Origin of the sequence: Kribbella sp. NPDC056951 (assembly GCF_042674205.1) — a bacterium.
Classification (GTDB): Bacteria; Actinomycetota; Actinomycetes; order Propionibacteriales; family Kribbellaceae; genus Kribbella; species Kribbella yunnanensis.
On sequence record NZ_JBHUQZ010000014.1, the window covers coordinates 1 to 55952 of the forward strand.

Consider the following 55952-nt stretch of genomic DNA (forward strand, 5'->3'; position numbering starts at 1 on the left):
CAAGCAAAAATCAACCGCACCACCTACAAAGCCACCATCACCATCGACATCCTTGACACACCACCCTGACCACTAACTAACCGGCCTTGGGGTGAGCCCACCAAAACGGGAGGGGTTCTCCCCTCTGCGGCAGGCTGGTCGTGAGTCCGTTCGCGATTGGCGAGGAGCATGGGCGATGACGGTCAGCGTGGGGTCCGGGGTGGTGTCAACGAACCCGCCGCGATCCACCTCCCCAAACCAGTTCGGGGAGCACCTGCGCTCCGCCTGTAGCGACCTGGGGCGGATCCACCGCCGGATACGTCCCCGATCCACCCCAAACCGCTCCACACCGACCACCACCCTCCCCAAACCGGTTCGCGGAGCACCTGCGCTTCGCGCGTGGCGATCTGGGGCGGATCCACCCCCTTCAGAACACACCCCCGAACACGTCCCCGCTCCACCCCAAACCGCTCCACACCGACCACCACCCTCCCCAAACCGGTTCGCGGAGCACCTGCGCTTCGCGCGTGGCGATCTGGGGCGGATCCACCCCCTTCAGAACACACCCCCGAACACGTCCCCGCTCCACCCCAAACCGTTCCACATCGACCACCACCCTCCCCAAACCGGTTCGGGGAGGACCCGCCATCACGTCCCCCACAAGACCGGGGACTCCTAGCTGCCGATTCGGTGGGGTAACGCTCCCCAGCCCCGTCCCGCGGCACCGCTCGTGGTGCCGCCCGAACCACCCCAACTGACCGGGGTGGGTTCACCCACCAAATGGGGGGTTCCCGCCCGAAAATCCGGTGGGGGAACCTCCCACCTCGTGGGTGCACTCACCAAACGGGGTGAGGAAGCGCAGGGTTCGGTGGCCGGGATCGGTGACGCGGGGTTCGGTGGCGGGGTTCGGTGGGGCGGGGTTCGGTGGCGCGGGGATCGGTGGCGCGGGGATCGGTGGCGCGGGGATCGGTGGCGCGGGGATCGGTGGCGCGGGGATCGGTGGCACGGGGATCGGTGGCACGGGGATCGGTGGCACGGGGATCGGTGGCACGGGGATCGGTGGCACGGGGATCGGTGGCGCGGGGATCGGTGGGGCCGTGGGAGGGGGTCGGCTGATCTGGGGGGTCAGGGGGTGGGGAGATCCCAGATTCGTTCGGTTTGCCAGGCGTACTCCCACGCTTGGATGTCGGGAGGCTCGATGCCGAAACCCGTCAGGATGGCGCACACCTGCTCGCGGTGGTGGTTGGCGTGATTGATTGCCTGGGCGATGAAGATGCCGGCCCGGGTTCCGCGGGTGTTGTCGTCGACGATCAGGACCCGCTCGACATCGATCGGGCCGGCGAGGAACTCCTCCCAGAGCACACCGGCTTCGTCGTTCCACTGCTCCAGGAGGTCGAAGTCCGCTGTCACTTCGCTGTCCACGAAGTCGAGTGGGCGGTCCGCGATCCGGCGCAGGTAGCTTCCGTCGCAGCGGACGATGTGGTCCAGGGTTGCCACGATCCCGCCGTACGTGCCGATACCGGTGACCTCGAGCTGTTCGGCCGTCAGTTCCTGATCCCGGCAGAACCGGATCAGACTCTTGGTCGCCCAGTTGTTGTGCCGGATCGGATCCCGCAGTACGTCGTTCTCGCCCATGAAATCAAGTTAGCCCGCGACCCCGTCCGGGCGAACCTGGTTTTTCGCTTACCAGGGGACGGTTCCCTCGTCGTTGAAGAAGCCGCCGCGCGGCCCGTCGTCCGGCAGAGTCGCCAGCCTGATCGCGATCGCAGCACCCTCCTGAGGTGTCCGCAGCCCGTTGAAACCGTTGAAGTCGGTCGCGACATAGCCGGGGCAGGCGGCGTTCACGATGACATTCGTGTCGGCGAACTGACGGGCGTACACGGCGGTGATGCTGTTGAGCGTTGACTTCGAGGGCGCGTAGGCGGCCAGGATCGGGCCGGTCTGCAGGGTCAGCGATCCCATGGTGCTCGACAGGTTGACGATCCGCGGTGCTGCGGAACGCCGGAGCAGCGGCAGCATCGCGTTGGTCACCCGGACCACGCCGAAGACGTTCGTCTCGAGCACCTCGCGGAGTACGTCGAGGTCGAGCGTGGTCGGGTCCTGCGCGCCATCGTCGATCCGGCCGGCGATACCAGCGTTGTTGACGAGCACATCCAGCCCCGCCGCGTTCTGCTCGACGGCCTCCGCAGCCGCGGCGACGCTCTCGTCGGACGTGACATCGAGCGCGACACCGAACGCGTCGACACCGTCAGCACGCAACTGCTCGACGGCTTCCTTTCGCCTGATGTCATCGCGGGCACCGACAGCGACCCGGAAGCCGAGCGCCCCGAGACCCTGGGCGATGGCGAAGCCGATTCCTTTGTTCGCGCCCGTGACCAGCGCGGTCTTCATGTCATTCACAGCAACCATCGTTGGTCGACCGCAGGTTCCGCGTCCAAGACCGATCGGCTCCGCTGTGATACCTCACCGGTATCACAGCACGTAGGCTGGCTGCGTGGACGATCTCGAGACCCGCGAGCTCCGGTACTTCGTCGCTGTCGCCGAGGAGCTGCATTTCGGCCGTGCCGCCGATCGGCTCGGGATCGCCCAACCGCCGCTGTCCCGGGCCATCCGGAAGGTCGAGCACCGACTGGGCGTGCAACTACTCGCCCGGGACCGCCGGGGTGTGGCGCTCACCGAGGCTGGCCGCGTCCTGCTCACCGAGGCCAGGACAGCCCTCGACGCGGTCGCCGCCGCGGCCCGTCGTACCCGGCGCGCCGCGGACCCGCAGCAATCCCTGGTTCTCGTGACGAAGGCCGGAGCATCCCACCAGATCCTGCAGCGACTCCTCGACGCGCTTGCCGAGGACCCCGGTGCGACGCCGGTGGAGATTCTGCTCTGCGAGGTGACCGAACAGGCCGGCCTGCTGCGCGACGGGAGCGCCGATGTGGCGATCCTGCATCACCCGTACGACGACCTCGCCGGCTTCGACACTGAGGAGCTCCACGTCGAGGGCCAGGTCGCGATCCTGCCCGCGAAGCATCCGCTCGCGGCGCGCGATCAGCTCACCCTGGCCGAGGTCAGCAACGTGGCGGACCTGCCGATCGCGCGGTGGCCGCGGCTCGACGGCTCGTACCCGGAGGGCCCCGGTCCCGAGGTCCGCACACAGTCGCAGCTGGCTCAGCTCGTGGCCCTCGGCAAGACGTTGCTCGTCATCCCAGCCTCGAGCCGCGCCTGGCAGTGGCCCGAACACGTCGCCGTACCCGTCGTCGACGCCCCGGACGTCACCACCCTCATCGCCTGGCGGCCGGACAGCCGCTCCCAGGCGGTCGCGTCGCTCGTCCGTTCAGCGACCGCGCTCCGCGTGACCGCTTAAGGCTGCCAGCACCGCCGACCAATGCTCATGCAGTACGGCGAGATGGGTCGTCTGCGGGTGGACGACCAGCGCCGCGCCCGGGATTCGGCCGGCCAGCCACTGCCCGTTCCGCGCCGATGCGTTCGCGTCGTGCTCGCCGTACCAAAGGTGCGTCGGGCAACGAATCTCTTCAGGGCGGAAATCCCAAGCATGGAAGGAGATTGCGGCATCGCGAAGGTAGCCGTCCGGGTTCGCCAACGCCTCGCGGACGGCAGCAGCGATCGCCCGGTCCGATCCCAAGCGGAGGCCATCGACCTCGCCGGTCGCACCCCGCAGTACGCCGGCGTCGTGCGGATCCAGCTCCGCCAGGAACCGCCGTACCAGCGACTCGTCGTCGGGGTCGGCGGGGTTGAGTTGGGCCACGTACGCCAGGAAGTCGGGGCGCATCAACTCGACCGCCTCGTCGGGCGTGGATCGCGCGAGCTGCTCGAAGAACGACTGGGCGTCCGGGTCGAGGTTGTCGCGGTGGTACGGCGGATCCAGCTCAGGCACGCTGCCGGGCTCGCCAGGACGCCCAAGGCGGTCACGCGATCGGGATGCCGTACCGCGCAGGCGACGGCGTACGGCCCCCCGATCGACATTCCCACCACGGCGAACCGCTCGATGCCCAGGGCATCCGCGACGGCCACGACATCATCGGCCACCGAGAGGTGGGTCGAGGCGTGACTCGTTGACCGGCCGTAGCCGGGCCGGTTGATACCCACCAACCGCACGTCGAGCCGGCGAGCGGCTTCAGCTCCCGGGTACGCCGCGTGCCGTGTGTCCGGGCACCCGGCCAGGAAGATCACCGGCGTCCCGCCGAGCGCTCCACCATCCCAGAGCTCGACCCAGCGCCCGTCCGGAACCCGCACGCCGTCTACCGCCAAGTCCACTCCCTACCTGCCGACCAAAAAGGCCGGGCTCACTACAGGCCGACAGAACGGCCCCTCGGGGGCTGAGTCGCCGAGGGGCCGGGTCCTGTCGCGAGCTGCGGTCAGCTACCGGTGATGTTGAGCATCCAGTTGATGCCGAACCGGTCGGTGACCTGGCCGAACTCGTCGCCCCACATCTGCTTCTCCAGCGGGACGGTGACCTTGCCACCGTCGGAGAGCTGGGTGAAGTACCCGCGCAGGTCGTCGCCGTCGTCACCGCTGAGGCTGACCGAGATGTTCTCGCCAGGGTTGTAGGACATCCCCTGCGGGGTGTCCGCGGCCATCAGCGTGAAACCGCTCGGGGTCTCCAGCTGACCGTGCATCAGCTTGCTGTCGTCATCCGGCCCGTGACCGGCGCCGAACTCGCCGAACGTGCTCGTGGTCAGCTCGCCGCCGAACACGTCCTTGTAGAACTCCAGAGCCTCCCGCGCGCTTCCGTCGAACTGGATGTACGGGTTGAGTCGAGACGCCATCAGATCTTCCTTTCCCCCTGCAAAGATTCCTGTGAAACCACCCTTGGCCGCACAGTAGACCCGGCCACCGACAGTCCGCGACCCTCCGGAACCCCCGACCCCATCGCGTCACCGGCCGGACGCCCTGCGTTGGGGACTATAAGGTCTGCGCATGATCCTGCGACACATCACGATCGATGCCGAAAACCCGTACGAGCTCGCGCAATTCTGGAGCACCACGACCGGCTGGCCGCTGGGCGAGGGCGACGAGCCCGGGGACGACGAGGTCCTGGTCGAGGCACCGGCGCCGGTGCCGGGGCTGCTGTTCATCCGCGTCCCGGAGTCGAAGACGGTGAAGAACCGGGTGCACATCGACTGGGTGCCGACTGAGCGCACCCGGGACGAGGAGGTCGAGCGGCTGCTCGGCCTCGGCGCGAGCATCCACGAGGACCACCGCAAGCCCGAGGGACCCGGCTGGGTCACCATGCTCGATCCCGAGCAGAACGAGTTCTGCGTCGAGCGGAGTGCAGCCGAGCGCAGCGCCTGATTCCCGGAGTCCCCGATCCGCTCCCCAGTTGCCTAAGGCAACTCACAACTTATCCGGCGAACTGAGCATCGTCACTGGTGTCAAGAACTTTGCAGCTGCTGGGGAGCAGCTCGTACCTAGGGGATTCCAGTGCTCAGACGTGTACTTTCGCTTGCCCTCGTGACGGCGACCGCGGGCGGACTCATCGTGTCCGTCCCCGCGACGACCGCCGCGGCCGCAGGCACTGCACTTGCTGCCAACGGGCACTACGCATGCCCTGGCTACAGCACCATCGACGACGCCGTACCGCTGAGCGCCGTGATGAACGACACCTTCATCTGGAGCAAGTTCAAGGCCACGAAGGTCGGTGACGGGAAGGGCAACATCAACTGGAAGGCCAACCCGTACAACAACCCGAGCTGGTGGATGTGGCTGCACTCGCTGCGCTGGATCGGCCAGGGCATCACCGCGGCGAGCAACGGCGACAAGGCCGCGCTCACCCACGTGACCGCGATCGCGCGGGACTGGGTCAAGGACAACCCGTACTCCTGGAAGGCGAACCCGGCCGCGCACGAGGCGACCATGCACCGCACCAACGTGCTGATCTGCCTGCGCCTGGCCGTGCTCAAGAACCTCAATGTCACCAAGCTGCCGAGCCAGTACGCCTGGCTGGACACGGCGTTGGTCAACCACGCCAAGTTCATGACCGCGAACTGGGGTGGCCAAGGCAACCACGGCACGGACGAGAGCATCGCTCTCTTCGGTGTCGGGTGCACTCTGAACCGCAGCGACTACATGAAGACCGCGCAGGACCGGTTGGGTAAGGCAATCACCACCTCGATCGACGCCCAGGGCGCGACGAACGAGCAGGCCACCGGCTACGCCCAGTTCAACTACTCCCTCTGGGGCCGCGCCGCCAAGGCGATGCAGGACTGCGGCGTCAACCCGGGCACCACGATCGCCACCCGCCGCGCACTCCTGGCGACCTTCATCGCTCACGCCACCAGCCCGCTCGGCATGCTGCAGCAAATCGGCGACACCGAGTACGTGAAGACCGGCAACGTCCCCGGTACGCCGATCGAGTACGCCGCCACCAAGGGCGTCTCGGGCAAGGCCCCCGCGGACCGCGTCAAGATCTACTCGGCCGGCTACGTGTTCGGCCGCTCCGGCTGGGGTTCCGCGACCACGCCGTTCTCGGCCGAGTCGGCGTACAGCATCCGGTTCGGCCCGAAGCGGGTCCTGCACGGACACAGCGACCACACCGCCATCACCTACCAGGCCCGCGGCCGCGACATCCTCGGTGACACCGGCTACGCCGGCTACTCCAACAAGGCCTGGCGCGCATGGATCGTCGGCCCGTCGGCCCACAACGTGATGACGACACCCAAGCTCGCCGACACCAACCCGATCACCAAGCTGACCCGCTCCTCGGTCCGGGACAACGCCGACTTCTACGAGATGACCGACGCCCCAGCCGCCGGAGTCACCCGCACCCGCGGGGTCCTGATCCTGCGCAAGCCGGACGTCGTCGTCACTCTCGACCGGGCCACCGCGAAGACCGCGCAGCAGTTCCAGACCCTCTGGCACCTGCCCTCCGACCAGCGCGCAACCGTCTCCGGCCGCTCCGCAGCCGTAGCCACCAAGAAGGGCGAGAACACCCGCACCGTCCTCCTCCAACTCCCGTACAAGGGCGCCCTCCCGGCCGGCTCCACCCTGGTCAAGACCGGCCAGACCAACCCGATCCAGGGCTGGCACTTCCCGCACATCACCACCCGCAAGGCAGCCTCCACGGTCATCTTCGCCCGCTCCGGCAAGTCCGTCTCGATCCTGTCCCTGATCATCCCGACCCGCGCCAACGGACAGGTCACCTACAAGACCCGGATGGTCGGTACGACGTACGTCGTGGACCTCACGATCGACGGCGTGAAGGCGTCCTTCGGCATCACCGGCGGCGGTTCGCTGGTCCGCAGGTCCTGATCACCAACTGTCACCGACGGTTCACAGCCAGAGATTTATTGGCCTAAACCGTAATTCCTGGGCACACTGAGGACCGTCGGGGGCGACAAAGACTTGTAATGCCGCGGGGGCGGCTTGGCGGTGGGGGAGTTTGTGGTGCTCAAACGTGTGCTGTCGTTGGCCCTGATCAGTGCGGCTGTCGGTGGAATCGCGGTGATCGGTCCCGCTGCGAGTACCTTCGCAGCCGGTCCGGGGATCGCGGTTCTGCCGGACGTGCCGGAGCCGGAGGGTTCGCAGTTCGTCCCCGGTACGTCGAACTACGTGCCGGTGACTGGCCGAGCCGCGACCGACATCCGGTCGCGGCAGCCGGCCGCAACAGCCAAGGCCGCTGGTGGCACCTACGTGTGTCCCGGCTTCAGCACGATCGACGACGCGGTGCCGCTGAGCGCGGTGATGGACGACACCTTCATCTGGAACACCTATGCGCCGTACAAGGTCGGTGACGGCAGCGGGAACGTGAACTGGAAGCTCAACCCGCACAACAACCCCAGCTGGTACATGTGGTTGCACTCGCTGCGCTGGATCGGTCAGGGCGTCACCGCGGCTGCTGAAGGCGACAAGGCGGCGCTCGACCACGTCACGGCGATCGTGCGCGACTGGGTGACGGACAACCCGTACTCGTGGAAGTCGGACCCCGGTGCGCACGAGTCGACGATGCACCGGACCAACGTGATCATCTGCACCCGGCAGGCCGTGCTGGCGAACCTTGGTGTGGAGACGCTGCCCGACGAGTACTCGTGGATCGATCAGGCGCTGGTCGACCACGCCACGTTCATGATCAACAACTGGGGTGGCGCCGGGAACCACGGCACGGACGAGAGCATCGCTCTCTTCGGTGTCGGGTGCACTCTGAACCGCGACGACTACATGCAGACCGCCCAGGACCGGTTGGGTAAGGCGATCACCACCGCGATCGACGCGGAAGGCTCGACGAACGAGCAGTCCACGGGCTACGCGCAGTTCAACTATTCGCTGTGGGGCCGTGCGGTGACCGCTCTGACCGGGTGCGGTGTCGACCCGGGCACCACGATCAACACCCGGCGGGAGCTCCTGGCTGCTTGGATTGCGCACGCCACCACGCCCCAGGGCCGGCTGCACCAGATCGGTGACACCGAGGTCGCGAAGACGTACAACATCGCCGGTACGCCGATGGAGTACGCCGCCAGTCAGGGCCAGACGGGCACGGCACCGTCAGACCGCGTCAAGGTCTACTCGGCGGGCTACGTGTTCGGCCGCTCCGGCTGGGGATCCGCGACACCGTTCCCGAACGAGACGGCGTACAGCCTGCGGTTCGGTGGGCGTCGCGCGCTGCACGGCCATGTCGACCACACCTCGATCACCTACCAGGCCCGCGGCCGCGAGATCCTCGTGGACAGCGGCTACTCCGGCTATCTGAATGACGGCTGGCGGCCGTGGGTGCTGAGTCCCTTCGCCCACAGCACCCTGACCACTCCGAAGCTCGCTGACGCGAACCCGGCGACGAAGCTGACGCGCTACACCGTGAAGCCCACTGCGGACTTCTTCGAGATGAGTGACACGCCCGCAGCGGGCGTCAACCGCGTCCGTGGAGTGCTGATCGTGCGGAAGCCGGATGTGATCGTCACGCTGGACCGTGCGTCCGCTACGACGTCACAGCAGTTCCAGGCGCTGTGGCACCTCCCGTCGGACCAGACCGCCGTCGTGACGTCACGGACGGCAGCAGTCGCCAAGAAGGCCGGCGAGAACACCCGGACCGTGCTGCTACAGGTGCCGTACAAGGGAGCGGTGATCCCGGCGGGCTCCACGCTGGTCAAGCAGGCCCAGCTGACCCCGAAGCAGGGCTGGCACTTCCCGAACATCAGCACCCGGAACGCCGCTCCGACCGTGATGTTCGCGCGCGCCGCCAAGTCGGTGAACATCCTGTCGCTGATCGTCCCGCTCCGCCTGAACGGCCAGGTCAGCTACACCACTCGGATGTCGGGGACCACCTTCGTGATGGACCTCACGGTGGACGGAGTGAAGACGTCCGTGGGGGTCACCGGTGGCGGTTCCCTGGTGCGGCTGTCTTGAACTCGTAGGGCTTCTGGCCGCTCTGGCGGGGTAAGTTAGGGCGGTCGGGAGCCGAGCTGTGGAGGGCGGGTTGAGTCGTCGGGATGCGGGCCGTGAGCTGTTCGTCGGTCCGTGGAGGCTCATTACCGGGCGGTGGATGGCGCTCAGTGGGGCGCTGACGGCGGTAGCGCTGGTGGGCGGTACGGCGGTTGCGGTGGTGAATGCGGCTGCTGAAGTGGAGCAGCCGTTGGTCAACGTGGCGGCCTCTGGGTCGTCTTCGCAGGATGACCGGACGCCTACGCCTCCGCCGGTGAAGCCTAAGCCGACCCCGGCACCTGCGACGAAGACGACTGCCGTGCCACCGGTGCCTCGGCCGACTCCGCCTGGGCGCTCTGGGTCTGGGCGGCTCGGATCGTGGGAGAACTTGAGCCGGCGGATTTCCAGTGTCGCGAAGATCCGGGCGACGGTTCGCGGTGATGGGGTGTTCATGTTCGGCGACAGCATCGCCGTACAGGATGGGCCGGCGCTGGAGCAGCTGGTGGCGGCACAGACCGGTACGCCGGTTGCCGTGCACGACTGGTCGGGGCAGCCGGCGTCGGCGGCGGTGGATGCGCTGGCGGACTGGTCGCGGAAGTACGGGCTGCCGGACCGGATCGTTATGGCGGTCGGGACCAACGACATCTTCGCGCCGGCGGCGTTCGCGACCGAGGTCGAGCAGGCGATGAAGATCGCCGGGCCGAAGCGGACGGTGTACTGGGTGAACGTGCACGCGAACCGGGTCGGGCTCTCTGCGGCTGTGGCGTCGGCCGATCGGGCCAACAGCGCAGTGATCAACGCAGCCCTCAACCGGGCGGCTGCACGGCACCCGAACCTGCGTGTGGTGCGGTGGGCGGAGTTCCTCAAAGCGCGGTCTGGGCAGGTCTCGAAGTACCTGCGCGACGGGATCCACACCACGCAACCGGTTGGGCAGCGAGCCCGGAACGCGTTGATCGCGCAGGCCCTGGGAAGCGCGGAGTAGTGCCCGCCGCCCTACGCGCGCGTCATGCGGCTGTGGTGGTGGCTGCTGCGGTCGTGATCGGGTCAGTGGCGGTTCCGGACCGGGTCTCCGAGCCGTCCGCGCGGCCTGTGCAGGCGGATGTCCCGCAGGCAGCTCCGGTCGCTCCGGTTCAGCGCAACAGCTACACCTGTGCGACGTACTCCGGGATCGAGCGACCGAACCCGGTGCGGAACCTGTACCGCGACACCTTCGCTTGGGGCACCACACCGCCGTACCGGGTCGGTGACGGGCGTGGCGATGTGAATTGGCGGCTCAACCCCGCTGACAACCCCAGCTGGTACATGTGGCTGCATTCGCTGCGCTGGCTGGGACAGGGGATTCGGGCGGCAGGTAAGGGCGACCGGCGTGCACTGCAACGCGTTGACGCGATTGCGCGCGACTGGGTGCGCGACAACCCCTACCCGTGGCAGAACGACGCAGGTGCGACGGAATCGACCATGCACCGGACGAACGTGCTCATCTGCTTGCGACAGGCGGTGTTGTCGGGACTGCACGTCACGCGGCTGCCACCGGCGTACAGGTGGATCGACACCGCGTTGCTGCAGCATGCGCAGTACCTGCAGCGGAACTGGAGTGGTGACTGGAACCATGGCACCGAGGAGAGCCTTGCGCTGTTCGGAGTCGGTTGCACGCTGGGACGTGCGGATCTGAAGCGGACTGCGGCTGATCGACTCGCCACTGGGATCAAGACCGCGATCGATCCGCAGGGGTCGACGAATGAGCAGTCGACGGCTTACGCGCAGTACAACTACTCGCTCTGGGGGCGGGCGATCGACGTACTGGGGAAGTGTGGTGTCGACGCCAGTCCGACGATCAGAGAGCGACGGCAACAGCAGGCGAACTGGCTGGCGCTGGCGACCAATTCACTCGGGGAACTGCATCAGCTCGGCGACTCTGAGGTTGTGCGGACAGTGCCGGTTGCTGGCACACCACTCGAGTACGCCGGTACGTCGGGGAAGCGTGGGACTCCACCTGCTCAGCGGGTCGGGGTCTTTGCGGCTGGGTACGTGTTCGGGCGGACCGGGTGGGGTGCGCAACGGCCGTTTGCGCAGGAGTCGACGTACAGCATCCGGTTCGGGCCGGTGCGCCGACTGCATGGGCATGACGACCACATGTCCCTCACGTACACGTCGTTGGGGCGTGAGGTGCTGGTCGACGGTGGACATGCCGGTTACAAGGGCGATGCGTGGCAGCGGTGGGCCAGGGGTCAGTCTGCGCACAATGTGATGACTGTGTCGGGTGCTGGGGCGTCGGCGACGCGGTTGACGCGGGCGGACGTGCAGTCCGAGTTCTACGAACTGCGTGATGCGGGGCGGACGCGCGGCGTACTGGTGCTGAAGGATCCGGATCTGATGGTGGTGCTGGATCGCGGAACGTCTGCGGTGCGACGTCAGTACGAGACGCTGTGGCATCTTCCTGCTGGGCAGAAGGTCACGCCGTACGGCGCTGGCTCGGTCGTGGCGCAGCGGCCTGGGGACACCGTGAAGACGGTCCTGCTGCAGGTCCCGTACGGCGAACCGACCACGCAGCCTCGGGTGTCGTCGAGCTGGCAGTACCGGACGATCGACAAGCGCAGCGCGTCACCTGTTGTGGGGTTCGAGCGGTCGGGGCGGACTGCTTCGATTTTGTCGGTGATCGTGCCTGCTCGGGCCGGTGCGGCCGTCAGCTACACCACGAGCCGGCGGGGTGGTCAGACGCTGCTCCACCTGCAGGTTGGAGCAGCGCGAGCGACCGTGGCTATTTCACCTGACGGGACGATGCGACGCGCCTAGGCTGGCCGGATGCGACAGGTTGGGTTCGAGCTGCGGCCGTGGGAGGACGGCGGTACTGAATTCGTGCCTCTGGTGAACGGCGTCAGCCTGGTCGAGCTGATCGCCCGCTACGAGCGCGGTGAGGGGCTCGATCCTGCCGGCGGGTACTCCGGTCAGGTGCTGCACACTGCTGCATTCAGCAGCCTCCGTAAGTACCTGCTCGGTGCGCCCAGCACGCAGTACGCGCTGCTCGGTTGTATCTGCGGTGACACGGGTTGCTGGCCGCTGCAGGCGCGAATCCACGCAGACGCCGACACTGTCACCTGGGACAGCTTCTGCCAGCCGCACCGGCCGGAGCGGGACTACAGCGGCTTCGGTCCGTTCGTCTTCGACCGGTCCCAGTACGACAAGGCCCTGCAGCTACTGAACTGACACAGTCGGCCGCCAACCAGCAGGCGGATCCTCACCGGTCCGTCCGTCCACCGCCTCCCGGATCAGATCCGCATGCCCGGTGTGACGCCCGTACTCCTCGACCAGATCGCACAGCAGCCGCCGCAAACTCGGATGCCGCCCATCCGGCCAAGTGATGTGCGCAGGCAGGTCCAAACCACCCTCCGCCAACGCCGCAGCCACCCGCTCCCGCGAACGCTCCACAGCGCCGTCCCACAACGCATACAACTCCTCCGGCGAGTCATCCGCCGCCGACTTGAACTCCCAGTCGTTGTCGTCCCGCCACCCGTTCCCAGTCCAAGGCTCCCCGATCGGCAACCCCCGCAGCTTCACGTTGAACATGTAGTCCTCATTGGCCGCCAAATGCTTCAGCAACCCACCCAACGTCACACTCGAAGCCCCGATCCGCACCTGCAACCCAGCCGAATCCAGCCCGTCAACCTTCCACCGAAACGTCACCCGCAACCGCTCCAACGCCCCCAGCAACTGCTCAACCTCACTCCCCGCCAACGGCGGTTCCCACCAGTAATCACTCATGCCAAAACCGTAAACCCAATACCGGACACTCCCCTTCCGGAATTGATCCACGAGAAGGTATAGGCATGACGGTGCGACGGTATGGCGGAGTGATGGCCACGTACAACGGACAGGCAGCCCTCCTCACCCATCCACGCTTCACCGGGTTCTGACGATGCGTGCGCTGGGGGCTGGGCTGCTTGCTCTGTTGGGGCTTCCTCGGGTGCCTGAGGCGGCAGGGCTGTCCGCTGCAGCTCATGAGGCGTTTGAGGACTTTACGAGGGCGCATGTCGATCTGCCTGGTACGTCGGGGCGGGTGGAGCCGCCGGGACGAGTGACCGACTACCTGCGGTGGTTGGCTGTCAATCGGGAGGTGCTGTTTCATGGGAGTCCGCGGGAGGACCTGCGGGAGCTGCGGACTGACCGGGAGACCGGCGACAGTACGGCGTACGGGCGTCAGCAGGCGGTGTTTGCGACGGACGATCCGGTGTGGGCGATGTGGTTCGCGCTCATGCCTCGGGGTGGGGACCTTCGGTCTACGCGGAACGGCGTGTGGTCGGTGCGGGGGGACAGTCGGAGCAGGTACTTCTTCTCGGTGGATAGTGACCTGCCGGATGGTGAGCTGCTGACCGACGGCTGGATGTACGTCCTGCCGCGTCACGGGTTTACGCGCGAGCCCGCACTGGCCCGGGTGCTGCAGTCTGGGCAGTGGGTTAGCCCGGACTCCGTTCGCCCGCTGGCTCACCTCGCGGTCACGCCGGCTGACTTCCCATTGGCCGCGGTGGTCGGCCGCCATAGCGAGGGCGACTCCATGCTCAAGACGCTGCGAGCCGCCCGTACGGCGTTCCGTCGCTCAACGCGCGGCTCGGCCCAAGCGGATGGCTGAGACTAGGAAGAAGACTCCGCCGAGTACGGCGTAGCCGGCGATGTTGGTGAGGGTCGGGTTGGCGGCGGAGGCGCCGGCGATGAATGAGGCGCCGGCCAGGACGGAGAGGCCGCCGCTGAGGATCATCGGCCACTGACCGCCGAGCTTGCGGCGGCCGAGGCCGACGATCAGCTGGACGAGGCCGGAGGTCACGGCCCAGGCACCCCACACGCGCAGGACGGTCGGTACGCCGGACGGTCCCGCGAAGGCCAGCGCGATCGCGGCCAGTGAGCTGATCGCGATGTTCACGTAAAGCCCGCGGGTAGCGCGGGAGGAACGGGAGTCGACGATCGCGGCGCCGACGTCGAACAGCGGGTAGACGACGAGCAGCGCGATCCCGACCGGGCCCAGCCGGGACTGGGAGGCGAACATCAGCACCGCCCAGACGATCGCGAAGGCGAACCGGACGAAGTACAACCGGCGCAGGGTGTTGGCGAGGTCGCTGGACGTGGTGTCGATGGTGGAGGTCACGGTGAGCCCTTCAAAGAAGTAGACCGAACGTTCTATCTCGAAGCCAGCATGGCAACCGAGTCACCCCCTGTCAAGACAGAACGTTCTACCTAGACCTGCTACGCTCGGACGAATGGTGCAGACATCCACGGCCCGGGTTTCCGAGGCGCGCTCGCGACTCCTCGAGACGGCGACGCGCATCTTCTACACGGAGGGCATCCACGCGGTCGGGATCGACCGGATCGTCGCCGAGGCCAAGGTGACGCGGGCGACCCTCTACCGGCACTTCCCCAGCAAGGAAGAGCTGGTCGTCGCGTACCTGCAGGCTGTCAGCCAGCTGGACCGCGCGCAGATCGACGACGCCGTCACCAGCGGCCAACCGCCGACCGAGATCGTGCGAACCGTCGCGAAGTCGATCACCGACGGCATCACCTCCGGCCACTTCCGTGGTTGTGCCTTCCTGAACGCCGTCGCGGAGTACCCCGACGCAGAACACCCAGTCCACAAAGCAGTTCTGGCCCACCGCGAGTGGTTCGCCGACACGATCACCAGCCTGTTCGCCCAGATCGGCGACACCCCACCCGAGCCCGCCGCCCGCCACTTCGTCATGCTGCGCGACGGCGCCATGGCCGCCGGCTGCCTGACCAACCCGGCCCAAGTCGGCGAAACCTTCCTCCGGGGAGTCGAAGGCCTCCTCGACTTCCGTACCAACGCCTAGACGCAGACCCAGCAATAAAGACGGTTGCCGTCGGCGCGGCGAGCCAATGCGGCCAGGTCGACCAGTACGTCGGCGAGTACGTCGGGATCCGCCGTACCCCAGAACTCCTCAGTCTCCGACCACGGCACGGCCACCCGCTGAAGGTCTTCAGCACTAGCGCGAGCGAGCGCCGTCGCCAGTGAGTCCGTGATGGTCAGCACCAGCCGCTCACCGTTACCCCGCACCGCCACGGCATGTCCGTTCCGCGGGTCGTTGGCAACTTCGTCGTACGGGTGATTGGTCAGCAGCGCCTCGAGCGTGCCGAGCTGTACGACGGGTTCGATGCCGCTGACCGACAAGCTGTCCATCTCCAAGGACCCCGGTCCGCCGACGAGGTCGATGACGGCGGCGGCTTCCGCGTCGGATTTCGCGGCGAAGTACTCGAACAGGACACCCATGCCGAGCATCCTGCCCGGACGCCGGTTCACACGGCGTTCACATACGAGCAACAGGTCCGAAACAGCTCGTTGACACTGTCGATGGTGGCCGGTTCAGGAACACCTGAGGGGACGGCCGCGACGAAGGGACGGACGGTTGAGTTACAAGGCCGAGTACATCTGGATCGACGGCACCGAGCCGAGCGCGCGGCTCCGCTCCAAGACGAAGATTCTCGCTGACGGCGCCGCACTGCCGGACTGGGGATTCGACGGTTCGAGCACCAACCAGGCACCTGGTGACAACTCGGACTGCGTGCTCAAGCCGGTCTTCTCCTGCCCGGACCCGATCCGCGGCGGTGACCACAAGCTGGTGCTGTGCGAGGTCTACCTCGTCGACGGCACCCCGCACCCGTCCAACAACCGCGCCGCGCTGCTGCCGATCGCCACTCAGTACGCCGAGCAGGACTCCTGGTTCGGTATCGAGCAGGAGTACACCTTCTTCCAGGAAGGCCGTCCGCTCGGCTTCCCGGCCGTCGGTTTCCCCGCCCCGCAGGGCCCGTACTACTGCGGTGTCGGCGCCGACGAGGTCTTCGGGCGCGAGATCGTCGAGAAGCACCTGGACGCCTGCATCGAGGCGGGCCTGGCGATCTCCGGTATCAACGCCGAGGTCATGCCCGGTCAGTGGGAGTTCCAGATCGGCCCGGCCGGTCCGGTCGACGTCGCCGACCACCTGTGGGTCGCGCGTTGGCTGCTCTACCGCATCGCCGAGGAGTACGACGTCGCCGCCACCCTGGACGCGAAGCCGGCCAAGGGTGACTGGAACGGCGCCGGTGCGCACACCAACTTCTCGACCCGCGCGATGCGCGAGGGCTACGACGCGATCATCACCGCCTGCGAGTCGCTCGGCGCTCCCGGCAAGGTCGACGAGCACATCCTCGGCTACGGGCACGGCATCGAGGAGCGCCTGACCGGCGCCCACGAGACCGCCCCGCACGACGTCTTCAGCTACGGCGTCTCCGACCGCGGCGCCTCGGTCCGCATCCCGTGGCAGGTGGAGGTCGACAAGAAGGGCTACATCGAAGACCGCCGCCCCAACGCCAACATCGACCCCTACACGGTCACCCGCCTGCTGGTGAACACCTGCTGCGAGGCGCTCGAAAAGGCCGGACAGGTCTGACCTTCGCCGTACGGCGTCCGTTCAAGAACGGAGAATCTGGGTACGCCGCAGTGATGACTGTGGCGTACCGAACGATCGAGGTGGACGGGGTCCGCGTCTTCTATCGCGAGGCCGGACCCCCGGACGCGCCCGTGCTGTTGCTGCCGCACGGGTATCCGTCGTCGTCCTTCCAGTACCGCGCTCTGATGCCGGCCCTCGCCGATCGTTGGCGAGTGATCGCCCCGGACTTCCCCGGCTTCGGCTACAGCGAGGCCCCGGACGACTTCGACTACAGCTTCGCCGGCTACGCGACGCTGCTGCACGCCTTCCTCGGCGAACTGGGTGTGGACCAATTCGTCCTCTACCTGTTCGACTACGGCTCGCAGGTCGGCTTCCAGTTGGCGCTGAAGGATCCGGACCGCATCACCGCGTTGATCATCCAGAACGGTGATGCCTACGAGGAAACGCTCGGTGCGAAGTACGAGCCGCTGAAGGACTACTGGGCTTCGCCGACCGACGAACGCCGTACCGAACTGGCGAAGGCGGTCAGCGCCGAGGGCCTGCGTGCCGAGGTACTCGGCGAGGTCCCAGCCGAGACGGCCGAGCGGATCAGTCCGGACCTGTGGCAACTGTCGTGGCCGCTGATGCAGCCGCACCGAGACCTCATGGTCGGCTTCTTCCTCGAGATCCTCTCGAGCGTCCGCCTGTACCCGCAGTACCAGGCCTACCTTCGCGAGCATCAGCCGCCGACCCTCATCGTCTGGGGTCCCGAGGACGGCTACATGCCGGCTGAATCAGCACACGCCTACCTCGCCGACCTCCCGAACGCCGAGCTGCACCTGTTCGGCGGCGGTGGTCACTGGCTCCTGGAGAGCCACCTGGACGAGGTCGTCCCCCTGATCCGCACTTTTCTCGCCCGCGTCACCTGATCACGGGCGGCGATGAGCTGGCTCGTGGGTGTCGTAGTGCTGGCGGGCCTCCGCGACCTTGTCCAGGTTGGGCGACCACTCGGACAGTGACTGGAACAGCGGCGCGAGACTGCGGCCGAGGTCGCTGATCTCGTACTCGACGCGCGGCGGAACCTCCGGGTAGTACGTCCGCACGATCAGCCCGTCCCGCTCCAACTGACGCAGCCGCTGCGTCAGCACCTTCGCTGTGATCACCCCGATCCGCCGCTCGAGCTCGACGAAGCGATGCTTGCCGAACTCGTTGAGCGTCCACAGGATCGGCGTCGTCCAGCGGCTGAACACCACGTCGATCACCGGCGCGATCGGGCAGGCCTGCACCGGATCAACCTTTGTGTCCTCGGTCACAACAACCCTCTTTCGCCAGTACTTTCCCCTAGGTACCTACTATCTCAGCGCCAGTAGCGTCCTCACCAGTCGATTGAACGAGGAGCACAAAATGATCGTGGTGACTGGTGCGACGGGGAACGTCGGACGACCCCTCATCGAGACCTTGGCGGCGGCCGGCGAACAGGTGCGGGCAGTCTCCCGACGGGCCGTCGCCGGGGCGCAGTCCTACCCCGCCGACATGTCCCAGCCGGAGACCCTGAAGCCCGCGCTCGACGGTGCGGAAGCGGCCTTCCTGATGACCCCGCCGGACTTCTTGGCGAACGGCGATTTCGGCGCCGTCGTGGACGTCGTACGAGCGGCCGGCGTACAGCGCGTCGTACTGCTGTCGTCCCAGGGCGTTGGCACGAAACGCCATCCATCTGCGTTGGAGGACGCTGTGACGGAATCGGGTTTGGAATGGACGATTCTGCGGCCCGGCAACTTCAGCTCCAACGCATTCCAGTGGGCCGAGTCGGTACGAACCCGTCGCGTGGTCGAGGCGCCGTACGGCGATGTTGGCCTGCCGGCGGTGGATCCGGCCGACATCGCCGCCGTCGCTGCCGTGGCATTGCGTGAGCCCGGCCAGGGCGGCAACATCTACACGCTGACCGGCCCACAAACGATCGGACCTCGGCAGATGACCGCGGCGATCGCCCAGGCAATCGGCGAGCCGGTGCAGTTCGTCGAACTGACTCATGACGAGGCTCGGGCCCGCATGCTTGGCTACATGCCCGAGCCCGTCGTCGACGCCACCCTCGGAGTCCTCGGTACGCCGTCCGCCGCCGAGCAAGCCGTCAACCCGGACGTCGAACGCATCCTCGCCCGCCCGGCGCGGCCCTTCACCGACTGGGCCACCCGCAACGCACCTGCCTTCGCCTAGTCATCCAGGAGGTGTCCGAACAGCCGGCCAGCAAGGGCTTCGGCGTCGGCCTGGCCGAGGACTGTCCCAGGGATGTTCGGGTGGGCTGCGGTCCATTCGTCGGCGGCCCGGCGGGTGGCGAAGAAGTTGAGGTAGTCGCAGCAGCAGTCCACCGATGGTCCGCCGCCCGCATCCGCGCCGACGAACACCACTGTCCCCTGCGGATCCCAGCGGGTGACGCCATCGGTCGTGATCACCGTTACGGCCTCGCCGGTGGTCGCGTCCGTCGAGTCGATGTGCGTATCGGCGCCGAGCATCGGAGCGATGCCCAACGCGTCGATAGCGCACATCGCAAAGACGTCGACTGCCTCACCGATTCGGACGCGATAGCGAGTTGGCGTCGCCGAGAACGGATAGGCAAGCGCGATCTGCCCACTGGCATCCAGCCGAATCGCATCGGCGTCATGCAGGGCCTGCAGCGTATTGCCGGCTGTTGAGTGCGGCGGATGTCCTGTGCTGGCGAAGGTTCGGAGGATCGTCTGATGTACCGCCTTCTCCGTCGGGTCGAGCGGCAACGCCCGGGTCCGCCAGGCGCTCAGTACATTCTGTACGGCGTTCTGTACGGCGGCCCGCAATTGCTCGACCGACGGCGCTGGGACGATCCGCCCGGCCTCATCGCGATACAGACGACACGACATCGAGCCGATGTCATCGCCTTCCGCGGCAAAGGGGTCGATCCCGTCGATCAACAGTGTCGGCGAGCCCGCCATACCGGAAGCCTCGGTTTCGATCACGCGGGTACTCACCGGCAGATCGGTTGCCGCACGCAACCGATCGAGCATGGGCGCGAGGTTCGGGCAATCCGGAACATGCAAAACCTCAAGCTTCACTGGGTTTCCTCCTCTGAGATTGCATCGAGCAACGCGCAGCGCCGATCCGGTCGCGGCAGATCACAGGTCGCGACCAACTCGGACAACGAGTCGTGCATCCGTTGCAGGTCGCGGATCCGCGCTTCCAGATCGGCACGGCGACGTACGGCCAGGACCCGCGCAGCGTCGCAACTCTCCGGCCCACCACCGTCGAGATGCAGTAGCTCGTCGACCTCATCGAGCGTGAACCCCAGTTCCTGAGCCCGCTTGATGAACCGCAACAGCTCCACGGCTCCGGACGGATAGTCGCGATACCCACCCGCCGTACGAGGAGGCTCGGTCAGCAGGCCGCGACGCTCGTAGTACCGCAGCGTCTCGGCATTCACCCCGGCCCGGTCGGCCAACTCACTGGTTCGCATAACCCCATGCTGAACCCCGGACCCAAGTACGGAGTCAAGCCCTCACGTGAAGGCGATAGAGCGCGAGGCCCGCGAGGAGGCATCCGCCCGCGGCGGTGAGGATCAGCGGGGTGTATCCGAGGGCGGCTGCCATGGCGGCGGCAGCGAGGGGTGCGGTTGCTCCGGCGATGCTGACAGGGGTGCCGAGGATGCCAGCGATGGTGGCGTAGCCCTGGTCGCCGTAGCGGTCGAGGATGATGGCGGGTTTGGCGATGGACGCGACGCCGAAGCCGAGCCCGAAGGCAGTCAGGCAAGCCGCGGCTCCGACGGTGCTTCGCCCGGCCGCGGGGAGGAGCGCGAGCGCGATGCCTTGCATGCTGATGATGACGGCACTGATCGCGGTCATCGGGAGCCGGCGTCGGAGGATGGTGACGGTGATTCGGCCAGTGACCGACAGCAGACCGAGTAGCCCGGCCAGGGTTGCGGCAGTGGTCGGCTTGTGGCCGAGCCGAGTCAGGTAGGTGACAACGTGTACGCCGATCACGGCGAGGGCCGCACTGTGCAGGACGAACGCGGTTGCGAGCAGCCAGAATCCGGGAAGGGCCTGCCGTGGTTCGTGCGCTCGCGACGCCGCGGCAGCTGGGCCGGTACGGCGGATCGCCAGCGCGTGGAGCGGAATGGTGCCGACGGCAACTATGCAGGCGAGGGCGACAAGCGTCTGACGCCACCCATAGGCGTGGATGAGTTGGCCGGTCAGCGGGATGAAGATCGAGCTGGCGAAACCTGCGACCAGGGTGATTGCCAGTAGCGCGGTTGTCCGCCGCGCCGGTGCGGTGGTCGCAACGATGACGGCGAAGGCCGGCGGATAGAGGACCATGGCCGAAGCGATGCCGATGGCAACGAACACGACGTACAGCTGACCAGCGTTGTCGACGCGGGACCACGCGAGTACGGCGCCTGCCGCGATGATCGAGCCGGTGGTCATGAGGCCGTGACCGCCTCGTCTGTCGAGCCAGCGACCGACCGGGATCGACAGTACGGCGGCCGTGAGCGCCGCGAGCGTGAGTGCGCCGGTCGCCGTGGTGGCGGAAATGTTCAGTTCGGCGCGCATCGGTTCTAGGAGCGCGCCGAACGCGTAGTACAGAACGCCGTACCCGATGGTGGTCGTGACCGCGAGCGCGGCGACCACTTCGCGGCGGATGCCTCCGCGACCAGTCGCCGTACGGCCGGTCGCGGAGGCGGTGGACACCATCAGTTGCAGCAGCCCGATTGCTTGGTCGAGCCGTCGATCACGGTCAGGAGGCCGCCGCTGATGCCGGTGGCGAGGCCTCTCCCCGCCGACGCCTCATCGAACGCCAGGTTGGACGAGCACACGCCGGTTTCGGGGAGGTCGAGTTGTACGTCGCGGGCGGCGTCCCAGTCGCCGGCCAGCGCGGCCACGACTGAGCGGGCCTGTTCGTAGCCGGTGGCTAGAAGGAAGGTCGGGGCGCGACCGTAGGACTTGGCGCCGACTGCGTAGTACCCGGGCTCGGGGTGGGTGAGCTCGTCGACGCCGTGCGGGGGAACCGTGCCACAGGAGTGCTGGTTCGGGTCGATGAGCGGTGCGAGGGCGCGGGTCGAGCCCATGATCGGGTCCAGGTCGAGTCGGAGTTCGGCGACCATGTCGTGGTCGGGACGGAAGCCGGTCGAGTTCACGACCGTATCCACGACGACCCGTTGATCCCCTGCGACGAGTTCCACCCGTCCGTCAGCGGTCGGCGCGAGCTCCTCGGTGCGGAAGCCGCTCACCAAGGTGACAGCCCCGGACTGCACGAGCGTCTTGAGCCGCGTACCGAGCGCCCCACGAGCGGGAAGCTCGTCCGCGTCCCCACCGCCGTACGTACGAGCCTGGTCGGTACCCCGCACGACCCACAGCACCTCGGTTCCTGGCTCATCCTTCGCCAATTCACCCAGCTCCAGCAGGGTTGTCGAGGCGGAGTGACCAGCACCGAGAACCGCCGTACGACGTCCTGCGAACCGCTCGCGATCCCGGCCCAGTACGTCGGGCAGCGCACGCGCGATGTGGTCGGCCGCGACCGCTTCGCCCCGGGCGGGGATACCGGAGCCCCCGAGGACATTCGGGCGCCGCCAAGTCCCGGCCGCGTCGATGACTGCAGAGGCCGTCAGTTCAGTCCCGTCGGTGAGGCGAATCAGGAACGGCGCGTTCTCACGTCCGGCGGTGCGGATTCGGTCGAAGCCCACACGGGTGACGGCGGCGACCTCGGCGTCGTACCGGATGCGACCGGACAGCTGCGGAGTCTTGGTGAGGGGTTCGAGATAGGCATCGATCAGGTCGCCGCCAGTGGGCAGCTTGCCGGGTTCGGGCTCGGTCCACCCACCGGCTTGCTCGAGCAACCGCCGAGCCGCCGAGTCGATGTCGTAGCGCCACGGGCTGAACAGCTTCACGTGCCGCCATTCGGCGATCGCCGCGGCCACGCCGGACCCGGCCTCCAGAACCGTGAAGTCGATCCCGCGCTCGGCCAGGTGTGCCGCCGCCGCGAGACCGATCGGGCCGGCGCCGATCACCACTACCGGTGCTTCGATCATGATCCCCATCCCAGCTGTCTAGAAGTTCATCTAATCAGCGCCCAGCTTGCCTCCTGATTCGACAGAAGTCAAGATAGACCTATGTCTAAACAGGAGCTCACGCTGACCGCTCCCCCGGTAGCCGGATGCTGCGCCCCGATCTCGTCCGCCGCGCTCGACGCGGAGCAGGCGGCGGCAGGCGCGGCAGCCTTCAAGGCGCTCGCCGATCCGGTGCGACTGCGACTCCTGTCGATCATCGCTTCGGCGGGCGGCGAGATGTGCGTCTGCGACATCACCCCGCAGTTCGACGTCTCCGGGCCGACGATCTCCCACCACCTGAAGGTGCTGCGCGAGGCCGGTTTGGTCGACTGCGAGCGCCGCGGCACCTGGGTCTACTACTGGCCGATCCCCGAGCGCATCCAGTGGATCGCCGGCCTACTCGCTACTCCCGTCAACCTGGGGTAGTTGACACGGGTGAAATAGCTCAGTGATCATTGAGTCAATGAACACTGAGCTATCACCTCTCGCTGCCCGAGCCCGGATTCACGCCGCACTCGGCGATCCCGGCCGGCTGGCGATCGTCGACACCCTGATCGCCGGGGACGTCGCACCGGGTGAACTCGGTACGGCGCTCGACATGCCGACCAACCTCGTCGCCCACCACCTCAAGGTGCTCGAAGAGGCCGGCGTGGTGATCCGCACCCGCTCCGAAGGCGACCGGCGCCGGACCTACGTGCGTCTCGTCCCCGATGCGCTCACCACCATCGCCGCGCCCGTCCTGTCAGCGCCACGGGTGGTCTTCGTCTGCACGCGGAACTCGGCCCGCTCACAGCTCGCCGCAGCCGTTTGGGCCAGACGAAGCCACGTTCCAGCCCTGTCCGCCGGCACGGAACCCGCGACCCGCGTTCATCCCGGCGCGGTGAAGGTCGCCCGTCGGCACGGACTCGATCCGGCCGGCTGGCAGACCTCGCGGGTCGAGGACGTCGTCCAGCCCGACGACCTGGTGATCGCGGTCTGCGACAACGCCTACGAGCACCTGCATCCCGACGTACGGCCGCGGCTGCACTGGTCCGTCCCGGACCCCACACCCGTCGGCACCGACGCGGCCTTCGACGCCGCCTACCGCGAGATCGCCGACCGTGTCGACCGCCTCGCCCCCGCCTTCGCAGACCCAGACTCCCCAAGGAGCCGACCATGACTGTCCACCAACGCGAAGACCTGTCCATCGATCAGAACCTCGCGCTGCACACCGCCGCTGCGCGCTTGCGCGACGAGTTCTCCCAGTACTACGGGCCGGAAACGATCGAGCGGTTCCTGCATTCCAGCTACGACCAGTTCGCTACCGGCAGCACCATCCCGAACTTCCTTCCCCTGCTGGCCGAACGCTTCGCCCGGCAACGCCTCACCGCGCTCGCGCGAGTCGAAGGCCGCCACGACGACGGCAAGCCGGTCGCCCTGTTCTTGTGCACCCACAACGCCGGTCGCTCCCAGATGGCACTCGGGTTCTTCCAGCACCTCACCGGCGACAACGCCGTCGCCTGGTCCGGCGGAACCGAGCCGGGAATCGACATCAACGCCGCGGCCGTCGCAGCGATGACCGAACGCGGGATCGACATCTCCGGCGAATACCCCAAGCCGTGGACCGACGAGATCGAGCGCCGCGTACGGCGGTTGCTCGGCGAACTCGCCGTACCGCTGGAGCACGTGTGAGCCAGCCACTGTGGCGCCGCGCCACCGCCGAGGCGCTCGGTACCGGACTACTGGTCACCGTGGTTGTCGGCTCGGGGATCGCGGCAGCCTCGCTGTCGAAGGGTGACCTCGGCCTGCAACTGCTGGAGAACGCGTTTGCCACCGCACTCGGGTTGGCCGTCCTGATCCTTGCCCTCGGCCCCATTTCCGGCGCGCACTTCAACCCTGTCGTGTCACTCGTCGACTGGCGGCTCGGGCAAGCGAGCGGCACCGGCATCACCGCACGCGACCTCGCCGCCTACATCCCCGCCCAGATCCTCGGCGGCATCGGCGGCGCGGTCCTCGCGAACCTGATGTTCGACCGGGCCGCGGTCTCGTGGTCAACGACCGATAGGTCAGCCGGGCACCTGTGGCTGGGCGAGGTCGTCGCCACCGCCGGCCTCATCCTGCTCATCTTCGCCCTCGCCTGGACCGGACGCGCGAACATCGCGCCCGCCGCGGTCGGCGCCTACATCGGCTCGGCGTACTGGTTCACCTCGTCGACCTCCTTCGCCAACCCCGCCGTCACCATCGGACGCGCCTTCAGCGACACGTTCGCCGGCATCGCGCCCGGCTCGGTCCTCCCCTTCATCGCCTTCCAGCTCTTCGGCGGCATCGTCGGCGCCGGACTCGTCGCCCTGCTGTACCCCGATGCGGGCCGTGCCGCCGCCGACATCGTCACCCCACACACCGACACCACCGGAGCTACCCAGTGAGCAACCCCACCGTGCTGTTCGTCTGCGTCCACAACGCCGGCCGCTCCCAGATGGCCGCCGGCTGGCTCCGGCACCTGGCCGGCGACACCGTCGACGTCCTCTCGGCCGGATCCGCACCCGCGGACCAGATCAACCCCATCGCCGTCGAGGCGATGCGCGAAGTCGGCATCGACATCACCGGCAACACCCCGCAACTCCTGGCCACCGAAACCGTCCAGACCAGCGACGTCGTCATCACGATGGGCTGCGGCGACGCGTGCCCCTTCTACCCCGGCAAGCGCTACGAAGACTGGAAGCTGACCGACCCGGCCGGCCAGTCCATCGACGTAGTCCGCCAGGTCCGCGACGAGATCCGCGCCCACATCGAGAAGCTGGTCACCGAACTCCACGCCGGCTAGGGCAGTCCTGCGGTGGATTGCAGTGGCAGGCCGAAGCTCGGGAAGAGATCCGGGCGGTGGAAACTGTGAATCGCCCGGATCCCGCCGCTGCCGATCGTGACCACTTGCAGCATGTGCGCCCGGAGACGCCCGCCGACTTCGTCGTACACCGCGAAGCCCGGTTGCGCGTTCGCCGAAACCGGCACCAGTCGACGCTTCGCCCGTGGGTCGAGCTTGCGGCGCAGCAGCTCCAGTACGTCGTCCCGCCCTTCGAACCACGTGGGGATCGGAGGCATCTCCCACCGCACCTCGTCGGCCAGCAGCCGATTCAGACTCTCCAGATCTGCCTTCTCGAAGGCCGTCGCGTACTGATCCAGGAGCGCTCGCCTGTCCGACTCCGCCGGCTCGGTCAGCAACTCCTCATCCGGCGCCGCGCGCGTCAGCTCGGCGCGGGCTCGTTGCAGGGCTGAGTTCACGGCGGCCGCCGTCGTACCCAGGAGCTCGGCAACCTCCGCGGCCGGCCAGCCGAACGCTTCACGAAGGACAAGTACGGCGCGCTGCCGCGGTGGCAGGTACTGGAGAGCCGCGATCAGTGCCAGCCGCAGGCTCTGCCGTTCGACGACGAGTACGCCGGGGTCGGCCGGCGGCGGAGCGAACAGCAGATCCGGAAACGGCTCGAGCCACGGCAGATCCGATGCTGCCGGTGCGATCTCCCTCGGGTCACCTGGGCTACCGAGCGCGGAGGGAATCAGCCGACGACTGCTGTGCTGCAACAGATTCAGGCACTGGTTGGTCGCGATCCGGAACAACCACGTCCGGATCGACGACCGGAACTCGAACTCGCCGTAACCACGCCAGGCGCGCAGGAACGTCTCTTGTACGACGTCCTCCGCGTCATGGAGTGAGCCGAGCATCCGGTAGCAGAAGGCGACCAGCTCACCGCGATGAGGTTCGGTCCGTGCCTCGAACTCCTCGGTCTGCAAACTCATGCGCGATCCATCGCCATTGCGCTCGGCCGATCAGCAGCGCGGGGGGACAGGCCGGCTCCGGCGACAGCCCCGGCCAGCGACAGCACCCCGACAATGACCATCGCCGCCGTGAAGCCGCGCTCGAACTCATGCGGCGACGCATAACCGCCGTACCAGGCGAACGCTGCGGCCGCGATCGCGATCCCGGCCACGCTCCCGACCTGCCGCGTCATTCCGTACACGCCGGATCCGACGCCGACCGATTCCTGCGGTACGGCGGCCACTGCGCCACTCTGGGCCGCGGTCATCGCCACCGACACACCGGCTCCGGCGATGACCATCGGCGCCAGCAATTCGCCGTACGTCAGCCCGTTGCCCGAGAGCGCCGCCACCGCGAGCAACCCGAGACCTTGGGCGGCAAGACCCAGTACGACGAGAGGTCGCTCGCCGACGCGATCGACGAGCCGCCCGGCGATCGGCGCGATGACGAACAACGTCGCCGTCCACGGCAGCAACCGCAGACCGGCCGCGAACGGGCCGTCGTGCAGGACCACCTGGACGAACTGCGACAGGAAGAACAACGTGCCGATCAGAGCCGCGGCCAACAGCAGTCCGGCCAGATTCACGGCGACGAACGAGCGCACCTTGAACAAGCTCAGCGGCAGCATCGGCGCTCGAGCCCGACGCTCCCAGCCGACGAACGCGACACCGACGATCAGACCGATCACCAGGGAACCCAAGACCTCGGTGCTCGACCAGCCGACCTCCGGTCCCCGGATCAGCGCCCACACCACGCCGAGGAGCGCGACGGCGGCCAGCCCGGCTCCGACGAGGTCGAGCCGCCGGTTGCCGCCGTGGCTCTCGGGGATCTGCTTGAGCGTCAACGGGACGAGCACCAACCCGACCGGGACATTGATCCAGAATACCCAGTGCCAATCCAGCCCCTGGGTGATCGCGCCACCGACGACCGGCCCGCTGAGCACCGCAAGACCCGTGAGGCTGCTGAAGACACCCGTCGCCCAGCCACGCCGTTCCGGCGGGAAGGTAGCGCCCAGAAGCCCCATCGCGAGCGGCATCACGACGGCCGCACCCACGCCCTGGACGGCCCGGGCCGCGATCAACCACTCGACCGACGTCGCCAAGGCGCAAGCGGCCGAAGCCAGCGTGAACAGAGCGAATCCACCCGCGAAGACCCGGCGCCGGCCCCAGCGATCCCCGGCCGCGGCCGCACTCAGCATCAGTACGGCGAAGGTCAGGTTGTACGCGTTGACCGTCCACTCCAGGTCGGCCAGCGATGCGCCGAGCTGCTCCTGGATCGTGGTGAGTGCCGTCGCTACCACCAGCGAGTCGAGCGCGACCACCATGGACCCCAGCGATGTGAGGGCGAGCACCCAGCGCTGCTGGGTTGTCAGGCCCGTTCCCTTGCTCATCAATCCTCCATCAGTTCGGTTCTCAGGTGGGTAGACCGGTTGGAGCACCGAAACTCATCGCTGCGATGAATCCCGCGGGCTTCGGCTGTCCATACCGGCAAGACAGCCGAACTGAGGAGTTGCCATGCGAACGACCGTCATCACCTACCGCACGACCGTCGACACCGCGGACGAGAACCAGCACCTGATCGAGCAGGTGTTCGCAGAGCTGGAAACCACTGGCCCTGCAGGATTCCGCTACCAAAGCTTCCGCCTCGACGACGGCATCACCTTCGTCCACGTGGTCGAGGCCGAGGACGATGTCGACCCGTTGCCGCAACTACCCGCGTTCCAAGCGTTCCAGCGCACGATCAGCGACCGACTAGCCGCAGACCCACAGCGCTCCCCCGCCCATCGCGTCGGCTCTTACATCTCTCAGCGCTCGGTGACCGCCGGGCGGTAGGTGAGGTTCGCCAGGCCCGGGTCGTGGCCTTGCCCGGCCCGGACCAGCTCCCAGCGATGCTCGTCCCCGCCATCACGAAAGAAGGGAACACCGTCCGGAACGAAGACCGGCACGATCGTCAGGTTCAGCTCGTCCACGAGACCAGCATCCACAAGCGTCTGACCGAAGCGTCCGTGGCCGTAGACAACCAAGTCGTCGCCTTCGGCCTCTTTGAGCGCGCGAACCTCCTTCACCACATCGCCACCAATGACGGTGGTGTTGTTCCACTCAGCCTTCGCCAGTGTCGACGAGAACACGAACTTCGGCATCCGATTCAGAAAGTCGGCGTACGGGCCCGTTGCCTTCGGCCACTGTCGCGAGAAGACCTCGTACGTACGGCGTCCCATCAGCATCCCGCCGCTGCGCTCCAACGCGGCCAGCGAATGCTCCGCGCTCCCGTCCCCGAAATACGGCCCGGCCCAGGTCAGCGGCTCGCTGGTGATCCCGTTGAGCGACACGAGCACGCCCTGCACCAACCGTCGATTCTTGTTGTCAGTCATGCACTATTGACCCCTCCCGCTCCGGAAAGGAATCGGTGCACTAGCGCTTTCGTACGTCGGCGAGTCGCCCGCTGAGAAATGTCCGCTCGACGCCGTTGTCGGTGAGCGCCAGCGCCTCCTGGTACGCCTCCGCCGACTCATCCCAGCGCTGCAGCCGACGCAGGAACTCGGCCCGAGCGGCGCTGAGGTACCCATAGGTGGCCAGCGCCGGCTCGGACAAGAGGGGCCGCAACGCAACCAGACCAGCCTCGGGACCATCACGCTCGCCGATGGCGACTGCGCGGTTCAGCTCGACCACGGGATTCGGCCACAGTCGCAGCAGGACGTCGTACAGGCTGACGATCTCCGACCAATCGGTGTCGTGCCAGGTCGGCGCCTCCGCGTGGACGGCGGCGAGCGCGGCCTCGATCGCGTACCTCGTGGGTGGTCGTCGCCGCAGCGCATCGGTCAGCAAGGCAGTGCCCTCGCTGATCATGTCGGCGTCCCAGAGTGATCGATCTTGATCCGGGAGGAGGACCAGGCTGCCGCTCTCCGACATCCGCGCGCCCCGGCGGGCGTCGACGAGCAGGAACAGGGCCAGCAGCGCACTGACCTCGGCGTCGGTCGGCATCAGGAAGTGCAGCAGGCGAGCGAGGTCGATCGCACTGTCGATCAGGTCCTGCCGAACCAGCTCAGCGCCGATCGGAGCCGTGTGCCCTGTGCTGAAGATCAGGTGTACGACGTCGAGCACGACGCGGACCCGGTCACCGAGTTGCTCCGGCGACGGCACGCGGTACGGGATCTTGGCGACGCTGATCTTCTTCTTCGCCCGGGTGATCCGGGCCGCCATGGTCGACTCCTGCACGAGAAACGCCCGGGCCACCTCGGGCGTCGAGAGCCCGCACACCAGCCGAAGCGTCAGCGCCGCCCTCGCATCAGGCGCCAAGGCAGGGTGGCTGCAGGTGAAGATCAGCCGGAGCCGGTCGTCGTCGCGCTCGTTCTCAGGTCCGGTCACGGACTCGGGCGGCACGAGCAGCGGCAACGCTCGGCGCGCGACCGAATCCCGGCGCAGCAGGTCCCTGGCACGGTTCCGCGCCGTGGTCGTCAGCCAGGCGCCGGGATTCCGCGGGATGCCGGTTTGCGGCCAGACCTCGAGCGCCTGGACGAACGCGTCCTGGGTGCACTCCTCGGCGAGGTCGAGATCGCGGATCAGCTGCGCGGTCGTCGCGAGCACCTGAGCCCACTCGCTGCGGTGAGCCTGCGCCACCGCAGCGAGGACCTCATCACTCATCCGTTCTGCACCACCGGCCGAATTTCCACCCCGCTGTGCGAGGCGTGCACCTCCGGCAACAGCTCCGCCAGGGCGATCGCCTCGTCCAGATCCGCGGCTTCCAGCAGGTAGTAGCCGCCGACGGCCTCCTTCGTCTCCAGGAACGGCCCGTCGGTCGTCGTCACCCGCCCGGAGGAAGAGTCGGTCCGGAGCGTCGTCGCCGCGACCGCCGAAGACTCCAGCTCTGCGCCGCCGAGGACCTTCGCGCCGGCCGCGGCCGCGAACTTCTCGTGGGCCGCTCCGTGCGCCACCCACTGTTCCTCGGTCATCGCACCCCACTCGCTGGCGTCGCCGTAGATGAGGATCAGGTATTTCGCCATCGTGCTTCCTTTCGCAGAGGCCCCGGTTGGACCGCTTACCCCAACGACGTGCTGGCCACCCCGTCGATCGACACCTCGCTCAGATTTCTCAGATTTTCGAGTACCAGCGGCTAATCACCCCAAGAGGGTGCGGCCGCGTCGCGACGTCTCCGGATCGGCGTTCACCAGGACCAGGCCGTGCTCGAAGATTCGCTGGTGCAGGTTCGACTGCGGCTCAGTACGACGCCCTGTCGCCGTACCGAGTTGCCAGTCGTACATGTCCCGAGTGGCGACCCAGTCGCCGACGACCGCGTCGACGTTCGAACCATGAACAGCTGGGTCCCGTCGTCCGCGCCAGACGTCTGCGCGCTGAACACCCCGAGCAGCTCGGTATGCCAATGCGACCGATAACCGTCGTACTCGAACCGATCACCACCAACCGTCGGGAACCAATTGGGATGGTTGCCCACCGCATCGCAGTAGTCCACCCCCAGTCCTGCCCAACCGTCCCCCCCGTCGGCATTGCACCACTCACTAGCCCACTAGCCCGTGACCTGGGGTTTCTCCGTGCTCCTCCGTGGAGTCCCCCAATTCTCATCGATGGGTAATGGGGTTTCATCGATGAGTGATGGAGGTTTTTCGTAGCGTGATGCAGTCCATAACAAATGGCTCGTAGTTGCATCTTTTTTCAGTTGACAGCGAGCGACTTGGGCTACGGTTTGCCGCAAGGGGAGAAGCACAATCCGGGGGGCCGGCATGTCGAGACGTTTCGCGACCGCATTTTTCGTTCTGACTACTACGGTCGTGATGGTGCTGGGCCTCACCGCCTTGCCCGCGCGGGCAGCCGAGGGTGATCCTGTGCCCTCCGTTGTGGCGACGTGGTCCTGCACCAGCAGCCCCTGCCCGTGGGGCCCGTCGGACACCAGCAACACGGCGGTCTGGCCGGCCGCGGCCGAGCCGATCCGGACCCGCTATGGCTACACGCTCTCCCACGACGTGTACGCGCCGGTGTCCAAAGTGGCAGGCTGGAAGATCACCGTCACATCCGGCAACGCCACGATTTACGCAGGCCCGGCCGACGATGCACACTCGCCAGTGGCCGCGCTGTCGGCCGGCGACAGCTACACCGTGTCCAGCGCACTGAGCAGCAGCAGCATCGTCAGCGTGCAGGACGGCTCACCGTTCGAGTACACGATCACCCCCGGCACCCCGGCCGAAGCGCCGCTGGCCTCCGGTGACAGCTCGGTGCTGGCCACCTGGGACTGCACCAGCAGCCCGTGCCCGTGGGGTCCGTCGGACTCCAGCAACGCGGCGGTCTGGCCGGCCGCGGCCGAGCCGGTGCGGGCCCGCTACGGCTACACCGTCTCCCACGACGTGTACGCCCCGGTGTCCAAGGTGGCGGGCTGGAAGATCACCGTCGCATCCGGCAGCGCCACGGTTTACGCGGGTGCGGCCGACGGTCCGCACTCGTCGCTGGCCACGCTGTCGGACGGCGAGAGCTACACCGTGTCGAGTGCCCTGAATAGCAGCAGCATCGTCAGCGTGCAGAGCGGTTCGCCGTTCGAGTACGTCCTCGTGCCCGGCGAGCCGGGCCCGCCGCCACCGCCCGCCTGTACCGACCCCACCACGTGCGACCCGGTCTCCTGGGTCAGCGCCCGCTGGCGCTACGCCGGAACCGGCGAGGACCCCGGTGACTGGTACGGCGGCGTGGTCACCTGGCCGGTCGGCACGGCCTACCAGGGCAACGGCCGCTCCGGCTACAACGCACGCACCGTCTACTCGGAGTCGGGCGCTCCGCTCTACCCGTACATGGGCGCCTGGGCCGACGGGTGCACCGTCCGCGTGGTCACCGGCCGGGTCTTGATCATCGAGTGGGAGCGCGGTACGGACGTGTGGCGGGAGACCCTCGTGGACGCCGGCGAGACGTACACCATCTCGCTCAGCGGCTCCGAGAACGGTGCCATGATCGAGACGAACAACGACCTCGAGCCCTTCACGGTCTCGATCAGCAACTGCACCCCGCAGCCGCTCTCGGAGCCGGCCAACCGCGTCCCGGTGGCGAACGCCGGTGCGCCGCAGTCGGTCGTGGCTGGTACGACCGTGACCCTGAACGGGTCCGGCACCGACGCCGACAACGACCCGCTGACCTACACCTGGACCCAGACCGGTGGACCCGCGGTGACGCTGTCCAGTACGACGACGGCGAAGCCGACCTTCACCGCTCCGTCCACGGCATCCACGCTGACCTTCAGCCTGGTGGTGCGGGACGGCAAGGCCAACAGTGCGGCGGCGACCACCACGGTGACCACCACCCCGGTCAACCAGGTACCGGTCGCGAACGCCGGTACGGCGCAGACGGTCAACACGGGTACCACGGTGACCCTGAACGGGTCCGGCACCGACGCCGACAACGACCCGCTGACCTACACCTGGACCCAGACCGGTGGACCCGCGGTGACGCTGTCCAGCCGGACGGTGCAGAAGCCGACCTTCACCGCCCCGGCCACACCGGCCACGCTGACCTTCAGCCTGGTTGTGCGGGACGGCAAGGTGGACAGCGCGGCGTCGACCACCACGGTGACCGTCACCGGTCCGCCGAATTTGGCCCAAGGCAAGACCGCCACCCAGTCGAGCACCAGCGGTTCCGCGGTGGCGGCCCGGGCGGTGGACGGCAACACCAACGGCGTGTTCTCCAGCGGCTCGGTGAGCCAGACCAACCTCTCCACCCAGCCGTGGTGGCAGGTCGACCTCGGTTCCGCGGCGGCCGTCTCCACCGTCACGCTGTGGAGCCGGACCGACTCGAACCGGCTGGGCAGCGGCTCGGTGTTCATCTCCTCGACCGACATGACCGGCCGGTCGTTGTCGTCGCTGCGGGCCGACGCCTCGGTGAAGGAGATGCCGTTCTCGGCGTTCTCGTCCACCACCAACAGCCTGACCCTGAACGCGGGCAACGCCACCGGCCGGTACGTTCGGGTGCAACTGTCGAGCATCCTCACCACCCTGAACCTGGCCGAGGTCCAGGTCGCCGGTACCACCGGCGCCGTGAACCTGTCCACCAACCGGCCGGCCACGCAGTCGTCCACCGACGTCGGCACCGCCGCCCGGGCCGTGGATGGGAACACCAACGGCGTCTTCGCCGCCGGGTCCGTGAGCCGGACGGCGTCCAGCTCACAGCCCTGGTGGCAGGTCGACCTGCTAACCAGTTCCCGGGTCAGCAACGTCACGGTGCACAACCGGACCGACGCCTCGGCTGACAAGCTGAACAACGCGGTGGTGTTCCTCTCCACAGCTAGCATGTCGGGCCGGACCTACGCCCAACTGATCGCCGACTCCACGGTGACCAAGCTGAACCTCGGGGCGACACCGGGCGCAGTCACCAGCCTGCCGACCAACACCGTGGCCCGCTACGTCAAGGTGCAGTCGCCGGCCACCACCGCCGGTGTGATCAGCCTGGCCGAGGTCACAGTGACAGGCACCCAGCCCAACTGACGCATGACCAGGGATCCGCCTCAGTTCGTTCCATCGACGCTCTAACTTTTCATACTTTGGCCCGTACTTTTGCGGGTCGTATGTCTGAATCGTGCGCCAAATCGCACCCTTTAGGAGCTCCAAGGAGTACGGGTGGGGTACACGACCCCGCACCTCGGATCGGTCCGAGGGTCCGGGGGACGAGGTCGTCTACTGGGGTTAGGCGAACCAGCAGATTACAACATTTGTACCCGAAACTGGGTACAATAGTCGCCATGGCTGATTCGACGCTGGTACGGCTCGGCTCCATCGCGGAACACCGGTGGGGCCTGGTCACTACTGCCCAGGCCGAGGATGCTGGTGTCTCCCGTAAGCAGCTCTCCAGGATGGCTTCAGCCGGCGCGATTGAGCGTGTCGCACAGGGCGTGTACCGCATGGCCGGCGCACCACCACAGGATCACGAGGCGATCTACGCGACCTGGCTGGCGCTGGGGGGAGCGACCGCACACCGCACCAAGACCGGGGTCGCATCGGTCGTAGGGGCAGGCATCACGGCGGCGATAGTCCACGATGTCGGCGACTTCTTCCTCGACGGCCTCGACTTCATCGTGCCCACACGTAAAGGAACCCGGCTTCCCGGGGTTCACCTACGCATCCGGCAACTAACCCGTGCCGAGGTCATACCCGTTGACGGACTCCCCACCCTGACCATCGAGCGTACCCTCGCAGACCTGGTCGAACTCGGCACCGACCTGTCTCTGGTCGCCGACGCCGTCCGCGACGCAGTGCGCACCGACAAGCTCGTGGCACCCGCCCGGTTCGCGGCTTACCTCGACTCCATCGCAGCACAGCGCAAGGGTGACGGCAGCCCTCTGGCAAACGACCTGTTCGAGCTGGCTGGCGTGAGCCCGGAAGGATGGGATCGTGGCTGAGAACGAAGGTTACGCCGACTGGCGATCACTGGAGCTGGCGATCAAGGACGCCGCCAAGAAGGCCGCCCAGCACGCCGGCCCCGGAGTCAGTGCTGCCAGCGTCGACGCGACGATCCGGCAGGCCCGCTTCGACCGGTTTCTCTCTCGCGTCTTCGCCCACGGCGAGCGGTCCGAGTGGCTACTCAAGGGCGGGATGAGCATGCTCGCCCGCGTGCCCCGTTCGCGCACCACCAAGGACGTAGACCTTGCAGCTCAGCAAGCGCCCAATCTCGCCGAAGCCGAGAAAGCCCTGACCGAACTGGTCGACGTGGAGCTCGGCGACCATCTCACGTTCCGGCTCATCCGCTCCACGCCCACCGGCCTCGGCGACAACCAGCCCGGCGTAGCGACGCGGCGCTATGTCTTTGCCTGCATCGACGTCGACCACGATAACCAGATCGACACCATCGTGGTCGACGTCGTAGTCGGACCGCCGCCGATCGGTCGACCCGAAGTGATCGAGCCGGCCAACCGGCTCCATCTGCGCCGACCACTCGTCACTCACCCCTACCGGCTCTACCCTGCCGCCGACCAGATCGCCGACAAAGTCTGCGCGACCATGGACACCAACTATCCCGGCGGCAAGCACAGCAGTCGCGTCAAAGACCTGGTCGACCTCGTCGTACTGGCCCACACCCAGACAGTCGACCTGCATGAGCTACAGCTCGCAATCACCGCCAAACAGAACCTCAGCAACATCGAACCGTTCGAACACTTCGACATCCCCGCCGACTGGACCCGGACATACCCCAGAACAGCCAAAGGCGTACCAATAGCCGAATCCTTTACCGCCAAGACCGCAGCAGAAGTCGTCGCCGCCTTCATCGACCCCACACTCGAGAAGAACTCGAACAACGCAACCTGGGACCCGCAGCACCTGACCTGGTCACCGGCCCGCGACGACTCAGGATCGATACCCGGAAACGAGTGATGCGCGATCGTGTCAGGGCCATCGCCGCAACCGACGGCGACGATGTCGATGTCACATTCGGCGGCGCAAGTCTGAGAACCGCGACGATTCGAGATGACGGCAGTTACTACGGACTACGGCTCGTCTTACCTGCCACGATCGCCCGTGCACAACTCAAGCTTCAGCTTGACGTCAGCATCGGTGATTCCATCACGCCTGAGCCCCAACTCGTCGCAACCAGCAGCTACTGGCGGCTGGCAATTCACCATCCTCGGCTATCCACTCACCACCGTCATCGTCGAGAAAACTGTCCACGCCAACGAACTCGGCGGCTTAGGGAACGTTCGCTGAACCGGACAGACGCGGACCGGGATCCTGCAGGGTGCTCGATCGACTTGGGTCAGTGCGACGACTGACGCCCCGCCCTGAGCGGGCCGTCGTCAGACCCGCTCGAATCGCAGCCGCTTGTAACCGGGCATGCGTCGCTGGAGCGAGGTTGCCAGCAACGGGACGAGCGGGTCGTGGTAATCGTGGACCTCCGCGACGGTCTTGCCGGGTGCTGGGCGCACGACTCTCCCCGCACATTGGAGCAGGAGTCCATCGAAGGAGATCGGTGCCGCGAGGAACAGGGTGTCCAGGGCCGGTGCGTCGAACCCTTCACCGACGAACGGTGTCGTACCCACGACCAGGACACCGTCTCCGGCCTTCACGTCGGTGAGTCGTTCGACGATGGCACGCCGTTCCTTGGCCGGCATCCCGCCTTGGAGCACAAGCGGTTCGTGGCCGCAACCGGTCAGGAGCGACGTCAGCGTTTCGAGGTGGGCTACCCGGCGGGTCAGGACCAGGCAGTTGCGCCCCTGGGTGAGAGAGACGTGGACGTCGTCCAGAATCTGCTTGTTGCGGTCTCTGTCGACGGTGAGTGCCCGGTGAGCCTCGGCGATGGGTGACGGGGCGTCCTGAGCGATGTCTGCGGTGAAGATGGTCTCGTGCACATGCAGCACGCGCGCCGGTCCTGCAGTGGCGCCGGCTGCTTCGCCAAGCGTCCCGGGTATCTCGTCGGTCATCGTGTGCCGTACTGGTCCGAGCTGCCACCGCAGGAGCTCGCCGAGGCCGTCGCGGCGGTCAGGGGTAGCAGTGAGACCGAGCCAGTACCGGGCGGCGATCTTCTTGACCGAGTGGTCGTAGGCGGCTGCGGCGATGTGGTGAGCTTCGTCGACGATGACCTGCCCGTATCCGGCAGTCAGGTTCTCGACGTCGTCATGCCTGGCCAGGGTGGGCAGCATGGCAACATCGACGATCCCCGTCAGCTTGGTCCGCCCGCCGCCCAGCTGTCCTGGTTTGAGGCCGAGGAACTCGGTCAGTCGAGTCCGCCATTGGTCGGCGAGGGCCTTGCGGTCCACCAAGATCAGTGTGGACACCGCCCGTTCGGCGATGACCGCGCACGCCATAACGGTCTTGCCCGATCCTGGCGGGGCGACCAGGACGCCATCGTCGTGCGCGAGTAGCTCGCCGACGGCCGCGGCCTGCCGGTCGGCGAGCTCGCCGATGAGCGCGACGTCGATTTCCGTGCCCGCAATCCGGTTGTCGGTGACATCGAGGCGGGCGCCGCTGCGCTCGACGATGCCGGCGACCAGCTGCCGGAGTCCGCGAGGCAGTACGAGCCTGTCGTCCAGGGTCAGGTCGTACCCGGTAACGAACCGCGGGGTATCCCACGTGGATTTGCGCAGCCGTTGCAGCTCGTAGAACTTCGGGTTCGCCATCGATGCGGCATGCTTGAACGTCGCGAGAGCAGCAGGCGGGAGAGCGGTCACGTCCAGGACCATGCCGGCGGCGAGTTCGGCGCGCACCACCGGCGGCATGGGCGGGTGCACCTTCGTGGATTCGGCTCGTGCCAGGGTCGTGACATCGCGGCCGACGGTCGCGCGTGACGCCTTACGGGCCAGACGGGCTGCGTCCCCCGGGGTAAGCCTGTCCAGCGTCGAAAGGAACGCCCACTGGTCCTCGTACGGCTCCAGCGTGGCGGGGTCGAGGAAGAGCGTGAGCCCGTTCTTACGGCGATTGCCGTGGAGCGGTGCGGCGATCAGGTTGCCAGGTCCAGAGCCGGGCAGTACGTCCTGGCTCGGGAACAGACGGTCATAGGAGCCCAGGCTCATGGCGCCGCGCTGCAGAATGGCCTCATGGATCAGCGCGGTGCCGACCGCGCGTGCCGTCTGCGCGGGGATCGCCGCGGTGAAGAAGATCCACACATGTGCCCCGGCACCAGACTGGGAGATCTCCAGCGCAGCGGGGATGCCGGCACTTCTGGCGGCCTTGACGTATGCCAGGGCGTCGAGCATCGCGGTCTTGCCGTCGAAGTCGGCAGCCAACCACCAGCAAGTGTTGTCCGGGAGTATCGGGTAGAGGCCGATGAACAAATCCTGCCGCGACCGCGCGGCCAGGTGTTCCGCAACGACATCCGGAGTAAGCGGGAGAAGACGGGCGGTCGCGCGCGTCATACCCCTGCGCCACCCACCCGCCGCCACAGGCATCCATCCCTTCTTTCCCGTGCGCGGGTCCTCCCAGCGCTTGGCGTACGTGTCGTTCCTGGCACGGAACAGGTCCAAGTAGAGGGCAAGCTTCTGCTGCGGCGTCGAGCCTGCCATCGATACCAGCCCGCCAGGCCCGATGGGCGCGGCGAGTTGCTCAACAACAGGTGTGGTGTCCTGGCCTCGCAGCTCCAGCAGACGGGACAGCCGCACGTTCTCGACCCGGAGCCGGTCTCGCTCGGCCCGGAGCTCAGACAGCTCACGGCGCAGGGCAACGCCGCCGTCATCGTCACCGAGACTCACGCGACTATCCTGCCAGGGCGAAGACCGCCCTCGTCCCTCAACGCCGACGCGCCCCCGACGTCCGTGCGTATCTGCGGGCACCCGAGGCAAGAGGCAGGGCCCCTCTGATTCGGGCGTTTTGCCCGGCCAGAGGGGCCTTGGTGGAGCCGCCTGTCGGAATCGAACCGACGACCTTCTCATTACGAGTGAGACGCTCTGCCGACTGAGCTAAGGCGGCGGGTGGTACCGAGGGAAGAGTGTAGCGGGAGGTGGGGGGTGAGTTCGAATCGGATGGCGGGGGTGGGGGTGTGGGGTGCGGCACGTGCGGGTGAAAGGGTGGGGAAATGGATGGGAAGAAATAGTGCGGGAAATGCGTTGACTTCACATAGTGGTGTGGGTGAGACTATTCCCCGCAAGCACTACTGACGAGGAGACGATCGTGACCGGGAAGCAGAACGCGAGGAAAGCGTGGCGGCGTAGCCCCATGGCTTTGCCGTCGTGCCTGCGAACCGTGCGTATCGATGCCTTCTATCACGAACTGGGCCTCGAGCTGAGCCTGCGTTCGGGCGGTCCGCCTGGGTGATCCCGCGAGGGAGACACCTCAGGAGCCGTCTGGGCCGGGCAACCGGTGGCAGGCGGCTCTTTTGTTTTGTCCACACACGGACCGTTTTCGGTGTGCCATTTGATTCGCTGCGCCGATGCATTCTTCGGGTATTTACGGATGCCCATTCGCAGAATTGACAATTACATCTGTTTGCCAGCTGTGGGCCAGTGGCCAGGCCACCTCATTTGGGTTGAGGGAGACGGGGGTTCGAGTCCCTCCAGCTGGACCAGGCGCCCGCAGGATGCTTGCTACCGGCCGAGCGGGCGCCACGAACGCTCGTGGCTCAAGTGGAGAGAGCGCCTGTCTACGAAGCAGGAGGTTGCAGGTTCGAGTCCTGCCGAGCGTGCTCGTGTCAGCACGAAGCGTAGTACTTGCGGCTCTGGCCCAATTGGCAGAGGCACCTGGCTTAGGTCCAGGAGGTTCAGGGTTCGACTCCCTGGGGCCGCACCGACACCAACAACAGCCGACCTCGCGTGGCGTGGTCGGGCACACTGGAGGGGAGGAGGGAGCACATGAGCGGTGTGATCGTTCTCAACGCGTCGTACGAGCAGCTGCATGTCGTGTCTATTCAGCACGCCATCCGGATGCTGGTGCGCGAGGTTGCCGTTGTCGAGGAAGCGCATGACGGCGCCAGCATCGGACCGTTCCCTCTGCCCCGTGTACTGCGTTTGGTTCGCTACGTCGTCACGAAGTGGCGTTACGCGTCCGGCCGGCTGCAGTACACGCGGGCCGGCGTACTGAAGCGTGACAAGCACACGTGTGCGTACTGCGGTCTGAAGGGTGCGACCACGATGGACCACGTCGTACCGCGGTCTCGTGGTGGACGTGGTGAGTGGCTGAACGCTGTGGCTGCGCATGCGGCTTGTAACGAGAAGAAGGGCTCACGCACGCCCGAGGAGGCCGGTATGCCGCTGTTGTGGCAGCCGTGGATTCCTTCGCGTGCGGAGATATCGCTCTGACGTGACACCACCCGGTGTCGCGTTGGAGCGCGATGCCAGGTGGGCGACGGTGTCCCACCCTCGGTTCTGACCCGAGGTCCCGCAGGTTCGAGCCCTGCCCTGGCAGCGTTCCGGTGCGTCCGGCACCGGCATTGACACGAACAGGGTGAGGAGATGATCCGCGGCTACACGCGTGCCTGGGACTGGTAAGCCGACAAACGAGGGTGAGGGGATGAACGTGGAGTTTCCGGTTGAGCTGAGCGGAGCGAAGAGCTCTACGCTCATGTGGGCTCATGAGTACGAGGTGGGCGCGCAGGCGCTGCAGCAGCTGCGGAACATTGCTGCGCTGCCGTGGGTGCACGGGGTCCGGGTGATGCCGGATGTGCACCTCGGTAAGGGCGCGACGGTGGGGTCTGTGATCGCGATGTACCAGGCCGTGTCGCCGGCTGCGGTCGGGGTCGACATCGGGTGCGGGATGGAGGGTGTGCTGACGTCGCTGACGGCGGCGGACCTGCCGGATGACCTGTCCGGGATCCGGTCCCGGATCGAGGCCGCCGTACCGGTTGGTTTCCGGGCTCACGACGAGCCGGTCAGCATCCGGCGGCTCGGGCTGGACCCGCGGGCCTCGGACCGGCTGTGGGGGTCGTTCAACGAGCTGCACAAGGGCGTGCAGCAGCGTGAACGCAGGGCACAGCAGCAGATGGGTTCGCTCGGATCGGGAAACCATTTCATCGAGGTCTGCCTCGACGATGACGACCGCGTGTGGCTGATGCTGCACTCCGGAAGCCGCAACATCGGCAAGGAGCTGGCGGAGCGACACATGTCGATCGCCAAGGAGCTGCCGCACAACGCGGATCTCCCGGATCGCGATCTGGCCGTCTTCCTGTCCGGTACGCCGCAGATGACGGCGTACCGGCGGGATCTGACGTGGGCGCAGACGTACGCGTCGCAGAACCGGGCGACGATGCTGGCGCTCGTGATGCGGGCGGTGCGGGAGTCCTTCGCCCAGGAGGTCCGGTTCGACGAGCCGATCTCGTGCCACCACAACTATGTCGCCGAGGAGCACATCGACGGCCTCGACCTGCTCGTCACCCGCAAGGGTGCGATCCGGGCCGGCGCCGGTGACCTCGGCCTGATCCCGGGCTCGATGGGGACGGGCTCGTACGTCGTCCGCGGGCTCGGCTCGGAGCGGTCCTTCTACTCGGCCTCACACGGGGCAGGCCGGCGGATGAGCCGCAACGAGGCGAAGCGCCGGTTCACGGTCGACGACCTGATCGCCCAGACCGAGGGTGTCGAGTCCCGCAAGGACGCCGGTGTGCTCGACGAGCTCCCGGCGGCCTACAAGGACATCGAGTCGGTCATCGCCGCCCAGTCCGACCTGGTCGAGGTTGTCGCCCACCTCAAGCAGGTCATCTGCGTCAAGGGCTGAAGGGGACTGCCGTGTTCAGGGGACACGGCAGCTCCCGAGGTGAGGTCCGCCTGTTGGCAGGGGCAACGGTTTGCTAAACCGTCGATCGACTACGGCCGATCCGTGAGTTCGAATCTCACTCTCACCGCGCAGCACCTGCCCTGTTGGCCTAGTGGTTAAGGCACCCGGTTGTCAGCCGGGGGAACGCCGGTTCGAATCCGGTGCAGGGCGCGGAACAGCAGGCCCCGTTGGTCTAGCGGGTAGGACGTCCGGTTCTCAGCCGGGAGATCGCCGGTTCGAATCCGGTACGGGGTACGTGGGGCGCAGTGAACCAAATGGGAGAGTCACCGCGTTTTCACCGCGGGGTGTGCGGGTTCGAGTCCCGTCTGCGCTGCGATACCGAGCAGGAGCGCCACCGTTGGAGGGGTGGGCCGGGTTGTAACCCCGGTGCCTTCGGGCCTAGCAGGTTCGAATCCTGCCTCCTGCACTACTCGGGCAAAGGTGCTCGGGGCAACTAAATGAGGGGAGGACCGGCTATGGCTGGACTCAGGAACAGGAAGCGCGTACCTGGTGGGCGGACCGGTTCTCCGGTCAGTCAAGGGCATGCGTTGCGGCGGGTGTTGCTGGCGTGTGGGCACGTGCAGCGGGATCGGCTGGCGCACCGTGGTGATCATGTCTGGTGTGAGGGCGAATGCTCCGACTGGATGCGGGTTGTCTCGGTGGAGGAGTAGGACAAGGCGCCGCCATTCAGGTGGGTGGTGGCGCCGGCCCCCCTGGTAACGGATGTACGCCGGGCTCTCCGAAGGCTCGGTTCCTGGTTCGACTCCAGGCAGGGGGACTCAGGACAGCGTCGGGTCGTGGTGGACGGTGAGGGCCACAGAAGGGTCAGGAGCTCGGGTGGCGAGGATGCGGACGCGTACGGCGTCGGCGGTCACCGAACTGTCCAGCGGGATCAGGCGGCGGTGGCCGATCGTGGTGCCTACGGCGACCTCGGTCCACGAGCCGTCGATCAGGGCGTCGACGGCGAAGGACTCGACCTGTTGGCCGGCGGCGATGTCCTCGCGCAGGCTCAGCACGTTGAAGGATCCCGGCAGCTCAACGGCCGTGTCGTAGTACGACCGGATCGCCTCACCAAAGGCAGCCAACGCCTGTACGTCGGGATCCGCGAACCGCCCGCGTCGATCCGGCGGGATGTTCAGCAGCAGTACGGCGTTTCGCCCGACCGACTTGCGGTAGATGTCGAGCAGCTCGGGCACCGACTTCACCGCATCGTCCTCGGACGCGTGGTAGAACCAGCCCGGCCGGATCGACACGTCAACCTCAGCGGGGTACCACCGCAACTCGTCGGCCGCTGCCAACTCGGCGGGCCCGGCCACCGAAGCAGCGGTCTGCTGCGCCACCATCTGACCGGACGCGAACGGCACGACGCTCCACTCGGTCTCCCGCGCGAACCCGTCCTCGTTGCCGACCCACCGAACATCCGGCCCACCCACCGCGATCGTTGCCGAAGGCGCCAATCGGCGGATCAGGTCGAACCACGCGTCGAAGGCGTACTCCTGCGCCGTACTCGTCGGGTTCGCTCCGTCCAGCCACACCTCGGTGATCGGCCCGTACTGCGTCAGTAGCTCATACAGCTGGTTCAGATAGAACCGGTTGTAGTCGTCCACCTCGTAGACGAACTCGCCGATCTCTGAAGCGACCGCCGGGCTCCCGTTGCCGTAGTACCCGCCCGGAGCCTTCTCCTGGTACAGGTCCGCCGGCGACAGGTAGAACCCCATCCCGAGCCCATGCTCGGCACAGGCCGCAGACATCTCGGCCATGACGTCGCGCCCGGACGGACTCGCGGCGATGGTGTGCGGCAGGAAGCGGCTCGGCCATAGACAGAAGCCGTCGTGGTGCTTCGCTGTCAGGATCACACTCTTGAACCCGGCATCGACCAGCACCCGCACCCACTGATCACACGAGAGCTCGGCCGGGTCGTACACGGCAGGATCGTCCAGCCCGGTCCCCCACTCCAGATCTGTGAAGGTGTTGATACCGAAGTGCACGAACGCCGTCAGCTCCTGCCGTTGCCACGCGAGCTGTCGAGCCGATGGTCGCACCGCTGACGGATCGATCACCGCAGCACCTTTCCTGGGTTGAGCAATCCGTCAGGGTCGAAGGCCTGTTTGATGCGCCGATGCAGATCGAGACCGACCGGGCCGAGCTCGTCCTCGAGCCAGCGCGCCTTCAACGTACCGATCCCATGCTCACCAGTGATGGTCCCGCCAAGGGACAGACCGAGCTGCATAATCGCGCCGAACGCCTCCAACGCCCTAGCCTCTGCGGCCGGATCGTCGCGATCGAAAACGACCGTGGGGTGCATGTTGCCGTCGCCGACGTGACCGGGACAGCAGATCAGTACGTCGTGCTTCGCGCCAAGCTCGGCGATTCCGCGCAGGAGCGGGACGAGTTGCGAGCGCGGGACGGAGACGTCGTCGATCAGGGTGACGCCGAGTGGCTCCAGCGCCGGGTTGACCAGCCGTCGGGCTTCGAGCAGCATCCGCGACTCCTCGGCATCCGACGCCTCGGCCACCTCGACCGCGCCATGCGCCGTACAGATCGCTGCGATCCGCGCGACGTCCTCAGCGGCTCGCGGGCCGCGGTCGGACTGTGCGATCAGCAGCGAACCGACATCTGCAGGCAGTCCCATATCCCGGTAGTCCTGGATCGCCCGCGCAGTCGGCCCATCGAGGAACTCCAGCAGCGAGGGCCGCAGACCAGAAGCCATCACCGCGGCAGCGGCAGCGATCCCGTCCTCGATGGACAGGAACGTGGCGGCCGCGGTCAGCGCCATTTCGGGCGCGGGCCGCAGGGTCAGCGTCGCCTCGGTGACCACGCCCAGCGTCCCCTCGGAACCCACGATCAGCCGGGTCAGGTCGTACCCAGCGACACCTTTCGCCGAACGACGGCCGGTCCGAACGACCTCGCCGGACGCCAGCACGACCTCCAAACCGCGCACAAAGTCCGACGTCACGCCGTACTTCACGCAGCACAACCCACCGGCGTTGGTCGCGATGTTGCCGCCCAGCGTGGACATCTCCCACGACGACGGATCCGGCGGATAGAACAGCCCCTGCTCAAGAACAGCCCGCGACAGCTCGGCGTTCACCACGCCAGGCTGGACAACGGCGACCTGGTCCTCGGCGGAGATCTCCAGGATCCGGTTCATCCGCGCCGTCGACAGCAACAGGCAGCCGTCGATCGCGTTGGCCGCGCCAGACAGCCCGGTCCGCGCCCCCTGCGTCACAACCGGTACGCCGTACTCCGCCGAAGCCTTCAGCACCTCGGACACCTCACCCGTGGTCGACGGCCGCACCAGAACCCGCGGTACGCCGGCCTTGCAGAAGGTCGCATGATCGTTGCGATGCGCATCCAGTACGTCGGCATCGTCGACCACCGCGTTGTCCCCCAGGGCGGACTTCAACCGGGCCACGAAGAGATCGGTCATACCTCATCCTGTTCGGCCAGCAGACGCAGAATCAACTCGGCCCGGCGGACTCGTTCACGCCCTAATGCCTCGGCGGTCGCGGTCAGATGCGCGCCGGCCGGGTAGATGTTCGGCGCGTTCCGCAGCCCCATCTTCAGATAGACCGGCGCCGCCACCTTCACGATCTCCGGTACGTCGTAGAAGCGCACGTGCCCGCCCTGGTCGTCCGGCACCTCGATGTACATGTCGATCGGCACCGAGGTCACCGACCGGATCTCCGCGAGCACCGGCACCGGAAGATCCGTCGACACGTTCAAACTCGTTGCCCCCAGGCGTTCGTAGAGTCGCGCAGTCGGTGCGTTGGGCAACGGCATGAGCACCGAGGTCTTCAGCACGAGGTCGGAAGGCAACGAGCCGTCAACCTTCAACTGGCCAAGGAGTTCCAGTACGCCGATGTCTCCGACCAGCAGACTTCGTACACCAAGCTCGACCGCCCGGAAGGCGTCACACAGCGACGCGGCAACCATCTCGTTGCCACGCGCAACGCCTCCGACCGCGGCCGAGACCTTCGCCTGCCCACCGATGTCCCACGCACCTCGCGGGCCGAGGAAGAGGCAGACCTCGACACCGGCCGAGGCACCGAGCGACAACATCTCCTCGATCTCGGCATCGGTCAGCATCATCACGCCGCTGCCCTGCGACACCCGATCGATGGTCACCGCACGCCGCGCCGCCTCGTCGAGGACAGCCTCGAACACCCGCGGTCCCTCACACGACGGGATCTCCACCTTGTACGGCGTACCGTCCGGAAACCTCGCCGTGGATGCGCTGCCGGGGCGGAAACCGCGGTCGGCCAGCAGAGCGTGTGCTTCGCGAATGGTCACCATGGTGAAAGCTTCCCATCGACAGTCAGCTCGCCGGCCGCACCGGTGATCTCCAGATCGAACCGGTCACCGGCTTCGGCCAGAAGAGCGGGCGTGACCAGCAGCTCGTGCGGGGACAACGTGTCCTTGATCCGCGCGAGCCGCAGTTCGGACCAGTCGCGGCGGCCACACATCGTGATGGCCGCGAGAACGGCCGCTTCGTCGTCTTCCATCACCATCGGTAGGCGGGATCGGCGCGCTCCGCCGGCGCCGGAGGTCAAGGCGTTCACATAGCTGGCCTGTAGGTCGATCTGTTCGAGAATCCTGGCCGGCATCACGTCGGCCAGGCCGAGCCCGGAGGCGTTCCCGTGCGAGGCCTCGGAGAGCGAGTGCACGCTGATGGCTGCGATCGACGGCGATTCGAACTCGGGGATGCCGTGTACCCAGCACCGGCCGATCACGTTCGTGTCCATGCCGGCGCCGGATTTGTCCTTGCCCAGCTCGTCCACCACCAGCACGTCCAGCTCGTCGAACGGCAAGCGGCCAAGGAGGCTGCCTGCCCGTTGCAACAGGGCGTGCTCAGCCGCGCCCGCGATCCCGTCGGCCGGTACGAACTCGACTGCGGCCGTGTGTTCCAGGGCGTTCTCCAGGATGCCTAGTCCGCCAAGGATCTTGCCCTGCGCAACGACTACTCGCGCAGCCGCTTCGATCGAACTTCCCAGCGACGGAATCCCACCGGCGTGCAGCGCCGCGGCACCGGCGTGGTTGCCGAGACCGATCGCGAGGATCTTCGCCAGCCCACTCTCGATCGGTCCGTGGAAGTCGGTATGCGGCTTCACCCGGTTGATCACGAGTACGCCGTCAGCGGCTGCCGCGATCGCGTCGTGATGAACCGGCGTACCGTCGTCAAGCTTGCCGACGACAACGGTCTCCATGGTCGCCTCGATCGGGCAGCCGACGCTGGATGGAGTGATCCCGAGCCCGGCCAGCATCTCGCGCTGCCCGTCAGCCGTCGCACCGCCGTGCGAACCCATAGCCGGTACGACGAACGGGTCGGCCCCAGCTGCCTTGAGCCACTCGACGGCCGCCCGAACCACCGGCACCAGATCGTGGATCCCGCGACTGCCCGCGGTGACCGCGATGCGAGCGCCGGACTGGATCTGCACGCGCAGAGGCTCGAGTGCCGTGTGAGTAGCCGCAGCCGGGTCGTCCATAGCCGGCAGATCCGGCAACAGCCGCCGAATCGGCGTAACCTGCGGAATCACCCCGGCAGGCCGAAGCCCCCGAATACCCTCGAACGGTCCCCAGTTCATCAGTGGCTCTGTCTGGCTACGGCGGAGCCGGTGCGGCCTACCAGGAAGTCGAGATCGCAGCCCTGGTTGGCCTGCGTGACGTGGTCGACGTACAAGCGGGCCCAGCCTCGATCCGTTGGCGGCGCAGGGGGTTGCCAGTCGGCGCGGCGCTTCTCGAGTTCCTCGTCGGAGACGTCGAGGTGGAGTCGCCGGCCGGGAACGTCCAGCTCGATCCAGTCGCCGGTTCGCACCAGAGCCAGCGGTCCGCCGACCGCGGCCTCCGGCGTGACGTGCAGTACGACGGTTCCGTACGCCGTACCGCTCATCCGTGCGTCGGAGATCCGCACCATGTCGTCGACGCCGATCTCGGCGAGTTTGCGCGGGATCGTCATGTTGCCGACCTCCGGCATTCCCGGGTAGCCGCGTGGTCCGGCGTTCTGGAGGACGAGCACGGTGTCTTCGTCGACGTCCAGGTCCGGATCGTCGACGGCCAGGTCGTACTCCTCGATGCTGCTGAAGACCAGCGCCTTCCCGCGGTGCTGCAACAAGCGCTCCGATGCCGCGGACTGCTTGACCACAGCACCGTCCGGCGCCAGATTGCCCTTCAGTACGGCGGTTCCCGCGCCGCTGCCGAGCGGATTGCCGACCGGGCGGATGACCGCGGCACCCGGGCGACCCTCCTGGCCGACCCAGTCGATGCGCTCGGCGTTGGCGACGTTCTCGCCCATGGTTCGGCCGGTGACGGTGATCGCGTCCGCCTTGAGCAGCGGCAGGATCTCCTTCAGTACGGCGGGAAGACCGCCGGCGTAGTAGAAGTCCTCCATCAGGTACTGCCCCGACGGCTGCAGGTCGGCCAGCCACGGTACGCCGCGCGCCCACTCGTCCATGTCGTCCAGCGACAGGTCGACGCCGACCCGGCCGGCGATCGCGAGCAGGTGGATGACCGCGTTGGTCGAACCACCGATCGCGGCGTTCGCGCGGACCGCGTTGGCGAACGCATCGCGGGTCAGGATGTCGGACGGCTTCAGGTCCTCGTGCACCATCTCGACGATTCGCCGACCGGCCTGCTGGGCCAGCGAATACCGCCGTGAGTCGACTGCTGGGATGGCGGCTGATCCGGTCAGCTGGAGGCCGAGTGCCTCGGCCATACAGGCCATCGTGGACGCCGTACCCATCGTCATACAGTGGCCGTTGCTCCGAGACATCCCGGATTCGGCGGCCGCGTAATCCTCCTCGGTCATCCGGCCGGCGTTCCGATCCTGGGTGAACCGCCAGACCGCCGTACCGGAGCCGATGTCGCAGCCGCGGAACTTCCCGTTCAGCATCGGACCGCCGGTCACCACGAGAGTGGGCAGGTCGACGCTTGCCGCGCCCATGATCGAGCCGGGCGTGGTCTTGTCGCAGCCGGTCAGCAGGATGGTGCCGTCGATCGGGTTACCCCGCAGCGACTCCTCCACATCCATGCTGAGCAGATTCCGGAACAGCATCGCGGTCGGCCGCAGCATCGTCTCGCCAAGCGACATCACCGGGAACTCCAGCGGGAACCCGCCAGCCTGCCAGACCCCGCGCTTCACCGACTCGGCAAGCCGTCGCAGGTGGGCGTTACACGGCGTCAGCTCGGACCACGTGTTGCAGATCCCGATCACCGGCCGCCCGTCGAACACCTCCTCCGAGAACCCCTGAGCCCGCATCCACGACCGATGGATGAACCCGTTGCGCCCCTCCTCCCCAAACCAATGCTCATAACTCCGCAACCCGTTCGCCGCCCCCGAAGGCACCCCACTCCCCTTCTCAGGAGTAGGCACACCCCCCGAATCCGGTACGTCGAAGTCGCGCGGATCCGCAGTCGCCGGGGTATCGGATTCCGCGGTGGGCGAGGTGCCCGAACCGGCGGGGTCGGGGGTCGGCCCGTTGGCCGGGTCGCGGGGGTCGTCGTTTGTGGGTGGGCGCTCGGTCATCGGGTCACCTCGCCTGTGGTCACCACGCCGTTGATTCGGCGGGTGATGCCGATCGGGTTCGCGTCCCGCAGTACGGCGGGGAGGACGGCGTCGGGCGCGTCCTGGTAGGCCACTGGGCGCTGGAAGCGGCGGGCGGCGGTCACGCCGACGCTGGTGTGGATCGAGCCGACCGTTGAGGGGAACGGGCCGCCGTGGTGCTGGGCCCAGGAGACCGCGACGCCGGTCGGCCAGCCGTTCCACAAAACCCGCCCGGCCTTTGCGGTTAGCAGCGGTAGGAGGTCGGTCGCGAGCTCGTTGTCGGACTCCTCGGCGTGCAGGGTCGCGGTGAGGTTGCCGTCGAAGGCTGCGATCGCGGTCCGCAGCTCGTCGATACCGTCGTACTCGACGACGATCGACACCGGGCCGAAGCACTCCTCGAGGATCTCGTCCTCACGCGCCAGCAGCTCGGGAACCGTTGTCTGCAACAGCGTCGCCGCGCCCGTCGACCAGACGCGAACCCCGTCGACCTTGCCCAGCCGGTCCAGACCCGAGTCGAACGTGTCCTTGATCCGGTCGTTCAGCATCGTCGCCGACGCCACTCCCCCGGCCGCCTCGACCAATTGATCCTGCAGACCATGACCGGCCGGCAAGAACAGCAGTCCAGGCTTCGTGCAGAACTGACCGACTCCGAGAGTGAACGAACCGACATACCCGGCAGCAATATCCTTGCCTCGGGCATCGATTGCGGATTGCATAACGAAGACGGGGTTGAGACTACCGAGCTCACCGTAGAACGGAATCGGCTCCGGTCGAGTGACCGCAATCTCGTGCAGCGCCTTGCCGGCCGGGACCGACCCGGTGAACCCAGCCGCCGTAATCCGCGGATCCTTCAGCGCAACAACACCCACGTCGAACCCCTGGATCAACCCGAGCGAACCATCCGGCGCCCCGGCCCTCCGCAGCGCCTCGATCATGACCGCGGCCGTCCGCGCCGACAGCTCCGGATGCCCCGGATGCGCCTTCACGATCACCGGACACCCGGCAGCCAACGCCGACGCAGTGTCCCCACCACAGACACTGAAAGCGAACGGGAAGTTGCTAGCGGCAAACACCAACACCGGTCCGAGCGGCACCAGCACCCGGCGCAGATCCGGCCGCGGCACTGGCTTGGCGGCAGCGTCAGCGGTATCGATGACGACCTCGAGCAACGACCCTTCCACCAAAGCATCAGCGAACATCCGCAGCTGCCCAGTACTCCGCCCGACCTCACCGCGCAACCGCGGCTCCGGCAACGACGTCTCCCGCATCGCGATCGGCACCAGCTCGTCGACCGCCGCATCCAGCGCATCGGCCACGGCCCGGATCCACCCGGCCCGTACGGCGGGCTCCGCGGTCCCGAGCGCGGTCGCGGCGCCGGCCGCCTCGGCCAGGGCGTGCTCGAGCTCGGCGGGCGTGGTGTCGGCGGTCATCGCTTCTCCTCAGAGTTCTGTTCGGCCAGGAACGCAAACGGCTCCCGGCCGGTGGCCACGGTATTCGTCAAGGTACCCAGCTGATCGATGCTGATCTCGATGGCATCACCCTCACGCAACGCGAAGTCGAGTTCGGGCACGATGCCGGTCCCGGTCGCCAGAATCGCACCGTCCGGGAAGTCATTCGGCAGGAAGAGCACATCGATCAGATCCTGCAGCTCGCGGACCAGTTTGCCGGTCGACGTCGTACCGCTGAAGACCTCGTCGTCACCGCGGCGGATGACGATGTCGATCGTCAGATCCTTGGGGTCCGCGACCTCCCAGGCCGGGCGGATGCCGGTCGCCAGCGCACATCCACCGGCGAACAGCTTGGCCTGCGGGACATACAGCGGGTTCACACCTTCGATCGAGCGCGAACTCATGTCGTTGCAGACCGTGTAGCCGACGATCTCACCGTGGCTGTTGGCAACGACCGCGAGTTCCGGTTCCGGTACGTCGTGCCCCGAGTCGACGCGGATCCCGACCGGCTCGCCGTCCGTCACGACGCGCCAGGCCGGAGCCTTCTGGAACAGCTCCGGCCGGTCCGCCGTGTAGACCTTGTCGTAGACGGACTGCTCGGTGCTCTCCTCCATCCGCGCGCCCCGCGACCGCTCATACGTGACGCCCGCGCACCAGACCTCGCCCCGACCGTCGATCGGCGGCAACCACTTCAGCCCGTCGACAGGAACCGCCGTACCGGTCTTGGCAACGGCTGTCTGCAGGTCCGCAAGCGGGAGCTGGAGCAGCTCGGCCATGCTGGCGATTCCTTCGACCGGTGCCACCGTGTCACCGGTACGGACGCCTACGACCGGCCGCCCGCCGGGCAGCTGGTAACGGACCAAGTGCATGAGTCCACCTCTCACATAGATGTGCCGAGCAAGCCACGGGTGATCTGGAAGCCGACGTTGCCGGAAGCAACGGCCTTCGGGACGAGTTGCCGGCTCGCGACCAGGGCGATCGTCTCCAGCCCGATCCGCGCCTGATCCGCCGCGTCCCCGGTAGCGACCGCATCGAGGTCATCGCCGTACCGGGCAACAGTTTCGGGGTCTCTGCTGAACTCGACGACCGGGACGAACCGTTGCGCCGACAAGGTGCCGCCGGCAACATGCGCGAGAATCTGCTGTACGCCGGACGCCCCGAACCCGGTCGCGGTTTCCATCCAGTCCGTACCGGGCATCCGCATCACGTGCCATCCCGGGGCACTGGGCCGCTGCCCGTGCGCGATCGTCGGACCAACCTCGGCGGCGGAACCGAACGCCGTACGGCGGAAGTTGCCATCAGCAAGCAGTGTGCCGCGGGACGACAGCACGACTGAGCCGCCCGAGCCCACGATCTCGGCACCGATCAGGCCGAGCGCCTCGGCGGTGTCGGCGGTCAGAGGACCACGTGCCTCCAGACCGACCGTCAGCGCGCCGAGATCGCCTTGATGCTCGACCGGGCTCGGCAGGTCGAAGCTGTTGAACCAGTCTTTGACCTTGGTACCGACGGCTTCGAGACCGCCGTCCGCCTGGATGCTCGCCCAGCCGAATCGCGCCGGATCCTTGCCCGCCTCAACGAGTCGGGAGCGGAAGTAGTCGTTGTGCGTCTTCTCGCAGCCGTGCTCCAGGAGCAGGGCCATCCGGGTGTTCGGATGCAGGAGGTAGCCGAGCATGATCCGGGCGAAGGTCTCCTCGGAGGCTCCGCCGCTGCTGCCGCAGCCCTCGGTGTGCGGGAGTGCGACCATCCGGGTGACCGCGTCACCGGCCCACTTCTCCAGCTCGGCCTGTGCTGCAAGGCGAAGTGCGATCTGGCCGGAGCACAGGCTGGTCGGCAGGATGAGCCCGACCGCTTCGGGGAGGTCGCGATCGTCGACGCGCAGCAGCCGAGCTGGCGTGCGGGTGCCACTGGTGGTGCCGGGCAGTGGGAGGCCGTCGAGTGGGGCGTCGCGGTCGTCGGCTGGGAGGTCGGTCAGCGCGCGGCTCTGCCGGCCGTCGGTGCTGATCGAGATGCCCTCGCGCGGTCCGCTCTGCTTCCAGTTCCGCCAGATCGACACCTGACTGTGGCCGGCGCGCTCGCCCGCACTGGGTTCGCCGGACGCGACTCGGACGGTCAGGTCGAACGTGTCCGCGGTCAGCTGGGCCATCGACGTACCGGTCAGGTAGCGGCCCGCGTCCACGTCCATCTCGGCGTGCAGACGCTCGTATCGCTCGCTGGTGGTGACGAACTTCAGCGTCGGGACGAACGGGAAGTTGGTGATCGAGCCGTTGCCGGTGGTGAAGAAGATCAGGTTGCAGCCGCTGCCGATCTGGCCGGCCACCGACTCCAGGTCGTTGCCGGGGCTGTCCATGAAGATGTAGCCGTTGCCGGGCAGCGGTTCGCCGTAGTCGATGACGTGGTCGAGGCGGACCTCGCGCGGCAGCTTGCGCGCGGCGCCGATCGACTTGAGGACGATGTTGTAGAGGCCGCGGTACACGTTGCCGCCGGACGGATTGCCCTCGGCGGTGTGCCCGTGCCAGCCGACCCGCTCCTTGAACGAACGGATCGTGGTGAGGAAGCGGCGGGCGGTGGCGAGGTCGCGGACGTTCTTCAGCACGTACGGTTCCGCGCCGATGAGCTCATCGGTCTCTGCCAGTACGGCGGCGCCGCCGTGCTTGATCACCTCGGCACCGACGAGGCCGGCCAGTGGGTTGGCGGAGATGCCGGAGAAGGCGTCGGAACCGCCGCACTGCAAGGCGATCTTGAGGTCTGCGAGTGGGACCTCGGTACGTTCCTGCGCGTCGACGATCGGGAGCCAGGGTTCGACGAGGGCGCCAGCCGTGGTGAGGTCGTGCTCGAATCCGGCCTCGCGGGTGAAGAACGCGTGCGGGACCTTGATCTCGGGGTAGTCGTGCTCGGCCATGAGATCCTGGATCGCCCGGCCGGAGACGACGTCTTCGGTGGTGTCGACGATCAGCACGGCGCCGACGTTCGGGTTCAGGGTGAAGCCGGCCAGGGTGGCGAGCAGGAAGTGCAGATTGTTGGGGACCTCGTCCTCGCCGCCCTCGGTGTGCGCGACCGGTACGACGCCATCACCGGCGGCCGCGCCGTCGAAGCGCCGGGCGAGTTCCGTGACAAAGCCGGAACTGCGGGAGCTGGTCGCCATCACGACCACGTGGTTCCTCGTACCGGCTGGGCCTTGCTGACGGGGGTAGCCGAGGAAGGTACCGGGCTGCTCGACGCTGGTGACTTGCTGACCGAGGTGCAGGGCGTTCTCGTCGAGTTCGAAGGGGTCGAGGGGTTCGTTGGTGGCGGAGGGTTCGGTCGGAAGGCCCTCGACGCCGCGGGCGGTGACCGCCTGCAGGCTGGTCGGCGTACAGACGTAGTCACCGGGGAACAGGTCACGCGATGCTCGCGCGAAGGGGGTGTTCCAGGACGTGATCGCTTCGCCTTGCGAGATCCGTCGTACGACGAATCTGTGACCCTCGAGGACGGTGTGCGGGAGCGTCACGGTGGTGCCGTCGAGCTCGATCTGGGTCCCCGCGTCGAGGCGGCGGGAACAGATCGCGGCATTGTCCTCGGGTTCGGGGAGGACGCCGATCTCTTCGAACCTCATGGCCGTGTCCGCCTTCCGTTAGGTGGTACTCCGGCGCTACCGTGAGCCAGATCGTGCATGATGCATGATCCACCCTGCCGAAGACGACCGGCCGGGTCAAGACCGCGCTCAGGATCCGGAGGTGACCACGGGTGACTGATCACGCTGTGGAGGGCGCCGACCGACGGGTACTGCGCCGGCAGATGCTCGCCGACGACGTGTACGAAGCGATCAAGACGATGCTGATGGACCATGTCGTCCGACCCGGTGCCCGCATTTCGATCGACGGACTCGCCCGTGAATTCCAGGTGTCGTCGACACCGGTGCGCGAGGCGCTCGCCCGGCTCGAGTCCGAGGGTCTCGCCCTGAAGGAGCCACTCAAGGGCTACCGCGCGACGCAGTTGCTCACACTGGCCGAGTTCGACGACCTCTACCGCTTCCGCCTGCTCCTGGAACCCTGGGCCGCCCGCCGCGCCGCCGAACTCATCACCGACGAAGGCCGAGACCGCCTCCGCGCCGAACTCGCCACGGCTGTCGAACCCACCTCGGTCGACTACGCCGGCTACAAGTCACTCACGGTTCACGACAACCGCTTCCACACCCTCATCGCCACCCTCTCCGGCAGCGAACAGGTCCGCCTCGCCTTCCAACGCACCCACTGCCACCTCCACATCTTCCGCCTCCACTACGAACGCGACATAGGCCCCGAAGTCCTCACCGAACACCGCACCCTCGTCCAAGCCATCACCTCCGGCAACCCACCCGCCGCCGAAGCCGCCATGACCCGCCACATCCAAAACTCCATGCAATCCCGCCTCCGCAAAATCTACGAGTGAACCGCAAGCCGTTCCCGCTCCCGATCCCACCGATCCTGCGGCCCTACATCCTCGACTTCCACTGGGACCTCGAGCGCCTGCACACCCTCGAGCTACCCACAACCGAGCTCGACCTGGCGGACTTAGCCCACCACCTCGACCTCCCGTTCTGGGCCCACGACGGCCGCCCCTTTCAGATCACGCCACACGAAGTCGCCGCCGACCCGAACCGCTACCACGAACAGTTCGCCCGCACCCGCGCCGCCGACCTCAACCACCCCATCGACGCCGTACGCCGAGAAGACGGCCGAATCACCATCCTCGACGGCATCCACCGCCTCCTGAAAGCAGAGCTAACAGGCCAAGCCCGCATCACCACCCGCATCCTGGCCTGGCCCCATCTAGACGCCATCGCGGCACACTAGTCGGAGCTTTTTCGGCGCCCACACCCGAAAATGTTCCGATCAACGCATCATTAGGCACCTCAGCCAAAGCCCGTCAGCCCCGGGCGACGTGAAGCCGCGGTAGCCGGCCTCGCCATCCGGCCCAGCCAGCTGCTTGGTCCGCCATCTTTGCTTTGTCGGCCGTCTTTGACGGTCGAGTCGCGCGCCGGGCCCCGTGCGACCTGCGGCTCAGTCGAGGGGGGCGCCGCCGTAGGAGATTTCGTTGCCGTCGGGGTCGAAGAAGGTGGCGTGGCGGACGCCGTTTTCGTAGGTTTCGCGGGTGGTGGGTTCTAGGCCGCGGTCGGCGATTGCGGCCAGGGTGGCGTCGAAGTCGGCTACGAAGAGGGTGTGTTGGGCGTGGCCGGCGTGTTCGGGGACTACCTCTATGTAG

At 67.2% G+C, this 55952-nt stretch carries 54 protein-coding genes and 10 tRNA genes (1 of these 64 running past the window's edge); 34 read left to right on the forward strand and 30 right to left on the reverse strand.

All coding sequences use genetic code 11. The annotated features are described in order from the left end of the window. Positions 1–1104 precede the first annotated feature (1104 nt). Complete coding sequence (locus tag ACFTSF_RS35305; RefSeq protein WP_380159205.1) at positions 1105–1614, reverse strand: DinB family protein; 510 nt, start codon at positions 1612–1614, stop codon at positions 1105–1107. Positions 1615–1662: 48 nt separating this feature from the next. Next, positions 1663–2370: an SDR family oxidoreductase gene (locus ACFTSF_RS35310; RefSeq protein WP_380159547.1), complete on the reverse strand. Its 708-nt coding sequence runs from the start codon at positions 2368–2370 to the stop codon at positions 1663–1665. 103 nt (positions 2371–2473) lie between these two features. Between ACFTSF_RS35310 and ACFTSF_RS35315 the strand changes: the two genes are divergently transcribed. Next, the gene (locus ACFTSF_RS35315) at positions 2474–3334 is read left to right on the forward strand and encodes a LysR family transcriptional regulator (protein WP_380159206.1); all 861 of its coding nucleotides are present in this window, start codon (positions 2474–2476) and stop codon (positions 3332–3334) included. Here the strand turns inward: ACFTSF_RS35315 and ACFTSF_RS35320 are convergent. The 3 genes from ACFTSF_RS35320 to ACFTSF_RS35330 form a co-directional block, all read right to left on the reverse strand. Next, the gene (locus ACFTSF_RS35320) at positions 3305–3865 is read right to left on the reverse strand and encodes an alpha/beta fold hydrolase (RefSeq protein ID WP_380159208.1); all 561 of its coding nucleotides are present in this window, start codon (positions 3863–3865) and stop codon (positions 3305–3307) included. The genes ACFTSF_RS35315 and ACFTSF_RS35320 overlap by 30 nt on opposite strands. After that, on the reverse strand, positions 3760–4239 hold the full coding sequence (locus ACFTSF_RS35325) for an alpha/beta fold hydrolase (RefSeq protein WP_380159210.1): 480 nt from the start codon (positions 4237–4239) through the stop codon (positions 3760–3762). Before ACFTSF_RS35325 ends, ACFTSF_RS35320 begins: the two co-directional genes overlap by 106 nt. Positions 4240–4346: 107 nt before the next feature. Beyond that, on the reverse strand, positions 4347–4757 hold the full coding sequence (locus ACFTSF_RS35330; RefSeq protein ID WP_380159212.1) for a VOC family protein: 411 nt from the start codon (positions 4755–4757) through the stop codon (positions 4347–4349). A 151-nt stretch (positions 4758–4908) separates the two neighbouring features. Between ACFTSF_RS35330 and ACFTSF_RS35335 the strand changes: the two genes are divergently transcribed. From ACFTSF_RS35335 to ACFTSF_RS35360, 6 genes are all read left to right on the forward strand, one after another. Next, the gene (locus ACFTSF_RS35335; protein WP_380159214.1) at positions 4909–5283 is read left to right on the forward strand and encodes a VOC family protein; all 375 of its coding nucleotides are present in this window, start codon (positions 4909–4911) and stop codon (positions 5281–5283) included. Positions 5284–5442: 159 nt separating this feature from the next. Next, positions 5443–7239 (forward strand): heparinase II/III family protein, encoded by a 1797-nt coding sequence (locus tag ACFTSF_RS35340; protein WP_380159215.1) that lies wholly within the window; start codon positions 5443–5445, stop codon positions 7237–7239. A gap of 135 nt (positions 7240–7374) precedes the next feature. Next, positions 7375–9327: a heparinase II/III family protein gene (locus ACFTSF_RS35345; RefSeq protein ID WP_380159217.1), complete on the forward strand. Its 1953-nt coding sequence runs from the start codon at positions 7375–7377 to the stop codon at positions 9325–9327. A 403-nt stretch (positions 9328–9730) separates the two neighbouring features. Then, positions 9731–10324, forward strand: a complete 594-nt coding sequence (locus tag ACFTSF_RS35350; RefSeq protein WP_380159219.1) for a GDSL-type esterase/lipase family protein — start codon at positions 9731–9733, stop codon at positions 10322–10324. A 53-nt stretch (positions 10325–10377) separates the two neighbouring features. Next, positions 10378–12135, forward strand: a complete 1758-nt coding sequence (locus ACFTSF_RS35355; RefSeq protein ID WP_380159221.1) for a heparinase II/III family protein — start codon at positions 10378–10380, stop codon at positions 12133–12135. A 9-nt stretch (positions 12136–12144) separates the two neighbouring features. After that, a complete protein-coding gene (locus ACFTSF_RS35360; protein WP_380159223.1) occupies positions 12145–12546 on the forward strand; it encodes a hypothetical protein in 402 nt (133 codons plus the stop codon). On the opposite strand, the gene ACFTSF_RS35365 is transcribed toward ACFTSF_RS35360, so the two are convergent. Further along, positions 12535–13101 (reverse strand): DUF664 domain-containing protein, encoded by a 567-nt coding sequence (locus ACFTSF_RS35365; RefSeq protein ID WP_380159225.1) that lies wholly within the window; start codon positions 13099–13101, stop codon positions 12535–12537. The two genes, ACFTSF_RS35360 and ACFTSF_RS35365, sit on opposite strands and share 12 nt — an antisense overlap. 313 nt (positions 13102–13414) lie before the next feature. Here ACFTSF_RS35365 and ACFTSF_RS35370 point away from each other — a divergent pair, with 313 nt between their 5' ends. Further along, entirely contained in the window at positions 13415–13966 is a 552-nt protein-coding gene (locus ACFTSF_RS35370) for a hypothetical protein (RefSeq protein WP_380159227.1), read from the forward strand. On the opposite strand, the gene ACFTSF_RS35375 is transcribed toward ACFTSF_RS35370, so the two are convergent. After that, positions 13934–14476: a hypothetical protein gene (locus ACFTSF_RS35375; RefSeq protein WP_380159228.1), complete on the reverse strand. Its 543-nt coding sequence runs from the start codon at positions 14474–14476 to the stop codon at positions 13934–13936. The genes ACFTSF_RS35370 and ACFTSF_RS35375 overlap by 33 nt on opposite strands. A gap of 112 nt (positions 14477–14588) precedes the next feature. On the opposite strand from ACFTSF_RS35375, the gene ACFTSF_RS35380 reads away from it, so the two are divergent. Beyond that, positions 14589–15173 carry a TetR/AcrR family transcriptional regulator gene (locus ACFTSF_RS35380; protein WP_380159230.1) on the forward strand — a complete coding sequence of 195 codons (585 nt, stop codon included), beginning with the start codon at positions 14589–14591 and terminating at the stop codon, positions 15171–15173. On the opposite strand, the gene ACFTSF_RS35385 is transcribed toward ACFTSF_RS35380, so the two are convergent. Then, the gene (locus ACFTSF_RS35385) at positions 15170–15610 is read right to left on the reverse strand and encodes a hypothetical protein (RefSeq protein ID WP_380159232.1); all 441 of its coding nucleotides are present in this window, start codon (positions 15608–15610) and stop codon (positions 15170–15172) included. The genes ACFTSF_RS35380 and ACFTSF_RS35385 overlap by 4 nt on opposite strands. 136 nt (positions 15611–15746) lie before the next feature. Between ACFTSF_RS35385 and glnII the strand changes: the two genes are divergently transcribed. Continuing rightward, positions 15747–16766: a glutamine synthetase gene (glnII, locus tag ACFTSF_RS35390; protein WP_344149683.1), complete on the forward strand. Its 1020-nt coding sequence runs from the start codon at positions 15747–15749 to the stop codon at positions 16764–16766. A gap of 53 nt (positions 16767–16819) precedes the next feature. Further along, entirely contained in the window at positions 16820–17674 is an 855-nt protein-coding gene (locus ACFTSF_RS35395) for an alpha/beta fold hydrolase (protein WP_380159234.1), read from the forward strand. Here the strand turns inward: ACFTSF_RS35395 and ACFTSF_RS35400 are convergent, their stop codons facing one another. Then, complete coding sequence (locus tag ACFTSF_RS35400; protein ID WP_344149679.1) at positions 17675–18058, reverse strand: helix-turn-helix domain-containing protein; 384 nt, start codon at positions 18056–18058, stop codon at positions 17675–17677. 91 nt (positions 18059–18149) lie between these two features. Between ACFTSF_RS35400 and ACFTSF_RS35405 the strand changes: the two genes are divergently transcribed. Continuing rightward, on the forward strand, positions 18150–18959 hold the full coding sequence (locus ACFTSF_RS35405; RefSeq protein WP_380159235.1) for an NAD(P)H-binding protein: 810 nt from the start codon (positions 18150–18152) through the stop codon (positions 18957–18959). Here the strand turns inward: ACFTSF_RS35405 and ACFTSF_RS35410 are convergent. The 4 genes from ACFTSF_RS35410 to ACFTSF_RS35425 are packed head-to-tail and all read right to left on the reverse strand — an operon-like array spanning position 18956 to position 22791. After that, positions 18956–19828 (reverse strand): alkylmercury lyase family protein, encoded by an 873-nt coding sequence (locus ACFTSF_RS35410; RefSeq protein ID WP_380159237.1) that lies wholly within the window; start codon positions 19826–19828, stop codon positions 18956–18958. The genes ACFTSF_RS35405 and ACFTSF_RS35410 overlap by 4 nt on opposite strands. Further along, positions 19825–20226: a MerR family transcriptional regulator gene (locus tag ACFTSF_RS35415; protein ID WP_380159239.1), complete on the reverse strand. Its 402-nt coding sequence runs from the start codon at positions 20224–20226 to the stop codon at positions 19825–19827. The genes ACFTSF_RS35410 and ACFTSF_RS35415 overlap by 4 nt, the downstream gene beginning before the upstream one ends. 34 nt (positions 20227–20260) lie before the next feature. Then, positions 20261–21457, reverse strand: a complete 1197-nt coding sequence (locus ACFTSF_RS35420) for an MFS transporter (protein ID WP_380159241.1) — start codon at positions 21455–21457, stop codon at positions 20261–20263. Further along, a complete protein-coding gene (locus tag ACFTSF_RS35425) occupies positions 21457–22791 on the reverse strand; it encodes an FAD-dependent oxidoreductase (RefSeq protein ID WP_380159243.1) in 1335 nt (444 codons plus the stop codon). The genes ACFTSF_RS35420 and ACFTSF_RS35425 overlap by 1 nt, the downstream gene beginning before the upstream one ends. Before the next feature lie 81 nt (positions 22792–22872). Here ACFTSF_RS35425 and ACFTSF_RS35430 point away from each other — a divergent pair, with 81 nt between their 5' ends. The 5 genes from ACFTSF_RS35430 to ACFTSF_RS35450 are packed head-to-tail and all read left to right on the forward strand — an operon-like array spanning position 22873 to position 25612. Beyond that, positions 22873–23235 carry an ArsR/SmtB family transcription factor gene (locus ACFTSF_RS35430; protein ID WP_380159244.1) on the forward strand — a complete coding sequence of 121 codons (363 nt, stop codon included), beginning with the start codon at positions 22873–22875 and terminating at the stop codon, positions 23233–23235. A gap of 37 nt (positions 23236–23272) precedes the next feature. Next, the gene (locus tag ACFTSF_RS35435; protein WP_380159246.1) at positions 23273–23968 is read left to right on the forward strand and encodes a helix-turn-helix domain-containing protein; all 696 of its coding nucleotides are present in this window, start codon (positions 23273–23275) and stop codon (positions 23966–23968) included. Then, a complete protein-coding gene (locus ACFTSF_RS35440; protein ID WP_380159248.1) occupies positions 23965–24480 on the forward strand; it encodes a three-helix bundle dimerization domain-containing protein in 516 nt (171 codons plus the stop codon). Before ACFTSF_RS35435 ends, ACFTSF_RS35440 begins: the two co-directional genes overlap by 4 nt. Further along, positions 24477–25214 carry an aquaporin gene (locus tag ACFTSF_RS35445; RefSeq protein ID WP_380159250.1) on the forward strand — a complete coding sequence of 246 codons (738 nt, stop codon included), beginning with the start codon at positions 24477–24479 and terminating at the stop codon, positions 25212–25214. Before ACFTSF_RS35440 ends, ACFTSF_RS35445 begins: the two co-directional genes overlap by 4 nt. Further along, complete coding sequence (locus ACFTSF_RS35450; RefSeq protein ID WP_380159252.1) at positions 25211–25612, forward strand: arsenate reductase ArsC; 402 nt, start codon at positions 25211–25213, stop codon at positions 25610–25612. The genes ACFTSF_RS35445 and ACFTSF_RS35450 overlap by 4 nt, the downstream gene beginning before the upstream one ends. Here the strand turns inward: ACFTSF_RS35450 and ACFTSF_RS35455 are convergent. Continuing rightward, entirely contained in the window at positions 25609–26580 is a 972-nt protein-coding gene (locus ACFTSF_RS35455) for a sigma-70 family RNA polymerase sigma factor (RefSeq protein ID WP_380159253.1), read from the reverse strand. The genes ACFTSF_RS35450 and ACFTSF_RS35455 overlap by 4 nt on opposite strands. Next, positions 26577–27989 (reverse strand): MFS transporter, encoded by a 1413-nt coding sequence (locus tag ACFTSF_RS35460; RefSeq protein WP_380159255.1) that lies wholly within the window; start codon positions 27987–27989, stop codon positions 26577–26579. Before ACFTSF_RS35460 ends, ACFTSF_RS35455 begins: the two co-directional genes overlap by 4 nt. A 124-nt stretch (positions 27990–28113) precedes the next feature. On the opposite strand from ACFTSF_RS35460, the gene ACFTSF_RS35465 reads away from it, so the two are divergent. Next, complete coding sequence (locus ACFTSF_RS35465) at positions 28114–28431, forward strand: hypothetical protein (RefSeq protein WP_380159257.1); 318 nt, start codon at positions 28114–28116, stop codon at positions 28429–28431. Here ACFTSF_RS35465 and ACFTSF_RS35470 read toward each other — a convergent pair. The 4 genes from ACFTSF_RS35470 to ACFTSF_RS35485 form a co-directional block, all read right to left on the reverse strand. Then, positions 28404–28970, reverse strand: a complete 567-nt coding sequence (locus ACFTSF_RS35470; RefSeq protein ID WP_380159258.1) for a dihydrofolate reductase family protein — start codon at positions 28968–28970, stop codon at positions 28404–28406. The genes ACFTSF_RS35465 and ACFTSF_RS35470 overlap by 28 nt on opposite strands. Before the next feature lie 40 nt (positions 28971–29010). Then, positions 29011–30240, reverse strand: coding sequence for an RNA polymerase sigma factor (locus ACFTSF_RS35475; RefSeq protein WP_380159260.1), 1230 nt, complete (start codon positions 30238–30240; stop codon positions 29011–29013). Further along, positions 30237–30599: a YciI family protein gene (locus tag ACFTSF_RS35480; RefSeq protein WP_380159262.1), complete on the reverse strand. Its 363-nt coding sequence runs from the start codon at positions 30597–30599 to the stop codon at positions 30237–30239. Before ACFTSF_RS35480 ends, ACFTSF_RS35475 begins: the two co-directional genes overlap by 4 nt. A 114-nt stretch (positions 30600–30713) precedes the next feature. After that, complete coding sequence (locus ACFTSF_RS35485) at positions 30714–30977, reverse strand: hypothetical protein (RefSeq protein WP_380159263.1); 264 nt, start codon at positions 30975–30977, stop codon at positions 30714–30716. A gap of 459 nt (positions 30978–31436) precedes the next feature. Here ACFTSF_RS35485 and ACFTSF_RS35490 point away from each other — a divergent pair, with 459 nt between their 5' ends. The 3 genes from ACFTSF_RS35490 (at position 31437) to ACFTSF_RS35500 (ending at position 35948) form a co-directional block, all read left to right on the forward strand. Beyond that, positions 31437–34067, forward strand: coding sequence for a discoidin domain-containing protein (locus tag ACFTSF_RS35490; RefSeq protein ID WP_380159265.1), 2631 nt, complete (start codon positions 31437–31439; stop codon positions 34065–34067). 254 nt (positions 34068–34321) lie between these two features. Next, the gene (locus ACFTSF_RS35495) at positions 34322–34978 is read left to right on the forward strand and encodes a type IV toxin-antitoxin system AbiEi family antitoxin domain-containing protein (protein ID WP_380159267.1); all 657 of its coding nucleotides are present in this window, start codon (positions 34322–34324) and stop codon (positions 34976–34978) included. After that, positions 34971–35948, forward strand: coding sequence for a nucleotidyl transferase AbiEii/AbiGii toxin family protein (locus ACFTSF_RS35500; protein ID WP_380159269.1), 978 nt, complete (start codon positions 34971–34973; stop codon positions 35946–35948). Before ACFTSF_RS35495 ends, ACFTSF_RS35500 begins: the two co-directional genes overlap by 8 nt. A 419-nt stretch (positions 35949–36367) precedes the next feature. On the opposite strand, the gene ACFTSF_RS35505 is transcribed toward ACFTSF_RS35500, so the two are convergent. Together ACFTSF_RS35505 and ACFTSF_RS35510 are read right to left on the reverse strand one after the other, a co-directional pair. Beyond that, positions 36368–38755 carry a DEAD/DEAH box helicase family protein gene (locus ACFTSF_RS35505; protein ID WP_380159271.1) on the reverse strand — a complete coding sequence of 796 codons (2388 nt, stop codon included), beginning with the start codon at positions 38753–38755 and terminating at the stop codon, positions 36368–36370. 141 nt (positions 38756–38896) lie between these two features. After that, positions 38897–38972: transfer RNA gene (locus ACFTSF_RS35510), tRNA-Thr, on the reverse strand. A 519-nt stretch (positions 38973–39491) separates the two neighbouring features. Here ACFTSF_RS35510 and ACFTSF_RS35515 point away from each other — a divergent pair. The 11 genes from ACFTSF_RS35515 to ACFTSF_RS35565 all read left to right on the forward strand — a co-directional run bounded on the left by ACFTSF_RS35515 (position 39492) and on the right by ACFTSF_RS35565 (position 42171). Beyond that, positions 39492–39567, forward strand: a tRNA-Pro gene (locus tag ACFTSF_RS35515). A gap of 43 nt (positions 39568–39610) precedes the next feature. Then, positions 39611–39684: transfer RNA gene (locus tag ACFTSF_RS35520), tRNA-Arg, on the forward strand. Between the two features lie 27 nt (positions 39685–39711). Beyond that, positions 39712–39785: transfer RNA gene (locus tag ACFTSF_RS35525), tRNA-Leu, on the forward strand. 65 nt (positions 39786–39850) lie between these two features. Next, positions 39851–40297, forward strand: a complete 447-nt coding sequence (locus tag ACFTSF_RS35530) for an HNH endonuclease (RefSeq protein ID WP_344149599.1) — start codon at positions 39851–39853, stop codon at positions 40295–40297. Positions 40298–40330: 33 nt separating this feature from the next. After that, positions 40331–40403: transfer RNA gene (locus ACFTSF_RS35535), tRNA-Gln, on the forward strand. 105 nt (positions 40404–40508) lie between these two features. Continuing rightward, the gene (locus ACFTSF_RS35540) at positions 40509–41705 is read left to right on the forward strand and encodes an RtcB family protein (protein ID WP_380159273.1); all 1197 of its coding nucleotides are present in this window, start codon (positions 40509–40511) and stop codon (positions 41703–41705) included. A gap of 38 nt (positions 41706–41743) precedes the next feature. Then, positions 41744–41832: transfer RNA gene (locus ACFTSF_RS35545), tRNA-Ser, on the forward strand. 10 nt (positions 41833–41842) lie between these two features. Beyond that, positions 41843–41915: transfer RNA gene (locus tag ACFTSF_RS35550), tRNA-Asp, on the forward strand. An 11-nt stretch (positions 41916–41926) separates the two neighbouring features. Continuing rightward, a tRNA-Glu gene (locus ACFTSF_RS35555) sits at positions 41927–41999 on the forward strand. A gap of 5 nt (positions 42000–42004) precedes the next feature. Continuing rightward, positions 42005–42078: transfer RNA gene (locus ACFTSF_RS35560), tRNA-Glu, on the forward strand. Positions 42079–42087: 9 nt separating this feature from the next. Continuing rightward, positions 42088–42171: transfer RNA gene (locus tag ACFTSF_RS35565), tRNA-Tyr, on the forward strand. A 352-nt stretch (positions 42172–42523) separates the two neighbouring features. On the opposite strand, the gene ACFTSF_RS35570 is transcribed toward ACFTSF_RS35565, so the two are convergent. From ACFTSF_RS35570 to ACFTSF_RS35605, 8 genes are read right to left on the reverse strand one after another with little or no spacing between them, the layout of a single operon-like run. Then, positions 42524–43804 carry an alpha-L-fucosidase gene (locus ACFTSF_RS35570; protein WP_380159275.1) on the reverse strand — a complete coding sequence of 427 codons (1281 nt, stop codon included), beginning with the start codon at positions 43802–43804 and terminating at the stop codon, positions 42524–42526. Further along, positions 43801–45174 (reverse strand): FAD-binding oxidoreductase, encoded by a 1374-nt coding sequence (locus ACFTSF_RS35575; protein ID WP_380159277.1) that lies wholly within the window; start codon positions 45172–45174, stop codon positions 43801–43803. The genes ACFTSF_RS35570 and ACFTSF_RS35575 overlap by 4 nt, the downstream gene beginning before the upstream one ends. Further along, complete coding sequence (locus ACFTSF_RS35580; RefSeq protein ID WP_380159278.1) at positions 45171–46040, reverse strand: U32 family peptidase; 870 nt, start codon at positions 46038–46040, stop codon at positions 45171–45173. The genes ACFTSF_RS35575 and ACFTSF_RS35580 overlap by 4 nt, the downstream gene beginning before the upstream one ends. Further along, entirely contained in the window at positions 46034–47329 is a 1296-nt protein-coding gene (locus tag ACFTSF_RS35585; RefSeq protein ID WP_380159280.1) for a DUF2088 domain-containing protein, read from the reverse strand. The genes ACFTSF_RS35580 and ACFTSF_RS35585 overlap by 7 nt, the downstream gene beginning before the upstream one ends. Continuing rightward, positions 47329–49266, reverse strand: coding sequence for an IlvD/Edd family dehydratase (locus ACFTSF_RS35590; protein WP_380159282.1), 1938 nt, complete (start codon positions 49264–49266; stop codon positions 47329–47331). The genes ACFTSF_RS35585 and ACFTSF_RS35590 overlap by 1 nt, the downstream gene beginning before the upstream one ends. Further along, positions 49263–50714, reverse strand: coding sequence for an aldehyde dehydrogenase (NADP(+)) (locus tag ACFTSF_RS35595; RefSeq protein ID WP_380159283.1), 1452 nt, complete (start codon positions 50712–50714; stop codon positions 49263–49265). The genes ACFTSF_RS35590 and ACFTSF_RS35595 overlap by 4 nt, the downstream gene beginning before the upstream one ends. Beyond that, positions 50711–51601 carry a fumarylacetoacetate hydrolase family protein gene (locus ACFTSF_RS35600; protein WP_380159285.1) on the reverse strand — a complete coding sequence of 297 codons (891 nt, stop codon included), beginning with the start codon at positions 51599–51601 and terminating at the stop codon, positions 50711–50713. Before ACFTSF_RS35600 ends, ACFTSF_RS35595 begins: the two co-directional genes overlap by 4 nt. Positions 51602–51612: 11 nt before the next feature. Further along, complete coding sequence (locus ACFTSF_RS35605; protein WP_380159286.1) at positions 51613–54324, reverse strand: UxaA family hydrolase; 2712 nt, start codon at positions 54322–54324, stop codon at positions 51613–51615. A 131-nt stretch (positions 54325–54455) separates the two neighbouring features. On the opposite strand from ACFTSF_RS35605, the gene ACFTSF_RS35610 reads away from it, so the two are divergent. Together ACFTSF_RS35610 and ACFTSF_RS35615 are read left to right on the forward strand one after the other, a co-directional pair. Beyond that, on the forward strand, positions 54456–55139 hold the full coding sequence (locus ACFTSF_RS35610) for a GntR family transcriptional regulator (RefSeq protein WP_380159288.1): 684 nt from the start codon (positions 54456–54458) through the stop codon (positions 55137–55139). Then, complete coding sequence (locus tag ACFTSF_RS35615; RefSeq protein ID WP_380159290.1) at positions 55136–55543, forward strand: hypothetical protein; 408 nt, start codon at positions 55136–55138, stop codon at positions 55541–55543. The genes ACFTSF_RS35610 and ACFTSF_RS35615 overlap by 4 nt, the downstream gene beginning before the upstream one ends. Positions 55544–55750: 207 nt before the next feature. Here the strand turns inward: ACFTSF_RS35615 and ACFTSF_RS35620 are convergent, their stop codons facing one another. Continuing rightward, a protein-coding gene (locus ACFTSF_RS35620; RefSeq protein ID WP_380159292.1) for a VOC family protein crosses the window boundary here: on the reverse strand, positions 55751–55952 show its 3' portion. Its footprint extends 137 nt past the window's final position; the window shows 202 of its 339 coding nt (coding positions 138–339); the start codon falls outside the window, past its right edge; the stop codon is at positions 55751–55753.

Coding starts and splice junctions, on each gene's coding strand:
- ACFTSF_RS35380 (WP_380159230.1), top strand. CDS start 14,589: ATGGTGCAGACATCCACGGCCCGGGTTTCCGAGGCGCGCTCGCGACTC.
- ACFTSF_RS35470 (WP_380159258.1), bottom strand. CDS start 28,970: ATGACTGACAACAAGAATCGACGGTTGGTGCAGGGCGTGCTCGTGTCG.
- ACFTSF_RS35335 (WP_380159214.1), top strand. CDS start 4,909: ATGATCCTGCGACACATCACGATCGATGCCGAAAACCCGTACGAGCTC.
- ACFTSF_RS35405 (WP_380159235.1), top strand. CDS start 18,150: ATGATCGTGGTGACTGGTGCGACGGGGAACGTCGGACGACCCCTCATC.
- ACFTSF_RS35475 (WP_380159260.1), bottom strand. CDS start 30,240: ATGAGTGATGAGGTCCTCGCTGCGGTGGCGCAGGCTCACCGCAGCGAG.
- ACFTSF_RS35365 (WP_380159225.1), bottom strand. CDS start 13,101: ATGAGTGATTACTGGTGGGAACCGCCGTTGGCGGGGAGTGAGGTTGAG.
- ACFTSF_RS35585 (WP_380159280.1), bottom strand. CDS start 47,329: ATGAACTGGGGACCGTTCGAGGGTATTCGGGGGCTTCGGCCTGCCGGG.
- ACFTSF_RS35495 (WP_380159267.1), top strand. CDS start 34,322: ATGGCTGATTCGACGCTGGTACGGCTCGGCTCCATCGCGGAACACCGG.
- ACFTSF_RS35420 (WP_380159241.1), bottom strand. CDS start 21,457: ATGGTGTCCACCGCCTCCGCGACCGGCCGTACGGCGACTGGTCGCGGA.
- ACFTSF_RS35605 (WP_380159286.1), bottom strand. CDS start 54,324: ATGAGGTTCGAAGAGATCGGCGTCCTCCCCGAACCCGAGGACAATGCC.
- ACFTSF_RS35395 (WP_380159234.1), top strand. CDS start 16,820: ATGACTGTGGCGTACCGAACGATCGAGGTGGACGGGGTCCGCGTCTTC.
- ACFTSF_RS35415 (WP_380159239.1), bottom strand. CDS start 20,226: ATGCGAACCAGTGAGTTGGCCGACCGGGCCGGGGTGAATGCCGAGACG.
- ACFTSF_RS35595 (WP_380159283.1), bottom strand. CDS start 50,714: ATGACCGCCGACACCACGCCCGCCGAGCTCGAGCACGCCCTGGCCGAG.
- ACFTSF_RS35330 (WP_380159212.1), bottom strand. CDS start 4,757: ATGGCGTCTCGACTCAACCCGTACATCCAGTTCGACGGAAGCGCGCGG.
- ACFTSF_RS35305 (WP_380159205.1), bottom strand. CDS start 1,614: ATGGGCGAGAACGACGTACTGCGGGATCCGATCCGGCACAACAACTGG.
- ACFTSF_RS35600 (WP_380159285.1), bottom strand. CDS start 51,601: ATGCACTTGGTCCGTTACCAGCTGCCCGGCGGGCGGCCGGTCGTAGGC.
- ACFTSF_RS35440 (WP_380159248.1), top strand. CDS start 23,965: ATGACTGTCCACCAACGCGAAGACCTGTCCATCGATCAGAACCTCGCG.
- ACFTSF_RS35435 (WP_380159246.1), top strand. CDS start 23,273: ATGAACACTGAGCTATCACCTCTCGCTGCCCGAGCCCGGATTCACGCC.
- ACFTSF_RS35530 (WP_344149599.1), top strand. CDS start 39,851: ATGAGCGGTGTGATCGTTCTCAACGCGTCGTACGAGCAGCTGCATGTC.
- ACFTSF_RS35430 (WP_380159244.1), top strand. CDS start 22,873: ATGTCTAAACAGGAGCTCACGCTGACCGCTCCCCCGGTAGCCGGATGC.
- ACFTSF_RS35360 (WP_380159223.1), top strand. CDS start 12,145: ATGCGACAGGTTGGGTTCGAGCTGCGGCCGTGGGAGGACGGCGGTACT.
- ACFTSF_RS35455 (WP_380159253.1), bottom strand. CDS start 26,580: ATGAGTTTGCAGACCGAGGAGTTCGAGGCACGGACCGAACCTCATCGC.
- ACFTSF_RS35460 (WP_380159255.1), bottom strand. CDS start 27,989: ATGAGCAAGGGAACGGGCCTGACAACCCAGCAGCGCTGGGTGCTCGCC.
- ACFTSF_RS35580 (WP_380159278.1), bottom strand. CDS start 46,040: ATGGTGACCATTCGCGAAGCACACGCTCTGCTGGCCGACCGCGGTTTC.
- ACFTSF_RS35590 (WP_380159282.1), bottom strand. CDS start 49,266: ATGACCGAGCGCCCACCCACAAACGACGACCCCCGCGACCCGGCCAAC.
- ACFTSF_RS35575 (WP_380159277.1), bottom strand. CDS start 45,174: ATGACCGATCTCTTCGTGGCCCGGTTGAAGTCCGCCCTGGGGGACAAC.
- ACFTSF_RS35425 (WP_380159243.1), bottom strand. CDS start 22,791: ATGATCGAAGCACCGGTAGTGGTGATCGGCGCCGGCCCGATCGGTCTC.
- ACFTSF_RS35540 (WP_380159273.1), top strand. CDS start 40,509: ATGAACGTGGAGTTTCCGGTTGAGCTGAGCGGAGCGAAGAGCTCTACG.
- ACFTSF_RS35465 (WP_380159257.1), top strand. CDS start 28,114: ATGCGAACGACCGTCATCACCTACCGCACGACCGTCGACACCGCGGAC.
- ACFTSF_RS35480 (WP_380159262.1), bottom strand. CDS start 30,599: ATGGCGAAATACCTGATCCTCATCTACGGCGACGCCAGCGAGTGGGGT.
- ACFTSF_RS35310 (WP_380159547.1), bottom strand. CDS start 2,370: ATGAAGACCGCGCTGGTCACGGGCGCGAACAAAGGAATCGGCTTCGCC.
- ACFTSF_RS35385 (WP_380159232.1), bottom strand. CDS start 15,610: ATGGGTGTCCTGTTCGAGTACTTCGCCGCGAAATCCGACGCGGAAGCC.